Below are 50,594 nucleotides of genomic sequence, written 5' to 3'. Positions count from 1 at the left end.
CACCTTGCCGGTGGCGTCGACCGTCAGCGTGAAGACATTGGTCTGCACTCCGCTGATGGTCACATAGCCATCGACTTCGCCCGCCCCATTGGCCACCAGATGCACTGTCTGGCCGGTGAGCGAGTCGACCAGGGTGGTCGTGGAATTGTTGATGGTCAGCGAGTAGGCGGTCGAGCCGGACTGTCCGTCCGCGCCCGGCGTCACCGCGAAGTTGGCCGCGAAGTTGCCGGACGAGACGTTGCCGCCGCCGCCGCCGACCGAGCCGATCACCGGAATGAAGCTCTCGTCGACGCTCAGCGTCGGCGCTGCCGTACCGCTAAGCGTTATCGAAGGAACATCGTCCAGGATATTGATTGAGATGGTCGACGTGGACGTGTTGCCAAGGCCGTCGGTCACCGTGAACGTGAACACGTCCTGCCCGGGCTGCATGTTGGCGCCGTCGTTGCCCGCCGGAACATTCGCCTCCGGCGAAGTCAGCGTATAGGTGTAGCTGCCATCCGCGTTTACGTGCAGGATGCCGTACGTGCCACTGATGTTCGTGCCGACATTGCCGCTGACGTCGCTGCCGACATTGCCTGATGCAACGCCGGTCACCGTCGCTCCGTCTGGATCCGAGAATGTCAACGTGCCAGACTTGGTCTCCGAGCCGTCGCCCGCATGCGAGCCGTCAACCGTCCCGGGGCCTAGGTCGCCGGCCGGCGGCGTCGTGTCGAGGCCCGCCTCGTTCACCGTCGCGATCTCTGCCACCACACGCGGCTGGCTGCCGGTCACTTCGATCGTCAGCGTCGCCGGCGAGGTGTCGCCGTCGCCGTCCGTGATCGTGTAGTTGAAAACGTCATTGCCCGTCGGCGTATTCGGGGTGGCCTGATAGCTGTAGTCGCCATTGGCGAAGACCGTCAGCACGCCATGCGCGCCGGTTACTGTCGTCACGCCGTTGCTCGTTACCGAACCCGTCCAGGCGATCGATGCAATCCCGTCCGCTCCAGCGGTGTCCGCCGCGCCGGTGCCATGAGCGCTTGTGCCGGTCTCGACATTGCCTGTCACCGTCTCGCCGGACTGCGCCGCGTCGGTGTCGGCCTTCGCCGTCGGCACGTCGTCGATGACATTGATCACCAGGTTGCCGGAGGCAGGCTGGTTATCCAAGTCGGTCACAACGACCGCGAAGCTGGGTGCCGCTTCGGTATTGGCTCCATCGCCACCCGTAGCGCTGGGGTAGTCTGCAGTCAGCGTGTAGCTGTAATGGATCGTACCGGCGCCGGTCGCGCCGGTGTACTCGTACCAGGCGCTCACAGTGCCGCCCGTGGTGGGGTCCGTGAACGTCGTCGGATTACCCGAATCGCTCGACAGCGGATGGCCGCCCAACGACACCGAGTTCACCCCATCCTGCGAGGTGAAGCCGATCGTGCCGCTCACCGCGTTCGAGCCGTCATGCAGCGTACCGCTCGCCAGTCCCGCCTCGTATACGATCGCACCATCAGCACCCGCGGCCGGGATATCGCCCAACTTCGGCGGCTCATTGCCGATATTGATCGTCAGCGTGGTGCTCGACTGATCGCCATCGCCGTCCGTCAGCGTGTAGTGGAATACATCGTTCACGCCGCCCGGTGTGTTCGCCGCGCGGTCATAGGTATAATGGCCGTCCGAATAGAGCGTCAGCGTGCCGTACTGGCCCGCGATCGTGGTGCCGGTGACAGCGGACGTCACGTCCTGCGCCGCGCCCGTGCCAAATGCCGAGGTCACGCTGGCGCCGTCCGCGCCCTTCACATCCGCGCTCGTGGACGGATCGGTCTCGCCAGCCCCGGTCATCACGTTGCCCGAGATCTCCGCATGGCTGCCCGCCGCGACGCTGTTGGCGTCCGCGTTCGCCGTCGGCACGTCGTCCACGATCTGGACCGACAGCGTGCCGGGAGCCGAAGTGTCGCCGTCGGTGTCCGTGACCGTCAAGGTAATATTGTCGTAGATCGAATCGGTGCCTGCGCCGGGATGCGCCTGGCTGTGGACTAGCGTGTAAGTGTAGCTCACCTGGCCGGTGCTGGCGTCGTAGCCGACGATCGTCAGCGTGTTGCCGAGAGCCGTCGTGATGTCGATCGGCGTCGACGCGCTGTTGGCAAGGGCGGCGCCCGAAATCACCTGGCCGGCGATGGTCAGCGATCCGATACCATCGGGGGAGGAGATCGTGAAAGTGCCGGTATTGATCTCGGACTGGTCCGTGTTGGGAGCGGGATCCTGCGCCTCGCCCGAGCCTTCCGACCCCGAAGTTGCCGGCAGGCCCTTCTCAGAGACAATAGTGTCGCCGCCGTCGACCGCAGGCGTCAGGTCGAGGATCGACGGCGTGTGGTTCGGTGCCAATCCCGGGAACAGCTCACGATGATCGGGCTGGCCAAATTGCAGGTCCGTCGGTGGCAGCAATGCCGAAAGGCCGAAGCCGTCGCCGATCCCGCCGGGAGGCTGTTCGAAATTGCCGCCGGCGCTCGAGGTCGAGCCTCCCGGGCCCGCCGAGATGGAACCGTCCGTGCCAAAAGCCACATCGACATGGCTCGCTTCCAGCGCCGCGATCAAGGCCACGCGCGGCACTTCGACTTCGCCTAAAATGAAGGTCGGCACATTCAGGGCACCGTCCTTGATGACGATGACCGAGCCGTCCGCCTGCTCGAGCACGAGGTTGTGACCGTCGACCTTGATGTTGTCGATCGAGACATTGGCGGGAAGTCTGACGACGTTGCTTGCGTCGGCGACGTATTCGTGTGGCGCATTTGCCGCTGGCGGAGCAGCCGCTGGCGCGCCACCGCCGACATCGACCGGCACAGGCTCGGCCGAGGCCGGTGCTGTTTGGGACGGTGCCGCCGCTTGCTCGGCCGGCGCGGCTTGCGCCACCACCTGGATCGGCGCTGTCAGGTCGTGGTGATCGTTGGAAACGGAATGCTCGTCCCACGAGTTCGAAACGTTGTCCAATTCAATACTGGTCGCCATAGCTTAAACCCCTCCGGCATTTCCGAGAAAGAGACAGGCGGCGGCTTGACTTTGCAACGGTCCGTCAATCTATTCTATATATTTGGATATGCCTTCGATGACTTTTTTTACGCTTGGTAAACTGTGATCATATAATCTGTTATATCTTTCTTGGAGTGCGCGGTGCTTCGCGGTTGGCAATGCGAAAAACTTGGTAAATAGAAGTATAAATACATCTAAAATTTTACTCAAAGTAGCAAAGAGAATTTGCGGGAAACTTATCCACCTTCATTTCCAGTAATTTGAGACAAGATTGGTAGCGTCCACAGTCAAAGGTGCGCGCCATGAAAAAACAAAAGAATGCTTCGGGGAAGAGCAAACTCAAGCTGCTTCTGCTGGCAGTGGGGATAGCCGGCGCGACGCAGCCGGCGCTTGCCGGGCCTGGCGTCAGGGATGACCTGCCCGAAACAGCACTGCTTGCGACGGTCCAGGTGCCGCCTGGTCTCGGCGGCGTTTCGCTGCAGAGGTACCAGCCTTGGCAGCCGGTCGCGCCCTACCGGATCAGCCTTGTCCTGAACGGCTACAGTCCCGTTTCCGCGCAGAATGGGTCCAGCGCCTCGATGGCGCAAGGAGGCATCGACCCGATGCGGACAGCATCGATTATCCCGGGCGTGTTCGGGTCGGTTGCGCTGTCAATGCACAATTTTCCCGTTTCGGCGCGCTGGGCACCGGTCTACCAGGCCATAATCGATTGCACCGCGGGCAGTCCCTGCGACCACGAGAGCCCGGCCTTCGCGGCCATGGTCTCGGCTGCCCAAGGCAAGGGGTTTGTCGAAAAACTGTCCTACATCAACAGCGGCATCAACCACCTGATCGCCTACAAGAAGGATAGCGTCGTTTACGGCAAGCTCGACTACTGGGCGAAGCCTTCGGAAGTCCTCGCCAATCATGCCGGCGACTGCGAGGACTTCGCCATCCTCAAGATGACGGCGTTGCTGAGGGCTGGCATTCCGGCAAGCAGCATGTCGCTCGTCGTTCTCCGGGACCGCAAGCGAGGCTTCTTCCACGCCGTGCTTTCGGTGAGTACTGCAAGCGGCGCTTACATTCTCGACAGTCTCAACAATACGGTGCTCAAGGACAGCGCGCTTCCGGACTATCAGCCACTGTACTCGTTCAGCACCGACCGGGCATGGATCCACGGGTCCAAACCGGGAGCCGCGCAGATGGCCGACGTCAAGGGCGGTTTCGAAACCGTCGCGCCTGGCGAAGGCGCGCAGATGGAAGTCAAATAGAGACAAGGCGCGGTCGCTTTTTGTCTGGCCGGATGCCAAAGCGATTCAGGAAAAGTGCATAGGGCTTTCCGCCGGGAATTGGGTCGAGACAAAGAGATAGAACCGCGAAAGGACGAGCGGCTCTAGCCGTTGAAGACAAAAGCCATCAGCAATTCCAGGTCCAGCACCGGCGCCCGCACCACGTTCAACTGGCCCCGGTAGCGACGCTCGCCGGCACCGATCACAAACCCGCTCGCAACGGCAACGTCGCCGTTGGTGTCGAGGCGCGCGAATATATCCGCCACGTTGAGATCCAATGCCAGCTTAAGGTCCTGCCGCGTGTCTCCGTCGAATGCTGTCGGCAACTGCCGTTTGACCAGTTGCTGGAACGGCGCATTGAACGTCACGATCTTCTTCGTCGATGCCAGGGCAAAAGCCGGCGACGGACAGGCAAGCAGAATGGCGTTTACCGTCCTGATCGACGCAAGCCTGCGCAAATTCAGGTTCTCGTGCCCCAACGCGCGTATGCAGGCCACCCGAATTGCCGAGGTCAGGTTTCCTTTCTCCGCGTGACTTTCAGCGATCTCGTCGACCAGCATGCCGATGGTGCATTTCCGGCTCTCGGCCATCTGCTTCAGCGAAAGCCAGAAAGCCCGTTCCAGACGGATGCCGCGCCTTATGCCGCCGCGTGCCACGACGCGGAACTCGAGCTCGAAATCTTCTGTCGGGAGCGGCAGAAGCAAACGGTCCTTCGGGACCGGGGGAGAGATGGCGCTACCGCTCACTCATTGCCTCCTGACGCGCCTTGTTGATCGGCTTCAGCAGGTAGCTCAGGATCGTCTTGCGTCCGGTCTTGATATCCACCGAACAGATCATCCCGGGGATGATCGAATATGCCTTTCCGTCTCGCTCCAGTGTCGATTTCTCGGTTGAAACACGCACCTGATAATAGGGCTCGCCCGTCTTCTGATCGACCAGGCTGTCCGCAGTTATGTTGGAGACCTTGCCTTCGATGCCGCCAAAGATCGAGAAGTCGTAAGCCGTGACTTTTATCAAGGCATCCTGATCGGGGCGGATAAAGGCGACATCGCGGGGCGAAACACGCGCTTCCACCAGCAATGTCTCGGAAGTGGGGACGATGCCGGCTACGACGGTACCCGGCTGGACGAAGGCGCCGACGGTGTTCAGCTCCATCGTGTTGACGATACCATCCACCGGAGAGCGGATATCCGTTCGCGCGACCTTGTCGGTCGCGCCGCGAATGGTTTCGTCCACCACTGAAAGATCGGCCAAGGCCTGCGTCAGGTCATCGAGCGCTTCCTGCTTCAACTGCAGCCCGAGTTCCTCGACCTGGAGCTGCGCCTCGGTGATCGCGGACTTGGCCTTCTTCATGGTCTCGCCGGCCAGGTTCAATTGGCCGTTGAGTTCGGTCTGCTGCTGCTCGACCTTGAGCTGCTCGGTCCTTGCCATCAGACCTTTCTTGACCATCGCCTCGACCAGCGTCGCCTGCTGGTCGCTCACAGCCAGGTTTTTCGTCAGGCGGTCGAGATTGGCGTTCGCCTCGTCGAGTTCCTTTTCGCGCTGGTCGAGGCGCGACTTGAGCACCGACAGCTTGTTGTCGAAGTTTTCGCGCCGGGCAACGAGGAGGTTTTGCTCGTTGTCGCAGATTTCCGGCGCCACCGACTGAATGTCCTGCGGGCACGGAAATGATCCGGTGATGTTGCCGCTCTGTTCGTATTTAAGCCTGGCGATACGTGTTTGCAGCGCCCGCGCCTTGGCCTGCTGTTCGCCGAGGCTGGACGTGTTCAATGTGTTGTCGAGACGAATGATGAGGTCGTTCTTCCTGACGACCTGCCCCACCTTTACAGCGATTTCCTGAACGACACCCGGTTCACTGGCTTGGATGACCTGCGTCTTGGAGGCCGGTATGACCTTGCCGTCGCCACGCGCGATCTCGTCGACTTCGGCGAACGATGCCCAAGCGACAAAAGCGACGAAGAGCGCCGCTATGATGAATATGGACGCCGTCGCGAAAAGCGGCGGTCGGTCTTCCCTGGCAAGCATTTCCAACGCCTCATTATTATATCGGTTTCAGCCCGATATAATTGTTCATTCAGGAATTCGTTCTCTGCAGCGCCTGAATGACTTGTTCTTTTGGTCCATCGGCAACTATCTTCCCTTGTTCGATAACAATAAGGCGATCCGCCAATTCGAGCATGCTGAAGCGATGTGTCGAGACGATCAGTGTCGTGTTGTGATCAAAAGCTGTCTTGAGTTGCTTGATCAGCTGTCGTTCCGAAGCCAGGTCCATCGAGCCCGACGGTTCATCCAGAAAGACGATCTTCGGCTTGGTCAAAAGCAGCCGGGCAATCGCCACTGTCTGTCTCTGCCCGCCGGAAAGATTGGTGCCCCGCTCGCCGACATTCATATCGTAGCCGCGTGGATGGCGAGAGACGAACTCGTCGACGCCGGCGGCTTTTGCGGCTTCGATGATCTGTTCGTCGGTCGCCTCCGGAGACGCCATGAGCAGGTTCTCCTTCACGGTGCCCGAAAACAGATCGCCAGCTTGCGCGACGATTCCGACGGCGGCGCGCACCTCAGACGGGTGATACTGGCGGATGTCGATGCCATCCAGCAGCAGCTCGCCGGAGCTCGGCAGGAAAAGCCTGCCGATCAGACGGCCCATCGTCGTCTTGCCTGACCCAATGCGGCCAATGATGCCGATGCGCTCCCCCGGCTTCACCGAAAGGTTCAGGCCGGACAGAACCTCATTTTCCGATCCAGGGTAGACGAAGCCGACATTCTTGAACGTCATCGCCCCATTGCGGATCGGGCGATTGACAAAGCCCACCGTGTCCGGCCGGTCCTCTGGTTGGGCCATGATGGAGTTCACCATTCTCAAGGAGAGCATGGCCTGGCGAAATCTCGACAAGGTGATCGCGATCTGGCCGAGCGGAGCCACGGCCCGGCTCGCCAGCATCACCGTTCCGATAATGGCTCCTGTCGAAACATGCCCTTCCGAAAAGGCATAGGCCCCGGCCACGACCAAGGCGACCGTCACAAGCTGCTGGATGGCCTGGGTGATGTTGCCGGCCGCCGCCGAAAGCTGTTTGATCTTCTCGGAGGTGTTGGCTGCATTCTTCGAATGCTCGCCCCACTTCCTCAGCAAATAGGCTTCGGCGCGCAGCGACTTGATTGTTTCCAGCGTTGAGATGGACTCGACCAGCAAGGCCTGACGCTGGGATGCTTCGTTCATCGAGGCGGCGACCCGTTTGCCGATGCGGCGTTGCGTGACGAGGCCGACGACTACCGACGCCACGAATGCCAGGGCCGGTATGATGACCAGCCAGTCGCCGATCGCGTAGATGACGAGCAGGAAGATGAAGACGAAGGCGGTGTCGATGAAGACGCTGATGGTGTTGGAGGTGAAAAACTCCCTGACGAACTCATATTGAGTGACGCGGTTGGCATATTCGCCGGTCGAGCCCGGGCGCGCGGACAAGGATGAATTCAGCACCTTCTCGAACAGCAGATACGATATTCGCAGGTCCGCCTTGCGTCCGGCATAGTCGATGAGCGAGGCCCGGGCCGTCTTCAGCAGCAGGTCGAAGAGAATGACGGCGCCGATTCCGATTGCCAGCACCCAGAGCGTCGATATCGCCTTGTTCGGCAATATTCGGTCATAGACGTTCATGGTGAAGATCGGCGAGGCGATGGCCAGCAGATTGATGAAGATCGCCGACAGCATGACCTTCGAATAGGTGCGCCAAAAAGCGCCCATCGTTCCCGTCAGCCAATGGCGCCGTTCGATCTGCTGCGCCGACCCGACCTTCATGCCTTCGGTGGCGTTGGCATAGGTGATCGAGAAGGATACGCCGCCACTGATGTAACTTGCGGCCAGCTCGGATTTGCCGACGGTCGTGCGCCCGTCTTCCTGCGGTGCAGTGAGATACCCTTCGCCGTCGATTTCCGCCAGCAGGGCAATCGGCAACTGGCTGACGCGGAAGAGAATTGCCGGAAGATCGACGCGACCGCGCAAGAAGTCGCGATGGTTGAATTCGTGGGTCTCGAGACCGATGCGTTCGGCAAGATGCCGGATCTCGGTGACCTCGATGCGCGTGTCCGAAATCGGCACCCCGGCAAACAGGACGGTCTCCGCGCTCGGCCTGCCGAGATAAGCGGCGACCGCCGAAAAGCAGGCCTTGAACGCCTCCTTGGGTGATAGAATATGTGGCTGCTGATTCACGACCCGCCCGCCAGGCCCTCAACGCCCCTTACACCGGCTCACTTTTTCCTGACCGGGGCAAGGATGTCGAAGGGTATATCGTTCGTCTGTTCCGACGGCGTCCGCGCATAGGTCTCGGTGTCCGGGATCTGCGGAACCGCGAATTCTTCTTTGGCGTAGGCCGCGGCCTGCTTTGGCGGATGGATGTCCATCGTTTTCAGCAACTGCCCGGTCGCTGCCAGGAGCCGATACTGGGCAAAGAGGGATGCGTATGACGCGGTGTCCGCCAGCGTCGCTGTGTTGAACCGCGTATTCTGCGCATCCAGCACATCGAGCAGCGAGCGCTGTCCGACCTTGAACTGCTCGCGATAAGAGGCAACCAGCTTCTCGTTGGTGGCGGCTTGCAGCTTCAGGGTCTTTGCCAGATCGGCTTGCCGGAAGCGGCGATCCCACGACGTGCGAACTGCTTCTTCGATCTCCCGCAGAACCTGATGCAGCCCAAGCCGCTGCTCGCTGGCGCGGCGGATTTGCTCCTGTTCATTCGCTTTGTCGATGCCGCCCCGGTACAGGTTCCAACGCAGCACCAGCCGCGCTTGCAGATCAGACGTGTCTCCATTGTCGCCGTCAATGTCATATCCGGCCCGGGCAGTGCCTTCGGCGACGATCGAAGGGCCGTATTTCGCCCGAGCGGCGTCAACCAGCGAGCTAGCAGCGGCAATATCGCTATTGGCCATGTGAACGCGTGGATTGTTCTCTCGCGCAATGCCCAGCGCGTCATCCAGGGACCTTGGTAGCGCAGAGGAAACATCGCCTGGCCTCGAAGCGTTGGTCAGAGGTTTCCCGACGGTCTTGAAGAAGCGTATCCTCGAGGCCTCGAGCTCCTCGGAGGCCTCCTGCATGCGGGCCTTGGCCGCAAACAAGCGCTCCTCGGCCTGTTGCCGGTCGGCTTCGTTCAACCCGCCGCCTGCTATGCCTTCCTTGATGTCATGGAGAATCGCTTGATGAAAGCCCAGATTCTTCTTTGCCTCTGCCACGATCGAGGCCTGAAGCATGTATTCCAGGTAATCCTGGACAACCGACAGCCCGATAAACTCGGATCGTTCCAGCACGCGGAATGAAGCGCCATCGACTCGCGAGGCTTGACGGTTGAGTTCGGCTCGCCTTGCGCCGCTATCATAAAGCGTCTGCGAAACCGTCAGATCGGTCTCCGCGGGATAAAGTGCATCGTGCTCGATGGAAAGTGCGCGGCGGGTGGAGTTGTCCAGGCGGCGAGCGCCAGTGGATGCCTCCAGGTCGACACTTGGGAGATAGAGCCCTTTTGCCTGCCGCAGCTCGAACTCGATTGCCTCACGGTTTTCTATGGCCTGGCCGATTTCCGGGTTGGATTCAACCGCAACCGCCATGGCCTCCTTGAGTGTCAGTGCATGCGCGCCCCAGCAGCTCAGCATGGTAGCCGTCATCAAGAGACCAACGCCCATGACCTTGGTCGACAGACCTGTCGTCTTCATTTTCCCACCCACGTTTCCCCTGCGCTTTTTAAGAGCGCCCCAGCCGAGCGTGCGCCTGACTTTGTTCGCTATCTTGCAAATTAACGTGGACGTTTCATTATTAAGCTGTAACTAAACCACAGATTTTAGGCAGAAGGCCGAAAAATGTAGCAAAAATAGCACACATTTAGGACGCTGATGGGATCAAGTGCTGGTATGGAAACTTGAAGCATCGGGACAAGATATGGAGGGGCCAACTACAACTTGCTCTGACAGCGTGCTGACGGCCAGCCATGTCTGCGAATAAGATTGCTCGCACGCAATAAGGGCACTCTTGACAGCTCAGGTGCAGCAGGGGTCGGTCTGCGTGGCTGGCGAGATTGCCAAGGCACGCCCGAGCGTGACACTTCTTGGTCAGGTCCAGGCTTTAGCGTCAGTGCATCGCATGCATCTGCGGGTTGGCGCGGCGTTTCGAAGAGAGCCGATTCAGTACGTGGTTCAGTCTCAAATGAAGTCTGCGCTTGGCTGGGGCGCCAGGATTCGAACCTGGGAATGTCGGTACCAAAAACCGATGCCTTACCACTTGGCGACGCCCCAATAGCCGTCAGAGTCGCTTGTGCGGCGCGTTATTAGCAGAGCAGCCGAAAAGCACAATGCTTATGAGCGATCGCTAGCACGCTCAGCTGACCAGCAGTGCGGTTGCCGCCAGATGACCCACAAACCGACTATTGGGACCATACAGCCAGCTCGTTACCGGCTGGGTCGACGAAGTGGAAGCGTCGGCCGCCGGGGAATGGGAATATCGGCTTGACGATAGTTCCGCCGGCGCTTTCGACCGCGCGAAGGGTTTGTTCCAGATTCTCACCGTAAAGCACGGGCAGCGGCTTGGCCGGCGCTTCCTCCGCATCGGCCTGAAAACCTCCGTCCAGCCCCTCGGTAAAGGCCGAATAGGTTGGTCCATAATCGGTGAACGACCAGCCAAAGGCAGCGCTGTAGAAGCCTTTCAGGCGGTCCAGCGTGCCGCCGGTCGCCGGCATTTCCAGATAGTCCAGTTTTCCAGGCTGTTTCATGATGCACCTCTTTGTTCCCTTTATGTTCTAGATGTCGAAGCGTCCGGTAGCAAGTCTTTTTGACGCATCCCGGGGGATGGCTTTTTCTTAATCGATTGTAGCGACCCGAGCACTTGCCCGGCGCTTGCCTTTCGCACTGCAGCATCATATCGCTCCAAAGTCGAACACGGGTGGAGCTTTCCGTTTCGCCAATCTTTCCAATCTCCTGCAACCGGAGAGCAAAGCATGACCAAGTGGGTTTTCACCTTTGGCGATGGCGCGGCGGAAGGCCGTGCCGGCGACAAGAATCTGCTGGGCGGCAAGGGCGCCAATCTGGCCGAGATGTGCAGCCTGGGCCTGCCGGTGCCGCCCGGCTTTACGATCACCACCGATGTCTGCAATGCCTACTATGCCAATGGCCGCACCTACCCGGCGGGATTGGAAGCCGATGTCGCCGTCGCGCTCGACCATATCGGCCGGCTGACCGGCCGCCGGTTTGGCGACCCGTCGAAGCTGCTCCTGGTTTCTGTGCGTTCCGGAGCCCGGGCGTCGATGCCCGGCATGATGGACACCGTGCTCAATCTCGGATTGAACGACGAGACGGTCGAGGCGTTGGCCGCCGATTCCGGCGATGCGCGATTTGCCTATGACAGCTACCGCCGTTTCATCCAGATGTATTCCGACGTCGTCATGGGCCTCGATCACGAGGTGTTCGAGGAAATCCTGGAAGACCAGAAAGCCAGCCTCGGCCATGAACTCGATACCGAACTGACGGCCATCGAGTGGCAAGGCGTCATCGCTCTCTACAAGGCCAAGGTCGAGGAAGAGCTGGGCAAGCCGTTCCCGCAGGATCCGCACGAGCAGCTCTGGGGCGCGATCGGCGCGGTGTTTTCGAGCTGGATGAACAACCGCGCCATCACCTACCGGCGGTTGCACGACATCCCTGAAAGCTGGGGCACGGCGGTCAACGTCCAGGCCATGGTGTTCGGCAATATGGGCGAGACCTCGGCCACCGGCGTTGCCTTTACCCGCAACCCGTCGACCGGCGAAAAGCAGCTCTATGGCGAGTTCCTGGTCAACGCGCAGGGCGAGGATGTCGTTGCCGGCATCCGCACGCCGCAGAACATCACCGAGGCGGCGCGCATCGGGGCGGGCTCCGACAAGCCGTCACTGCAGAAGCTGATGCCGGACGCCTTCCAGTCCTTCGTCGCCATTTCCGACAGCCTGGAAAAACACTACCGCGACATGCAGGATCTCGAATTCACCATCGAGCGCGGCAAATTGTGGATGCTGCAGACCCGGTCCGGCAAGCGCACCGCCAAGGCGGCACTCAGGATCGCCGTCGAGATGGCCAGGGACGGACTGATCACCAAGGAGGAAGCGGTCGCGCGCATCGACCCGGCCTCGCTCGACCAGTTGCTGCACCCGACCATCGACCCAAAAGCCGCGCGCGACGTCATCGGCGTCGGCCTGCCGGCGTCACCGGGAGCCGCCACCGGTGAGATCGTCTTTTCTTCCGGCGATGCCGAGGACCTGAAGACGCAAGGGCGCAAGGCGATCCTGGTGCGCATAGAGACCAGTCCGGAAGATATCCACGGCATGCATGCGGCCGAAGGCATCCTGACCACGCGCGGCGGCATGACCAGCCACGCGGCGGTGGTCGCGCGCGGCATGGGCAAGCCCTGTGTGTCCGGCGCCGGCTCGCTGCGCGTCGACTACAAGGCGGGCACGCTGCTCTCTATGGGCCAGACCTTCCGCAAGGGCGACATCATCACCATCGACGGCGGCAACGGCCAGGTGCTCAAGGGCGCCGTGGCGATGCTGCAGCCGGAATTGTCGGGCGATTTCGCCGCCATCATGGAGTGGGCGGACGCGGTGCGCCGGATGAAGGTTCGCACCAACGCCGAAACGCCGCTCGATGCCCGCATGGCGCGCTCTTTCGGCGCCGAAGGCATCGGGCTATGCCGCACCGAGCACATGTTCTTCGACGGCGCCCGCATCGTCGCCATGCGCGAGATGATCCTGGCCGACACCGAGAAGGACCGGCGCGCCGCGCTGGCCAAGCTTTTGCCCATGCAGCGTTCGGATTTCCTGGAATTGTTCGAGATCATGGCCGGCCTGCCGGTGACGATCCGCCTGCTCGATCCGCCGCTGCACGAATTCCTGCCCAAGACCGAAGCGGAAGTCGCTGAAGTCGCGGCCGCCATGAACGTGTCGCCCGACAAGCTCAGGCAGCGCACCGAGGCACTGCACGAATTCAACCCGATGCTCGGTCATCGCGGCTGTCGGCTCGCCGTGTCTTACCCGGAGATCGCCGAGATGCAGGCGCGCGCCATTTTCGAGGCGGCCGTCGAGGCCGGCAAGAAAGCCGGCGCGCTGGTGGTGCCCGAGATCATGGTGCCGCTGGTCGGCCTCGTGAAGGAACTCGATTATGTGAAGGCGCGCATCGATGCGGTCGCCAAGAGCGTCATGGACGAGAGCGGCGTCAAGATCGACTACCTCACTGGGACCATGATTGAGCTTCCCCGCGCGGCGATCCGCGCCCATGTCATTGCCGAGTCGGCCGAGTTCTTCTCCTTCGGCACCAACGACCTCACCCAGACCACCTTCGGCATCTCGCGCGACGATGCGGCCTCCTTCCTGGAAACCTACCGCCAGAAGGGCATCATCGAGCAGGATCCGTTCGTCTCGCTCGACATTGACGGTGTCGGTGAACTGGTGCGCATGGCGGCGCAAAAGGGCAGGGCGACCCGGCCCGACATCAAGCTTGGTATCTGCGGCGAACATGGCGGCGATCCCTCGTCGATCCGCTTCTGCGAGGAAGTCGGGCTCGACTACGTCTCCTGCTCGCCCTACCGTGTGCCGATCGCCAGGCTGGCGGCTGCGCAGGCCGCGGTGCAGGCAACGAAGACGGGGCGTGGATAGACTGGTACGAAGCTTACGGTTTTGTATGAAAACTCACGCGAACGTGCTAGCGGTATCGCGTAATGTCGACATTGTATGCGATCAATTTGCGGATAACCGCTAATTGTCTCGGGAAACAGATGTTGCAGATCTCACCCGCTCCGTTCCGCTCGATCCTGATCATTCAAACGAAGTTCATAGGCGATATCGTTCTCGCCTCGACCCTCGCCAGGAACCTGCAGCTCGAATTCCCAGGTGCCAGGATCGTGTTCCTCTGCGAAGCACACTTCGAGAGCTTCGTGGTTGGGCATGGCATCGCTTCCGAGGTGGTTCCGTTCAGGCGGGCTCGCATGCGGGGCACGCCGCTGGAGCGCGGAAAAGAGTTCTACGCGATAGTCCGGGCGCTGCGCGGCTTCCGGTTCGATTTGACGATCGACCTGACCGATTCAAAGAGCTCTCGGCTTCTCAGCGGCTTCGTCAACGCCAAGACGCGCGTCGGCTATAGTCCTCCCGAAAGGCCGCTGAAACTGCTGGAGCGGCAGCCCGCCAATGTGTTTGCCAAACCGTTCGGTTTTGGCGGTCAGCATTTTGTCTATCGCTATCTCTCCCCTCTTGAAGCGCTCGGCATCGATCTGCGCGTGACGGTACCGAGCATCCAGCCGTTGCCATTCGAGGCCGCGAAAGCCTTGGCGCTTCTGGGCAGGCACCATATCCACCCGAACGCCTTCGTCGCCGTCCATGCCGGTGCGAGTTTCAAGGGCCGCCAATGGCAGCCGGAACGGTTCGCCGAAGCGATTGACGAGATTGCGGCCGAAACCGGACTGGGCGTGGTCCTGGTGGGAGGGCCAGGCGAACGTGAAGCCGCCGCACGGATCGTTGCCGGGACGGCGACGCCGGTGGTCGACCTGGTCGGAGCGCTGTCGCTCGAGAGCCTGCTGGCGGTCCTGGAACAGGCTCGGCTGTTTCTGGGCAACGAAAGCGGGCCGATGCATATGGCCGCTGCCGCCGGCACCCCGGTTGTCGGCCTTTTCGGCCTGACGCAGCCGTCGCGCTGGGGACCTGTCGGCGTGCCCAGCATCGCGCTTCGGCCGTCAATGCCGTGCGATTGCGTGGCCAGGGATTTGTGTCGCCGAACCGATCCCAGCAAGGCGTGCTGCGTCTGGCGCCTGGAGGTGAAGCCGGTTGTCGAAGCGGCGCGCGAGATCCTCGCGCGCACCGAGCTGAAAAAGGAACGCGCTGTCTGAGGGCGATGGATCGGCAAGACTGTCGCCGAACGGCTCGTTCACCAAGCGGGGAAGGTCAAAATGCCGCGACAGGCGTTTTTCTGCTATCCCTGGTCCGATTTTAGCCTTCATGCGGGTTTTGGGATAGCGGCTTGAAGTCGCCCGTCGGGAATTTGGTTTGATGCGTCTGCTGCAAAAACATCTCTGCATGATCGCCATGTCGGCGGCGCTGATATCCAGTGCTCATGCCTCGCCGCTGGTCGAACCCACGCTGCACATCAAGCCGGCTGCAAGCGGAGCCGGCCGCGTTGCGCTCACGCTCGATGCCTGTGGCGGGAAGACCGACACGCGGATTCTGTTGGCGCTGGTGGAAAACCGGATACCGGCAACCATTTTCGTCACTGGCATCTGGCTGAAGCGCAACGCCGCGGCCGTTGCGATCATGCAGGCGCATCCCGACCTGTTCGAACTGGAAAACCACGGCGGCCGCCATGTGCCGGCGGTCGACACGCCACAGAAGATTTATGGCATAAGCAGCGCCGGTAGTCCCGAAGCGGTACTCGCCGAGGTCGAGTCGGGTGCCGCCGCACTCGCCAGGACCGGCGAACCGGCGCCGAAATGGTTCCGCGGCGCAACCGCCGAATACAGCCCCTCGGCCATCGCAATGATACGCAAGCTCGGCTTCAAGATTGCCGGCTTCTCGATCAATGGCGACGGCGGCTCGCTGCTGGGCGCCAAGGAGACGGCCAGGCGTATCGCCGCGGCCAAGGATGGCGACGTCATCATCTCGCACATCAACCAGCCGACCCATGCCGCAGGCGAGGGCGTTGTACAGGGCCTGCTGGCGCTCAAGGACAAGGGCATCACCTTCGTGCGCCTCGACGACGCCGAAGGGACGGGCAATCACGGTACCACCGATTAGAGCGGCTCAGTGCTTGATGGCATCGCCGAACCGCTCAAACGACGCGGCCTGATCTAAAAATCTCAATGCACCGTCGAGTGCCTTCGGGCCGAGGCGTTCAGTCCGGCTTGGCTTCGATGCTGACCTTGCTGGCGTAGAACGCACCGTGGTCGCGGATGTCGGCCATCTCGTCGAACGGCCGCCGATAGGCCCACATCGCGTCTTTGCCCGTTTCACCGGCTGGCAGCACGCTCCAATAGCTGGCATCGCCCTTGTAGGGGCAATGGGTCGAGTGGTCCGTTCGGCTGAGCTTGTCGAAATCGATGTCGGCGAATGGAATGTAGAAGGCGGCGGGGTAGGGGGCTTCGGTCAGCACCTTGGCCTTCGTCGATGAGGCGATAATTGTATCACCGGCGCGCACGGTAACAGTGCCAATATAGGGCTCGATGGTGATGATCTTGTCGGGATTGCGCTGGAAGCCGGGTGCCGGGTTGGCGATCTTGTCCATGCTGGTTCCTTCTTGCCCCGACCTAAAGTGTGGTGGACGGCCGGATTGCGCAAGACCCATAGTCACAAACAAAACAGACGCTATGCCCCCGTGCGTGGCGCAAGATAGCCTTCACGTGGCCGCGGGAATTAGGCGGCCGTTTTGAAGGCGTCCATCAGCCCCGCATAGGCGGCCGCGATGCCCGCGACCGGGTTGCTGCTTCTCGAGATGGTCTCGACTTTCAGCGCCCCGCCGCCGGTTGGCAAGGTGAGCAGCAGGAACTGGCGATTGCCGCCGTCGCCGACGGATGCCGCGGCGACATGCTGGCCTTCCCCTTCGTTCTGGACGCACATTTTGAACAGCAGCGTGCCGCCGACCGCTTCGAGCGCGCCGCCGACAACTTCGACGAACTCGTCTTCGGAAACAGTCTTTTCGTCCGGCACTAGATCCGTCAGGCTTTCGGCAAGCGTACTCTCGAGAACCTTATCGTCGAGCGCGTCCATGCGAACCTCTTTCAGTCGCCAATCGCACCCCTTTGCCCGTTAACGAAACTTAACACCGACGATGGCCGGATTGTGGCGCTTTTTGCGGTCGGTCCGATCACGAGAGTTTGCGCCGATGTAACGTATTTGAAGCCCCTGCCATTCGAACGGCAGTATGACCAGCCAAACGAAATCAAAAAGCGTCCGGATTCAATCGTTTGCCAAACACAGGTCGAACTCCGACTTTCGTCCGCCGCGCTCCTGAGTGGCTGGACAATTCGCCGGTTCGCTTCACAATGCGATCAAAAGTACGAAGCGAAAAGCTCGGGGCGAAAAGCGTCTGGGAGGAACGGAATGCTTGGACTGATGCAGGAATGGCCGCTTCTATGCCACAAGCTGATCGACAACGCTGAAAGGCAACATGGAGTGCGCGAGATCGTGTCGCGTTCGATCGAGGGACCGATCGTGCGCACCACCTACGCCGACATCCATCGTCGTTCCCTCAAGGTCGCCCAGCGCTTGGAACGCGACGGTTTTGCCTTGGGTGACCGCATCGCGACGCTGGCCTGGAACACCGCCCGCCACATCGAGGCCTGGTATGGCATCATGGGCATCGGTGCCATCTACCACACCCTCAATCCGCGCCTGTTTCCCGAACAGATTGTCTGGATCATGAACCACGCCGAGGACAAGGCCGTCTTCGTCGACCTCACCTTCATCCCGTTGCTCGAGAAGATCGCGGGTGCCGTCAAATCGCTGACGAAGGTGATCGTGCTCACCGACAAGGCGCACATGCCGCAGACGACCCTGCCCGGTGTTATTGCCTACGAGGACTGGCTTGACGAGGTCGATGGCGACTTCGCCTGGAAGACCTTTGATGAAGGCACTGCCGCCGGCATGTGCTATACGTCCGGCACGACAGGTGACCCGAAGGGCGTCGTCTACAGCCATCGCTCGAACGTGCTTCACGCGATGATCGCGGCCATGCCCGACGCCATGGGTCTGTCGGCGCGCGACACGATCCTGCCGGTGGTGCCGATGTTCCACGCCAATGCCTGGGGCCTTGGCCAGAGCGGCCCGATGATCGGTGCCAAGCTGGTCATGCCTGGCTGCAAGATGGACGGCGCCTCGATCTATGAGTTGCTCGATCAGGAGAAGGTGACATTCAGCGCCGCCGTGCCGACCGTGTGGATGATGTTGCTCCAACATCTGGAGGAGACCGGCAAGACACTCCCCCATCTCAACAAGGTCGTGATCGGCGGCTCGTCGTGCCCGCGCGCGATCATGACGAAATTCCAGGACAATTACGGTGTCCAGGTCATCCACGCGTGGGGCATGACCGAAATGTCGCCGCTCGGTACGCTGTGCACCTTGAAGCCGGATTATGCCGGTCTTGAGGGAGAGGCTAGGCTCGACGTCCAGAGCAAGCAGGGTTACCCGCCCTTCGGCGTCGAAATGAAGGTGACCGACGACGACGACAACGCGCAGCCTTGGGACGGCAAGACGTTTGGCCGGCTCAAGGTACGCGGCCCGGCGGTCGCCCGCGCCTATTATGGCGGTGTGGGCGCGGAGCAGTTCGATGAGGAGGGCTGGTTCGATACCGGGGACGTCGCTCATATCGATGCCGGCGGCTACATGCAGATTACAGACCGTGCCAAGGACGTCATCAAGTCCGGCGGCGAATGGATTTCGACCATCGACCTGGAGAATCTGGCCGTCGGCCATCCCGACGTTGCGGAAGCGGCGGCCATCGGCGTCCAGCATTCGAAATGGGGCGAGCGGCCGTTGCTGGTCGTCGTCGCCAAGCCGGGAAAGGAACCGACCAAGGCCGAGATTCTCGACTTCATGGATGGCAAGGTGGCCAAATGGTGGATGCCGGACGACGTTGCTTTCGTCGGCGAGATTCCGCACACCGCCACCGGCAAGATCCAGAAGATCACCTTGCGTCAGCAGTTCAGGGACTATCGCTTGCCGACGGATTGAGGGGATGTTGCGTGTTTTCGGCTTCAAGCCGCCGCAAAAAGGCACTAAACCTCCGTCCGGGTTGGGGCAGCGCAGAGAATAATGGTTAGCATTCCCGAACGGCAAACGTCGAAGGCTGCCGGCTGGTCGCGGCGCATGGCCGCCTTTTCGGCGGTGCTTTTGCTGACGAACTTTGTCGGCCATCGCTTCGGCCTCGTCCAAACGCCGGTGTTCCTGTGGGTGCTGGGCATTGTCGCCCTGCTGGCGGCGCTGGCGCTGTTGTTTGCCGGTCTGGCCTTTGCGAGGCTGTGGAATTTTGGTGACCGTGGCGGCCGTGATCTCACCGTCGGCGCCTTGCTGGCACTGCTGGTGCTCACCCCCTACGGCGTTGCCGCCTACTGGGCGACGATCTATCCGCCGCTGCGCGACATCTCGACCGATTTCGACGAACCGCCCGCGCTCGACGTAGGTGACCGGACCAAGGACATGAACGTGCTGTCCCCGCCGACGCCGGGTGAGCAGGCGTTGCAGACCGACAACTATCCATTGGTCACCGCACGCAGCTACGACCTGCCATTCGAGACCGTCGTCAATGCCGTTGAAACCGTGCTCGACCGGCGCGGCTGGGACCTTTCCGAGCCTTATCCCGAACTCGCCGGACAGAGCGAGGTGACCATTACCGCCGTTGCCTCGAGCTTCGTTCTTGGCCTTCCTGCGGACGTCGCCATTCGCGTGACGGATGACGGCGACACGGTCATCGTCGACATGCGGTCGGCCTCGCGTTACGGCCGCCATGACCTGGGCGACAATGCCGCGCGCATCACCGATTTCCTGGCGGAACTGGATCAGGAAGTCGCCGGTCAGGTCGGCGCGGCGCCGGCCGAGTAGCCATTTCCAGGCAAATTCACGCTCGCGACGACGGCAGGGTCAACGCGTGGGTGGTGGGCAGGCCTATCGGCCTGGTGTGAAAATGCCGTCGATGGCGGGAGCGGCGACCGTCGCCACCACGCCGCGCGCCACCAGGTCTTCAAGATGGGCAAGCACCGACAGGCCGGCGGCGCCGTGCAGCCGGGGATCGGTATCCCTGTAGATCGCGCTGACCATGTCGGGAATGGTCCTGTCGCCGGCCCTTATCCGCTCCAGTATGGCCCGTTCGCGCATCTTGCGATGAGTCTTCAGCCCGCGCATGAAATTGCGCGGCGCGGCCACCGGTCCACCATGGCCAGGCAGCAGCAGGCGATCGCCGCGCTCGATCAGCCGGTCCAGCGATGCCATGTAATCGGCCATTGCCCCGTCGGGCGGTGCGACGATGGAGGTTGCCCAACCCATGACGTGATCGGCTGAAAACAGGATGCCGGTGCCTTCCAGCGCGAATGCCGCGTGATTGGCGGTGTGGCCGGGCGTCAGGACTGCCCGGATCGCCCAGCCGTCGCCGTTGACCAGTTCGCCGTCCGGCAACGCAATATCGGGAACGAAAGCGGTGTCGGCGCTGGCATCGAGCGTGTTGGTTTCGCCGATATGCAAGGGCCTCGCCGGCCGGTGCGGTCCCTCCGCCAGCACTTGGGCTCCGGTGCGCTCCTTCAACCGGGCCGCCAGCGGAGAATGGTCGCGATGCGTGTGGCTGACGAAAATGTGGCTGACCGGCCGTCCGGCGATCACGTCGAGCAAGGTCCGGAGATGCACCTCGTCATCCGGCCCGGGATCGATCACCGCCAGCGTGTCGCGCCCCACGACATAGCTGTTGGTGCCATGAAAGGTGAAGGGACTGGGGTTTGGAGCCGTGACTCGTTGCACGTCGGGGGCCACGCTTACGCCTTGGCCATAAGCGGGGTCGAAGCTGGTGTCGAATTTGAGAGCCATGTCGGCACATTGTTCCAAGAACGGCAAAACCGATTGCCGCATAGCACGCAAGCCAATATAGGAAAACGCAAGACCGCGATTGTTGGTTCGCGGCAAGATTGAATTGGGGAAGACCATGACAACCGCAACGACAACGCGCCCGCTTGTTTTCCTGGCCTTGCCGCAGGACGGCGCGGCGCGACTGGCGACGCAGTTTTTCCTGGCGATTGCCGGGACACTGCTGTTGACCCTTTCGGCCAAGACCAGGGTGGTGCTCGGGCCTGTCGACATCTCGATGCAGACGCTCGCCGTCTTCCTGATCGCCGCTGCCTTCGGCATGCGGCTCGGCGTCGCCACCCTGCTGCTCTACATGGCGGAAGGCGCGATGGGCTTCCCGGTCTTTCAGGGCACGCCCGAAAAAGGCATCGGCATCGCCTACATGCTCGGCTCGACCGGCGGCTATCTCGCCGGCTTCGTGGTCATGGCGGCGATTGTCGGCTGGGCCGCCGACCGCGGCTGGGACCGTCATCCGATCAAGCTTTTCAACGCCATGCTGGTTGCCGAAGTCATCATGATGGCGATGGGTTTTGCCTGGCTGGCGCTGCTCATCGGTCCGGAAAAATCCTGGCAGTTCGGCGTCGTGCCGTTCATCGTCGGCGACCTGATCAAGGTAGCACTCGCGGCCTGCCTCGTGCCGGCCGTCTGGTCATTGCTGAAGCGCTCCTGATTTGAGAGCATTCGGCCCGGATCGCTCCGGGCCGGAGCTTGGCTTGCGATGATCTCGGACCTGTTCTCCAGGCGTGTCACGGACGGGCGTTTCTGATGAAGGTTCTGGTCACCGGCGCTGCCGGCTTCATAGGCTACCATGTCGCCAGGCGGCTCCTGGAGCGCGGTGACGAGGTTGTCGGCATCGACAGCATCAACGACTACTACGATCCGCAGATCAAGCAGGCGCGGCTGCGGCTGCTGGCCGAGGCGAGCCGCGGCACCAATGCCGGCTATCATTTCATCCACGGCAATCTCGCCGACCATAGCGTCGTCGATGGCTGCTTTGCCGACCATGCCTTCGACCGGGTGATCCATCTCGCCGCCCAGGCAGGTGTGCGATACAGCCTGGAAAACCCGCGCACCTATGTCGAGAGCAACATCGTTGCTTTCACCAACATACTCGAGGCCTGCCGCAGCAGCCGTGTCGGGCACCTGACCTATGCCAGCACTTCCAGTGTCTATGGCGCCAACACCGACATGCCGTTTTCCGAGCATCGCCCGGCCGACCATCCCCTGCAGTTCTACGCCGCCACCAAGCGCGCCAACGAACTGATGGCGCACAGCTACAGCCATCTGTTCGGCCTGCCGACGACGGGGCTGCGTTTCTTCACCGTGTACGGTCCCTGGGGTCGCCCTGATATGGCGCTGTTCCTGTTCACCAGGAGCATCCTGGCCGGCGAGCCGATCAAGCTGTTCAACAACGGCAACCACACGCGCGACTTCACCTATGTCGAGGATATAGCCGAGGGCGTGATCCGCGCCAGCGCCAGCCCCGCCGCGGCCAACCCGGCCTGGGATTCCAGCCATCCGGATCCGGCGACCAGCAGCGCGCCCTGGCGCATCTTCAACATCGGCAACAACAACCCGGTGAAGCTGACCGCCTATGTCGAGGCGCTGGAAAGCGCGCTCGGCCGCAAGGCGGTAATCCAGCTCCTACCGCTGCAGGCCGGCGACGTGCCCGACACCTTCGCCGACACTTCGGCGCTGCAAGCGGCGGTCGGCTACCGCCCCCGCACCTCCGTCACGGAGGGGGTAGGGCGGTTCGTCGAGTGGTACCAGGGTTATTTCGGGCGGCGTTAAGCGTGATGAACGCGCCCTTGGCTGCGTAGAGGCCGGCTCTCGGTCGAAAAAGACCAGGAACAAAAATATGTGCTAGTCTCCCAAGTTATCAGACGGTGGGGACTGCCATGTTGGAAACGGACAAGCTGTTCGCGGGCTCCATTCCGGAAAACTACGACCGCTACATGGTGCCTTTGATTTTCGAGCCGTTCGCCGCCGATATCGCGCGACGAGCCGCGGCCCTGTCGCCGGGCGCGGTCCTGGAAGTCGCCGCTGGCACCGGGGTCGTCACCCGCGCATTGGCGCCAAGACTGTCCCCGGACGCAAGCTATGTCGTGACCGACCTCAACCAGCCGATGCTCGACTACGCCGCTTCGCGGCAGACACCCGACAGCCGCATCGAATGGCGCCAGGCGGATGCGATGGCGCTACCGTTCGAAGATGCGGCCTTCGATCTCGTCTGTTGTCAGTTCGGGGCGATGTTCTTTCCAAACCGCACCTCCGCCTACCGCGAAGCCAGGCGGGTCCTGAAGCCGGGAGGACGGTTCTTGTTCAACGTATGGGATCGCATCGAGGACAATGTATTCGCCGATGACGTGACCAATGCCCTCGCGCGGATTTTTCCCGACGATCCGCCGCGCTTCCTGGCACGCACGCCGCACGGCTACCACGACAAGGCGCTGATCCGTTGCGACCTGGAGGACGCGGGTTTCTCCGATGTCGTCATCGAGACGAGAGCCGAACAAAGCCGCGCATCTTCACCACGCCTTCCGGCCGTCGCTTATTGTCAAGGCACCGTTCTTCGCAGCGAAATCGAAGCCAGGGGGGCTGGAAAACTGGACGCTGCAACCGACTACGCGGCATCCGCCATTGCCGACAGACATGGCAATGGCGAAGTTGCCGCCAAAATTCAGGCGCATGTGATCATGGCTGTGGCCTAAATGTTGATACGTCTGCACTACGCAATGGCGGCGGCCCCGTCCTCAACGCGGCCGAAAATGCGATCGGTGAATGGGGCCTCGGCCTTGCCAAGATGGGATCGGGCCGGTTCGGCCGAAGCGGGAGGCGCTCGTCGATGGACGGTATTCAACATGGCCAATGCGTTTGTCGTGTGCCGCATTGACAAGCCAATGCATGAAACCTAAGCACAGGCACTCAGGGCCGGGGGGCTTTGGCATGTCGAGGAGAGCTTCTTGAAAGGAATTATCCTTGCTGGAGGCAGTGGAACGCGTCTTTATCCACTAACATTAGCAGTCTCTAAGCAAATTCTTCCCATTTACGACAAGCCGATGATCTATTATCCGCTGAGCGTGTTGATGCTCGCGGGAATACGAGAGATTCTGATCATTTCGACGCCGCGTGATCTGCCGGCCTTCCGCAATTTACTCGGAGACGGATCGGATTTCGGGCTGGCACTGTCTTACGCCGAGCAGCCGCAGCCCAATGGCCTCGCGGAAGCCTTCATCATCGGCCGCGATTTCATCGGCAAGGACAGCGTGTCGATGATCCTGGGCGACAACATCTATTTTGGCGACGGGCTGTCGCAGCTTTGCCGTGCCGCGGCGTCGCGCCAGAGGGGTGCTTCGGTGTTCGCCTACCATGTCGAGGATCCCGAACGCTATGGCGTGGTGTCTTTCGACAAGGTGACCGGAACCGCGCTGACGATCGAGGAAAAGCCACAAAAGCCGAAGTCCAACTGGGCCGTCACCGGTCTCTATTTCTACGACAACGACGTCGTCGACATCGCCCCGACCATCCGCCCGTCGGCGCGTGGCGAGATCGAGATCACGGCGGTCAACAATGTCTATCTCGAGCGCGGCCAACTCCATGTCCACCGGCTGGGACGCGGCTATGCCTGGCTCGACACCGGTACGCATGACAGCCTGCACGAAGCCTCTTCCTTCGTGCGCGCGATCGAACATCGCCAGGGCATCAAGGTCGCCTGCCCGGAGGAAATCGCCTTCGAACAGGGCTGGCTGACGGCGGACATGGTGCTGGAGCGCGCGACCCGCCTGGGAAAGAACGAATACGCCGCCTATCTGCGCCGGCGTGTCGTCGATCTTTCGGAGGGCTAGATGCTGGAGGTGAGATCCCTGGGCATCGACGGGGTGCTGGAAATCGTTCCCAAACGCCATGGCGACGCACGCGGTTTCTTCATGGAAACCTACAATGCCGAGCGCTTTTCGCAGGCCGGCATCGACCTGACTTTCGTGCAGGACAACCACTCCTATTCCGCCGCCGCGGGCGTCCTGCGCGGGCTTCACTACCAGCTTGCGCCGCGCGCCCAGGACAAGCTGCTGCGCGTTATCCGTGGCAGCATCTTCGACATCGCGGTCGATATCCGCCGCGCCTCGAAAACCTTCGGCAAATGGGTCGGCCTCGAAGTGTCGGCCGAAAAAGGCAACCAGATCCTGGTGCCAAAGGGCTTCGCGCACGGCTTCGTCACGCTCGTGCCCGACACCGAGGTGCTGTACAAGGTGACCGACACCTATTCGCCCGAGCATGATCGGTCGATCCGTTTCGACGATCCCGCCATCGGCATAGAATGGCCGTCGCTGGCCGGCGGGTTCCAGCTTTCGGACAAGGACCTCAAGGCGCCGATGCTGGCCGCGGCCGAGGTGTTCGCCTGATGGGAGCGTGTTTTTGCATAAGGACGGCGGGATGAATTTTCTGGTGACGGGCGGTGCCGGCTTCATCGGTTCGGCGGTTTGCCGGCATCTGTGCGCCAATCCGGCCTACAGGGTGACCAATCTCGACAAGCTGACCTATGCGGGCAATCTGGCCTCGCTGCGGCCGATCGAGAATGTCCACAATTACAGCTTCGCCCATGCCGATATCTGTGACGAGAGGGCGGTGCTCGACATACTGCGCCGCGACGATATCGACATTGTCATGAACCTCGCCGCCGAGAGCCATGTCGACCGCTCGATCGATGGGCCGGGCGCGTTCATCGAAACCAACATCGTCGGCACCTACAAGATGCTCAATGCCGCGCTCGAATACTGGCGCGGCCTGTCCGACGACAGGAAAGGCCGCTTCCGCTTCCATCACGTCTCCACCGACGAGGTGTTCGGCGACCTGCCTTTCGACGGCGGCATGTTCGTCGAGGAAACACCCTATGCGCCGTCCTCGCCCTATTCCGCCTCGAAGGCGGCCTCGGACCATCTGGTGCGCGCCTGGCATGAGACCTACGGCCTGCCGGTCGTGCTTTCCAACTGTTCGAACAATTACGGCCCCTATCATTTCCCCGAGAAGCTGATCCCGCTCGTCATTCTCAACGCGCTCGACGAAAAGCCGCTGCCGGTCTACGGCGCCGGCGCCAATGTGCGCGACTGGCTGTTCGTCGAGGATCACGCGCGTGCCCTGGAACTGGTCGCCACGAAAGGCCATCCGGGCGAGAGCTACAATGTCGGCGGCAATTCGGAACGCACCAACCTCGCCGTCGTCGAGACGATCTGCGACCTGCTCGACACCAGGCGTCCGCGCGCCGGCGGCAGGCGCTATCGCGAGCTGATCTCCTTCGTCACCGACCGTCCCGGCCACGACCGCCGCTACGCCATCGATGCTTCCAAGATAAGCCGCGAGCTCGGCTGGACGCCCAGGGAGAATTTCGACAGCGGCCTTGCCAGGACGGTGGTCTGGTTCCTCGACAACAAATGGTGGTGGGGGCCGATCCGCGAACAGCGTTATGCCGGCGAAAGGCTGGGCGAAGCACGCAAGGTGGGCGCGTGAGGCTCCTCGTCACCGGACGCGACGACGGCCAGGTCGCGGCGAGCCTGCTGGAGGCCGGCAAGGCGCGCGCGGGCGTGGAGGTCGTCGCCATCGGTCGCCCGGAGCTCGACCTGGCAAGACCCGACACCGTCATCGACGCCATCGCGCTTGCAAAGCCTGATATCGTCGTGTCGGCCGCCGCCTATACCGCCGTCGATCAGGCCGAGGACGAGCCCGATCTGGCCTTCGCGGTCAACGCGACCGGTGCGGGCAAGGTGGCCGAGGCCGCGGCGCGGCTCGGCGTGCCGCTCATCCATCTTTCGACCGACTATGTCTTCGACGGAACCAAGGCCGATGCCTATGTCGAAACCGACACGCCTGCACCGCTCGGCGTCTACGGTGCCTCCAAGCTCGCCGGCGAGCAGGCGATAGCGGCAGCCAACCCGCGCCATCTGATCCTGCGCACCGCCTGGGTCTACAGCCCGTTCGGCAGGAATTTCGTGAAAACCATGCTGCGGCTCGCCGCCGGCCGCGACGAGATTTCCGTGGTCGCCGATCAGTGGGGAAATCCCACATCGGCGCTTGATATCGCCGGCGCGATCCTGCATGCGGCCGCCATGCTGCACCGCGACAAAGGCTTCGCCGCGTTCGGCACCTATCACCTGGCCGGCACCGGCGAGACCAACTGGAGCGGCTTTGCCCGTCATATCCTCGACACAAGCCTGAAGTCTGGTGGGCCTTGGGCGCGGGTACGGGACATTGCTACGATGGACTACCCAACCAAGGCGCGCCGCCCCGCCAACTCCCGGCTATCGAGCGCGAAATTCGCGGCGGCATTTGGATGGACGGCGGCGGACTGGCGGGAGTCGACGGAAGCCGTGGTGCGGCGGCTGTTTGAGAAGGACAGACACTGATCGCATGAACAAGCGCCCTCCATTGCAAAGCATCCGGGGTGCGACGCGGTTCGCCGTTGGCAAGATTGCACCGAAGGCGCGGAAGGCCGCGCGGTTTCAAGAACAATCCGGATCTCTTCTTGATCTATACACGGCTCATAGCGGCAAAGTATCGGACAAGTGGTCGATCTATCTCAGCACATACGACCGTATTCTTTCGGAATACCGAGACAAGCCTGTTCGGATTTTGGAAATTGGTATCCAGAACGGCGGCTCTCTGGAAATCTGGCGAAAATATTTTCCCAACGCGGAACTTATCATTGGCTGCGATGTGAATCCGGCCTGCGCAAATCTGGTGTTCGACGATGAGAAAATTTCGATCGTTATAGGTGATGCCAATACCGATGAGGTGGAACGGGACATCCTTGCCAGGTCGCCGAAGTTCGATATCATAATCGATGACGGATCACATTTGTCGTCCGATATAGTGCGTTCTTTCGCTCGCTATTTCCCGCATTCCACCGATGGTGGACTGTATATAGCGGAGGATTTGCATTGCAGTTACTGGCAGAGGTTCGGGGGCGGTCTCTACGATCCGCTTTCCTCGATGTCGTTCTTTAAACGCCTGCTTGATGTGATCAACCACGAGCATTGGGGGCTGAATCGTCTTCGAGTCGATGTCCTGACCACCTTTGCGGACAGGCACAAAGTTACATTCGATGAAGCTTCTCTCGCTTCGGTTCATTCCGTCGAATTCTTGAACTCGCTTTGCATCGTCGCTAAGCGGCCAATTCAGGAAAATGTGTTGGGCGCGCGCCGTATGGCGGGCCTGACTGCGCTCGTCGAAGGAAGCATCATGCCCTTGGACGGCACAGTGAGCAGGCCAGCCGATGAAACAGAGAGCGTTTGGTCGCTGCGCGCAACGACTATGGAAGAGGAAATTGGGACCAATCGAGAACTGATAAAACATCAGGCGGCCCATATAGAGGCGCTTTCCCATAAGATAGCAGTAGCGCGCGAACAGATGCGAGCCGATGAACTGGCTATCGCTCAGAAGAAGGCCGAAGCCATCGAGAAAATCGCGGAGATCAAAGTCTTGCAAGGAGAACTGTCCCTAGCGCACACGGTGAAAAATGCCCTTGAGTCGAAACTGACAGAACATGAAGTCTTAGTTCAAGAATTCAAAGACTCAACGAGTTGGCGGATCACCGCACCGCTTCGAACGCTTTCGATGAATCTTAGGTGGGTGCTGCGGAATTTAAGTCCGGCTCGGGTGCTGGAATGGTGGCTAAGCTCAGGGAAATAGGCTGAGTTGTTCCTTTCCATCAGCGGTGCTTCTCGCTTAAAGCCGTCCTGTCGCGCACGGTATGCTTGGCGTCGATGATACATATTAGGTCGAATTGGTATGATTGGAATTTACGGCTCAAACGGCTTCATTGGTCGGCACCTGCTAAGGCGGCTGGCTCAGAACGGTGTGCCTGTCCGTGCCGTCTCCAGGAGATTTGATCCCGAGTTCTTGGGTTCATTGGGACAGCGTGCCGAGTTCGTCGAGGGCGACTTTCGACAGCCGATAGCCATGGCGTCTTCCTTGGAAGGAGTCGAGACAGTCGTGCAACTCATTTCCACATCAAGCCCCGGGATGAGGAACGACCACACCATTGCAGATATCGAGGAAAACGTAGTTCCACATGTCAAATTCCTACATACGTGCCTGCGGGCGGGAGTGAAGCGCTATATATTCCTGTCATCTGGGGGGACAATCTATGGACCGGACGCGTCGGTTCCGACGCCGGAAACCTCAATGCCTAACCCGATCAACTCGCATGGCCTGACGAAGCTCATCGTGGAAAAATACATCCAGATGTACAGCCACGTCGACGGCTTGGACTATGTGATCTTGAGATTGGCGAATCCCTACGGACCGGGGCAGATCTTCCGCAAAGGTCAAGGTCTTATCCCTATGCTGTTGGACCACTGGCGCAAGGGCCTGCCCATCCGCATATTTGGCGATGGCAAAGCTATGCGTGACTATCTCTATATCGACGATGTGATCGACGCTGTAGAGGCGGCTCTGTCGCTTCCTGGTGCGCCTCGCGCAATCATAAATATCGGAAGTGGCGAGACACGTTCCGTGTTAGATATAGTGCAGGCGATCGAAGGTTTGACCGGTCACGTCTTCGAGCGTGAATATGTTGGCGCTAGAAGCACAGATGTGGATATCGCCAGTCTGGACATTTCCTTCGCAGGAAAGATGCTCGGTTGGAAACCGACTACTCCGTTCGATGTTGGAATTCGAAAGGCTGTAACACTGGCGAGATGAAGAGCCCTACAATGTCGCCTTGCAGGCTATGAGACTGAACAGGATGATCAACCGCCCATGCCATTAAAGCTGTGTGGGCATGTTTCGACCTAGGAAATGCGCGAATTTCATCGCCGCTGACCGATCCAAGTTTAGGTCATCAAGGCTTGACAGCGGGCTTGTTTAGGCTGCTGTCCATGGCAGCCTTATAGGTTTTTGATGTTGACTGCGTCGATGGCTTGACCTGAATAGGGCGAGTTCAGACGAGTGGATGTCATAAGGTGGTGATCGCCAAATGCCGCGCTACAAGACAATCATCCTGCATTGTGGAATTCACAAGACCGGAAGCTCTTATCTTCAAGCCACCCTCGCTTCTAATCGAGATGTTCTGACGGCTCATTCGATCCACTATCCGGATTACCGCGATCCCGAGGATCGGATGTTCGGCCCCCAGCACAGCATCGTCGCAGTCGACTATGACGCCACCAAATCGTTTGAGGCGAACTTCGGTCGGGTCTTCACTCTGGATTCCAATTGCGAGACGCTACTGATCTCTGGAGAGGAATTATCGCGGATAAGCGCGCCGTCGTTCTTTGATGGCTTGTGGGCGATGGCCGACGAGGTGACGGCACTGTTTTATTTGCGACGTTTCGATCACCTCCTCGAAAGTGTATATGCCGAGAGCGTCAAGGATTACCTCGTTGGCCCCATTGAAGCCGCTCAATACCAGCTGGAGTTCTATGAAATACTGAGGCCCTTCGTGAACGCCCTCGGTGCCGAACGCGTAAAGGTGCGTCCGTACAACTCGAAACTTTGGTCAGATGGATCTCTCGGTCAGGACTTTTGCGTCGCTATCGGTTTTCCGATGCTCTGGAATGAGATGTCGAAACCGGCCGAGCGCATCAATGACAGCCTGTCCAGGCCAGAAACCTATATGTTATCAGTCACGGATGGTGTCGAAGATAAACAACACTTGCTTACCCGCTTTCGCGATGTGCCATTCCCGAACTATGACAGGGCGCGGTTCTTCCGATCGCCAGAGTATCGTAGTCATTTCAACAATATCCATATCGACGCTAACGCTCGTATATCAGAATTTACTAATGGGATGTCTCTTGCCACCTTTCTCGATCTTGATAATTTCAACGATGACCGGAATTGGAGGCCTTTCGATCCGTCGGATCTTCGGATAGAGGAGTATCTCGATAGTTTCAGGAGGAGCCAATTTATGCACGAAACGCTCGATACGATTGGCAATCGCTACGGCACCGACAAGGGTTCAAACCAAAACAATTTCCTCAATTTCTATGACCGGTTCCTCGGCCCGATGCGTGATAAGCCGATCAAGCTGCTCGAAATCGGCGTCCTTAACGGCGGCTCTGTGCGGACATGGAAGGACTACTTTCGCAATGGCAAGATCGTCGGTGTCGATATTGACCCTCGCGCCAAAGCACATGAGCAAGACAGGATACAAATTGAAATTCTCGATCAGTCAAAGGTTCAGGATCTCGATTTGCTCGGAGCCAAAGGGCCGTTCGATGTCATTGTCGATGACGGTTCCCACGTCTGGACCCACCAGATATTGACGTTTCAGAAGCTAATCGGCAGCGTCACGCCCGGCGGCTTTTACATAATCGAGGACTTAGACACGAGTTATGGCAAATACGTTCCCAATTACCATGGAGGGGCAACGGAGTCCGCGGCGGCCTACCTTCAAAGGCTTGCCCGGCTCGTTGTTGGGCAACGAGTTTTGAATTTGGCCGAAGAGCCAGACGCTTTCCAGCGGTCGCTCTTCCCAACAATCGACTTCATCACCTTATATCGAGGTGCTGCACTAGTCAGGTTGAAAGAATGATGGACGCGGCTGTCTAACAGTCTAGTTTAGCTCGGCTATGTTTCGTCCCGCAGGTTCTCTGGATCAAATACTATCGATACGCTGTCCGCTCGGATTGGAGACCGTCTTCAGCTTCGTTAGAGTTGAGATCCAGTGAGCGTATAGAGTCGTTGTAGATGCGCATGTAATCCTCAGCGACGCTTGATATGCTATAGCGTTCGCCAAGTTTTTTTGCGCTTTTTGCGTACTTCTGGCGCAAGGTATCCGACATCATGTCTTCCATCGCTGTTTCCAACAATTGGATGAAATGGTCGGTATCGCGCACTGGATCTATGATGAGGCCGCATGGAGGATGTCCATGAGGAGCCACCATGTGTTCTATCTCTCCCACCCGCGTGGATATGACCGGAGTGCCGGTCTGCATGGCCTGGATTATGCACAGAGGGAACGACTCGCCTCCGAAGCGGCTTGGGACGAGAGCCACATCACTGATCCGATAAAGTCCAGGAATTCTCGACTGGTAGCCGAGAAAGGTGATACCTGGTTCGGAGCCGTAGGTGCGTTGGTGATTGGCGGCTTGCTCGCCATCGCCGCACAGTAGCAGGTGTAGCTGCCGCTCGGGATGACGGTCCCGAAGTTTGATGAAAGCAGAAATCGACGCCCTCCAGCCTTTACGCAGTATTCCCCTCGCTACGAGGGTAAATACGACGGCATCGTCGGCTATCCCCATTTCCCTGCGAGTCTGCGGAAAAGGCATGTCGTCACGAGGCATGCCGTTGCCAAGTTTAGTCAGCTTGGTTTCAGGAATGGACACCGCTCTGAAGGGCTCCAGGTTACGATCCGCCGTGTACACCCAATGCGTCACGTCCTTGGCGAAGCGTTTCAGAAAGTCGACGCTCAGATCCGCGCTCTCATATGATCCATGCAGGCTCACGACGTAAGGAATGCTGGCCGTAAATTTCATATGCTCAAAGAAGAATATTTCGAGAAGCGCCATATGTGAGTGGATCAGCGAAACTCCTGCCTCTGCCACGAAGCGATCTGCACCGGCCTCCACTACCTGATCCGCATCATAAACTGCGATGGCGGGATTGAGTGACTCCATCATGTGCTGATTGATGTTGCTCATGTCCAGCGCGAGCATGGAAACAAGATGGCCTTGGGCGTGCAATTCATTCGCGAGATTGATTGGGAATAGCTCCCCGCCACCGGTATGAAAGCCTAGAAATGCCAACATGATGTGTGGGCGCTGGCGCTTGACCTTCAGGAGCGCGTGCCTGTCGACATGCAAGCTCAATGGGCCGAGCTTTTGCTCAAGTTCGAAGTGCTTGTATTGAAACTCCACCTTTGACACGAAGCGCTCGACGGTCTCGTCGGGCACATCCCATGTCTTGCGGAGTAGCAGCATCAGTCGATGATGCTCTGTATAGTAGTGTGCGCTCTTAAATGCACTGACCGAGGTGTTCCGCCCGTGCTGTCGAAAATACGCTACTGAGTTAGGTTCATAGGCGACGTTCCCACCGCCGGCCAAATGACAGTACAGAAACCAGTCGCCGAGCACCGAGAATGACTCTGCTTCCGCCCAGACTGCGGCCGGCAAGATCTGACGACGCCAGAGGCATCCGCCAACATTGGCTATCAAATTATTGACGCCGAACCCGTGGGTAAACCACTCGGATGCCGGCCGGACCATCGACTCATTCCAGATGCCAGCCTCGGCACCCTCGCGGTACTGATCAAGGCCGGCCCGCGGCCTTCCGTTTTGATCGCAGAACTGAATGCGACCGAAGGCCAAGTTAACGCTGCGATCACGAAGATGTGGAATCAAACGCTCGACAAAGTCGGGTTCACAGAAGTCATCGCTTTCGCAGATCCAAATGATGTCGCCTTCGCTTTGTTCGATGCCCTTGCGCCATTGGCGAAAGACGTTGCCAGAATTCTGCACATTGAAAAGCGATCGCACGCGACCGGGGTAGAGGTCGCAGTATCGCTGGATGATTTCGCGACTTTTGTCCTGTGAACAGTCGTCGAGAATGAAGATGTCTATGTTTTCGTAAGTCTGTGAGAGTATCGATTCCAACCGCTGCTCAAGAAAACGAGCATGGTTGTAGTTGGGAATTATGGCTGTGACCTTAGGTCGAATTCCGCTTCGCCCCAAGCGCCGTTTGTAGGACAGAGCCGTCCGCTTTTCCGCTTGGCCATGCAAGACGTAATGGATGAACGGATTGATCCCTGCCCGCGCTATATCGGGATAGCGTTGAAGGTAATATGAGACTGAGAAGTCGGCTGAAGGATCGCGGTGCTCTTTCCAACCATGGGCAAGAAAATGCGAGAGCGCATCTACGCCTGACGCTGCAATGTCGGGGTTGTTTCGAAGGTAGAATTCCCGGTCGAACGCACTCTGGATACGGGAAACAGACTGGGCCTCGAGCGTCTCGGTCAGTTCGGAGAAGCTGGTCGGGTTGGAGAGCTTACCTTCGCTGATCAACCTCGGCAGTCGCCTGACGCCCCTCGCGATAGTCGCGGGAGTCAATCGTCTTTCTCGGATGAGATGAAGCGCGCCGGTTGCCACTGAGCGGAACTCAGCGGTTTTCTTCTTAAGCGCGCGTATTGGACGGGTCATGCGCCATGATGTGCTAACGTAAATAGCTTGGAGGATGTCACGTACCTGTTGCTCTTCGAAGCGGGCTATATCACGTGCCTGCGATAACGCCCTGACCTGATCTTGAAGCTCGACGTTCTCCCTCGTGATCTGCGCGTTCACCTTGTCGTTGTCAGCTGTTAGCCGCTGGAGAAATTCGCGCTCCTGGTTGATTCGGGTTTCAAGTTCGGTCACCGTGCCTCTGAGTTCTTGAAGTTCCCTCAAAAGTCCAGCTTCACGTGTTGCCATTACGGCGGCCCGGTTCAGGTCCGATTGGCGGCACAATTCCTCGAGCGAAGCAATACGGGCGTCGTTACCCTCGATTTTTCTGGCCAACGCTTCCATCTCGTCTTGGCGTTTTGCCGCAAGCCGCTCCAAATGCTCGCGGTTGAGCGTCTCGCGCTGCTGGCGTACTGCCATCTCCTCGAAAAGTGCATCGGCGAACACAGGTGCGCCAGCATCCAGTGCCGCTTTGGCGCGATCAAGCACTACAAGCGCCGACTCGACCGACTCTGGATGGGGGAGAGCAAGGAGCGACTGATAGGTCTCCCTGACCGCACCGCCGACAAGCGACTTGGGGATGAAATCTGCGGGCAAAGCGGCGTGATGCTGAAGACTCCGGCGCAAGTGCTGATCGATCAATTCTGAGGCGTGATCGCCAACGGGCCAGTTGATGCCGAGTGCGGTCGCGATCTCGTTTACCACCGACGACCAGTCATCCATCAGTTGCTCGTAGCTGACCAACACCCGGTCCTTGCTGCGCGTCGAAGTTTCGGCGTCCAATACGTGCCGCAGCCAAACCAGCGCCCCATAATTCGCGCAGATCTGATCGCGGCGATCGAGAGATGCCAGCACCGAGAGGGGATTACGATGAATGAGCACAAATCGGGTGGCCACACCCATCTCGGCCAGGATCGATTCATAAAATGGTGCGAATCGGCAGATTCGCGGATCCTTGATCACGAATAGCGACGCATCTCCGAACTCGGCTGCAATCGCTTCTTTGATAGCGCTTTTGTAATGCTCGAGCTTCGCTGCGTCTAGAGTTGCAGGGTCGAGGGCGCGCCAATCATCCCAACGACTCGAGAACTCCGTCAGCATGCTGTCATTGATCTGCACCAGCCGCGCAGGCTCCCAGTGACCCGCCTCATTAGTCGGCGTAGCGTTGATCAGGTGGTGAGGTAGGGCGGCTCCCAAAAGACTCAATACGCGCGTGATTGCACTCGTCCCAGAGCGGTGCATGCCCAAAACGAGGATGCAAACACGCTTCGGTGGGGCCAAGGGGACCATGAACTATCTCCGCATCATCGAACGCTGCTCCAACAATGCCTTCCCCAAACGGCACCCGGCGCATCGTCCATTCGATATGTTCTTTAGACTGCCTATGCTAGCCGAATATCTTCTCATCCGCCCCGGAACGCGAAAATCTTGTAAAGGATTCTGTGCATCGGCCAAGGCGGAATGGCGCGCGTCAATAAGATCGTTTTTGCCGCGTCATTTTCCGGAAGATACTGGGAAATCTAAAGCTTAGCTACCTTTCCGGCACGCTTGACCGGCTCCGTCGTCAGCGATTCTATCCGACCGCTCTTGAGCGTCAGTTTCTTCGTACACACACTTTGTATGAGTGCCTCGCTGTGGCTGGCCAATACGATGATGCCGGCCTTTTCCGCCAGTTCGTCCATGCGCCTTTTGGCCTTCTCCTGGAAAGAGGCGTCGCCGGCGCCGATCCACTCATCCATCAAGAGAATCTCGGGATCAAGCGCGGTCGCCGCCGAAAAGGCCAGTCTTGCGGCCATACCCTGGCTGTAGGCCTTGAACGGCAGGTCGATGAAATCTCCGAGCTCACTGAAGGCGATAATGTCTTCCATCTTCTCTTCGATCTCGGTTTCCGTCCATCCGCTGATCAACCCGCGCAGCACGATATTCCGGCGCCCGGTAGCCTCCCGTCGAAAGCCTATGTTGATGTTGAAGAGAGCATCGACCTTGCCTTCGATCGCTACGCTTCCCCCAGAGGGTTCGTAGATTCCATAGAGCACCTTGAGAAGCGTGGTTTTGCCCGCTCCGTTCGGGCCGACAAGGCCTAACCGGTCGCCCGCCCTGAGTTCGAAGCTGACACCATCGAGCGCCTGCACGAACTGTTTTCTGCCCGAGCCCTCGATTCTACCGCCAGGCCCACCCACGCGCCGGTCCGGCGCGGACAGGGTCAGCTTGTCGTGCAGCTTGTAAACAAGGCTGACATTGTCCAGCTTGATAGAAACCATGGAAAAACTCAGATCAGGAAGACGACTTGTTTGCGATATCGGCCGAGCAGCAGCAATGCTATCGCCCAGGTAACCAAGGATGCCATGATGGTTACAGTGAAAGCATGGGCTGGAAATTCTCCGTTTGTGATCGGCAGACGGACAATTTCCAGGAAGTAAGTGAAGGGGTTCCATTCGTAGGCATATTTCTGGACAGGGTCTTGGCCCTTGTTCATCCAAAAGACGGGCGTGAAGAACATGCCGACGCGTAGCAGGTTGCCAACGATGAACTGGCTGTCAGGGAAGAAGGCTCCAAGAAACGCGAAGACAGTGATGAGAGGGGGAGTGGCGAACAAGATCAGGAATAATCCTGCCAGTGACCACAGCCATGGCATGCCGACAGGGGAGCCGCTGAATATGAGAATGACAACGCAACCTACGATCGCATAGCCCGCCCTGATGATGGACTGCAAAGCCAATCGCATCACATACACAAACAAAGGCAGCGTCGTACCTTCGATGAAGCTCTCTTCGCGTTGGAAGAGCGCCACGCTCATGGACATCACTTCCATCAGGTAGAACCACACCAGAAGGCCGATCGCGACATAGGCGGCATAACCAGCCGCACCCTTGCCTGCGGGCTGGAACACGAAGACGAACGTTCCCACAAAGGCAACGTAGTTGACCAGAAGCCAAAGCGGCCCGAGCGTCGTGCGCCTGTGCTGATCACCAATATCCTCATGGGCAAGCGCGACCCAGACCCGGTGTAATTTCATGGCTTTTGAAATGTCGTCAAAAGCGCCGTTTAGTGCCGCAATCATAGCTGGGAGTGTCGCAATCTGTTGTTTTGGCGCATTATCCTTCGCTGGCCATAGCGAACCACCAAGCCCTCCTCTAATAGTCATTTCGATGGGCATATGGCAACGCATTGCGTCGTAATGAGGTCTGGAGAAGAGTCAACTGCGGCAAAACTGGACACGTGCTGATGACGTGCGGTCGTCTGTAAGCAATGTCTAATGCCGGGTTCGCAGCAATTTTGCGCGACTGGGCTTCGTGCTTTCCGTTGACCACTCGCTCTCCCCCAAAAAAACATCTGGCTATGCCTCGCAGCCCGCAGTATGCGATACAGCAGGCGGGGGCCGGAGATGCTACTTGGAAGTGTGACAGTCACGAATGATTCTCGTGCTCACACTTTGCTGGTGGTCTCGCCGACAGCCCGGAGTTTAGTACTGCCTAATGAATACTTCCCTGGAAGCTGTGTTCGGACTCAGGCCCGGGATGCGGCGCGCCTTCATCATGGTCCAGGACGTGGTCATGGTCCTGGTCGCCGTCGCGCTCAGCCTTGTCCTGTCGCGGTCGGATCTTTCGTTCGGGGCGCTCTCCACGGAGGGCCTTGTCACCTGGGCAAGCATCGTTTTCATCAGCCATCTTCTGTTCAGATATTGCGGCCTCTACACCACGGTCTGGCGCTTTGCCTCGACGCCCGATTTCTTCAACATCCTGAAGAGCTGCGCGATCCTGACACTCGTGCTCTACGCCGTTTCGCTGGTCTTGCGCTCCTTCCAGCCTGTCGCGGGCCTCAACGAGCGCCAGTTCATCGTCTTCCTGCTCGTCTCCTTCACCATCATCTCGGCGCCCCGGCTGTTCTACCGCTTCCTGCGTGACGGCGCGAGCTGGGGTATTTTGAACGGCAAGGCCGACACGGCGCGGACCAAGCAGGCCCTGTTCGTCGGGCGGCTCGGCGAGGCCGACCTGATCATTCGTTTCACGCGCACGGCGCAGCCCGCCGACCATTCCATCGCCGGCATCATGGCGACCGAGCGCGGCGCACCGCTCGGCACGCGCATTCACGGGGTTCCCGTGGTAGCGACCCGGCCGCGGCTGATCGATGTCCTGGAGGATTATGCGACCGGCAGCAAGAGCCTCGACCTGCTGATCTTCGGCAGCGGCGCCGAGCATGAGATCGAGGAATATTCCGAGCTGGTCCGCATCGCGCGTCACGGCGACATCGGGGTCGTGCAGTTCTCGGGGCTTTCGCAACTGGGCCAGGAGGGAAAGCTCGTTCTCGATGCCGTCGAGATGGAAACGATCCTGCGGCGGCCGACGGTGCCTTCCGACATCGAGCGCATCGGCGCCTTCGTCGGCGGCAAGCGCGTACTGGTCACGGGAGGCGCCGGCTCCATCGGGCGAACGCTGGTCAAGCGGTCGCTGGAGCTGGGGGCCGAGGCCGTGCTGGTCGCCGACAATTCCGAATTCGGCATCTTCCAGTTGAGCCAGTATGTCGACGACAAGGACCATGACCGCCTCAAGGTCCGCATCGTCGATGTCGCCGACAGGCGCCAGATGACGCGCGTCGTCACGGAGTTCAAACCCGACATCATCTTCCATGCCGCGGCGTTGAAGCATGTTCCGCTGCTGGAGGAGAACTGGGAATCGGCCATCCAGACCAACGTCTTCGGCACGCTTGTCTGCGCCGAGGTCGCCGCCAAATGCGGCGTGGCGCAATTCGTCATGGTCTCGAGCGACAAGGCCGTCGATCCGACATCCGTGCTCGGCATGACCAAGCGGGCAGCCGAACAGATCGTCAGCGCCTTGCATGGAACACCGGCCGGCGAACCGGGTGGGCGCCGCTCCGCCACCAAGTTCATCGCTGTGCGCTTCGGCAATGTCTTCGGCAGCAATGGCTCGGTGGCGACCATATTCCAGGCCCAGATCGAGGCCGGTGGGCCGGTCACCATAACCGACCGGCGCATGACGCGCTATTTCATGACTGTCGCCGAGGCCGTCGATCTCGTCATCATGTCGGCGGCCGATGCCGCGTCGCGGCCGGCCGACCAGGACTACGCCGTCTACATGCTCGACATGGGCAAGCCCGTGCCGATCGTCGAAGTAGCCGAAACGATGATCCGTATGGCGGGAAAGAGCCCCTATACGGACATTCCAATCCGCTTCACGGGTATCCGGCCGGGTGAAAAGCTCCACGAGACCCTGCACGGCGAAGACGAGGAATTGGTCGAGCTCAGCATTGCCAAGATTTTTGGCCTCAGCACCGATGTCGCGCAGTGGTCGGATGTCCAGGCAGCACTTGCAGCGCTGCAGCAATCCATGAAGAGCCAGGACAAGGCAGCCTCGCTCACCATCCTGGCCGATCTCGACCGCGCGACGAAGACAAGGGCGAACGCGCGGCACGACGCGGTGCCAAAGACGGCCGGGCAGGCGAGCTAAAGCAATTCCAGGAAAAGTGCACAGCGGTTTTCCGTCCGGAATTGCGTGAAAACAAGAGATGAGCAATCCAGGAAAAGTGTGTGTTCGTGGCTCGGAAAACCTCGCGCGGCAAGGCGTTTGACATCAGTGGGTAAGACAGATCTGCGCATTGCGGTCCTGATGGCCACGAAGGACGGCGCCGCCTTCATCGATGAGCAAATGCAGTCGCTGCTCGCGCAGTCCCATCCTGTGATCGACCTTTGGATATCCGACGATGGTTCCGTCGATGGCACGGTTGCCATCATCGAAGCCTGGAAGTCCCGCTGGGCAAAAGGTCGGGTCAATTTGGTGGAGGGGCCGCGGCAAGGCTTTGCCGCCAATTTCCGGTCGATGATCCTCGACCCGCGCATCGACGCGGATTTTTACGCCTTCAGCGATCAGGACGATGTCTGGGAGCCCGACAGGCTTGAAAGCGCCCTTGGCTGGATGCAGGCATTTGACGCGGCGGTCCCGCTGATGTTCTGCTCGCGCACCGCGACCATGACCGAAACCGGAAGCCTGGTCGGCCATTCGCCGCTGTTTAGCCGTCCGCCGTCGTTCCGCAATGCGCTCGTGCAGAGCATTGCCGGCGGCAACACCATCCTGCTCAACCACGCTGCACGCGATCTGTTGGCCAGGGCCTCCGTCCGGACCGGCTTCGTCAGCCACGATTGGTGGGCCTATCTGATTGTCACTGGCGCCGGCGGCGTCGTCCGCTACGATTCGCGGTCATTGGTACGCTATCGCCAGCATGCGGCAAATCTGGTCGGCGCCAATGCATCGTGGCAGGCACGGATCTCCCGGCTCGGTCGCCTGTTCAAGGGGCAGTTTGCAGACTGGACCGATCTCAACCTTGCCGGTCTCGCCGTCAATCGCGATCTCCTGACGAAGGATGCGTTGGCATGCCTCGATTTGTTCGCGAACGGTCGGCGAGGTGGCCTTTTCCAACGCCTGGGCGCGCTGCGCAAAAGCGGCGTCTATCGACAGACCCTTGCAGGGACCCTTGGGCTCTATCTCGCCTTTATCCTGGGCCGCATCTGAACACCGCGTGGTGTGCTTGGTCAGGAGGCGACCTCATGTTACGTCGACCGGATGACGGGCTTCGCTCGCAGTTGTCGCGCGAAGCCCTGGCAGGGAGCCCTATCGGCCACTCATGACGACAGCCAAGAAAATCTTCGATCTCGCCGGTGCGGCTGTTCTGCTGGTGGCAACCTCTCCCGTTCTATTGCTTGCCATTCTTGCCGTCCGCGCATCGTCGCCTGGTCCGGTGATTTTTTCCCAAACGCGAATTGGCCGCGAAGGTGCGCTTTTTCGCTGCCACAAATTAAGGACGATGTACCAGGGAACGCCATCCTTGCCCTCGCACGAAACCCCCGCGAGCGCCGTTACATCGGTCGGAAAGAGCTTGCGGAAATTCAAGCTCGACGAGTTGCCGCAGCTCTGGAATGTCCTGCGCGGCGAAATGAGCCTGGTCGGGCCGCGCCCCTGCCTGCCGACCCAGACGGAACTGATCGAATGCCGCAGGCGGCTGGGGGTTTTGCAGGCTCTCCCCGGAATGACAGGCTTGGCGCAGATCAGGGGCATCGACATGTCGAAACCTCAACTTCTAGCCGAAACCGATGCCACCTATCTCAGGACCGCGTCGTTCTGGCTCGACCTTCGGATCCTGTTTGGGACACTCTACCGCGGCTGAGCACGCCGGGCCCCAGAAGCAGAAACCAGTCTTTGAACTAGGGTCAAACAGGAAGCCGGAGCTTTCGGAGCCGCGCTATCTCGGTCAGCCGCTCCAGCGTGTTGGTTTCCGGCGCCCAGCCTTCCGAGGCAAGGAGCGAAGGGTCGCATATTTGTGTCGCGGTCAGGCTGTCCCAGAACGTCCGCTTGCCAAGCAGTATGGCCGCCGCCCGCATCGGTCCGGCCGGCATTGCCATCAGGCGCGTCGGTCTCCCGAAACCGTGGCGAAAGGCACCGATGATGGCAGCGACGGAAACCGGCGGCACGTCGCTGGCGGTATAGACCGGACGAAGCGGCTGCGAATGGCAAAGCAGATGCCACACCGCCCGTGCCGCGGATTGCGATGACAGCAGCGAGCGGTTTGCCGTCAGTGCGCCTGTCGGCATCGGCAGCGCCGTGTCGGCGAGCCGCATCAGCGTCGCCAGGTTTCCTTTCATGCCAATCCCGTAGACCGGAGGCAGCCGCAATATGGCGGCGTCGGTACGGCCATGCGAGGCATAGGCGCCCGATACGGCAATTTCTGCTTCGCGTTTCGAGCGCCCGTAGGCGTCTTGGGGGGCGGGGAGCGTGTCTTCGTCGATCTTTGCGCTGGCACGCGCGCCGATCACGGCCCGGATCGAGGAAAGATGGATGAACCGTCCGCTTGCCTGCGTGGCGGCGGCATGCGCCAGACGTGCGCTCAATTGTGCGTTGGCTGCCCGAAAATCGGCTTCGGTGGCATTGCCCTGGTCATTGTTCAGACCCGCGCAATGGACGATATCCGTAACATCCCTGGTCAGCGCCAGGAAAGCAGCGGCCGGTGCATCGAACTCCGGCATCGGCACGGCGTCTGACCCCGCATCAAGTCTCTCCGGCTGGCGGGAGGCGAGGCGAAGTTCGACACCGGCCTCACGAAGCCGATGGACCACCTGGCGGCCGATGAAGCCCGTCGCGCCGGTAACCAGGACTTTCATTGTCTTGCCCGGACCGGTTATTGGGCGGCTGGCGGAGATGCCAGGCCTTCCACGGATGGAACGACTTGGCCGTTCGCTGGTGACATCGCCTGGACTGCCACCCCTGGTGGAAGGACTTGCCCTTCCACCAACGCAGCCTGGCGCCCACTGGCAAGATATGTTCCCGACACCAGGAAGACCATAAAGACCGAGTCCAGAATGTCATGGCCGATCAGGATGCCCGTCATTCCAGCGGTCAGATAGGTGATCACGACGGCGACAATCATGGTAGCGCCGAACCGCTCGATCGGATCGGCGCTGTCGCGAAGGACCCGAGCGGCATTGCTGGCGGCAACGACAAAGATCGCCGCCAGCGTCACCGCACCCAGGATTCCCGCTTGCACCAAGGCGGTCAGGAAGCCGTTGTGGAAATGATTGAAACCTTCATCCATCCCGAACTGTTCCTGAAAGCCCTGCTTGATCAAAGCATGGGTGGCACCCACTCCATGTCCGAACAATGGCATCTCACGAAATGCCTTCAGGCCGATATCCCAAAGGGCGACGCGCGATCCCAAAGCTGTCGTGTGGTCACCATGAGCCGCCAGCGCATCCCAGTCGGAGTGCAGAAATTCGACACGCCCCGCTATCGTCTGGAACCCGAAAACCGCGATCATGGCCGCGATCGCGGCCAGCAGCAAAAGCACGCGGATGGCATTTCTACCTCTCAACTTCTGCTGGTTGATCAGCAGAACGGCGACACCGGCAATCAGCAGTGCCAGCCAGACAATGCGCGTACCGGAGTAGATGATGGCGATCGTTCCGCCGAGTGCAGCGCAGATGAGGGCGATCCTGTATTTCTCTATGCCGGACAGGGCAGCGGCCACGCAGGTCACCACCGCAAGGCAGAGGACCTCAGCGAACACGATCGCATTCCCGGCCCCGCCCTCGGCGCGCATACCAAGCCGATACTGTTGGTAGACCGCCAGCAGCAGCGCGCCAAAACAGGCCGCCATGCTGGCCAACACAATGATGCGGACGAGCGTTGTCTTTTGCGAAATGCTCCAGGTCGAATAGGAGATGGGAAAAAACAGAAAGGTGATCAGCGGGATAAGATGCCGGGCGTCCTTGACGATCGCGTGGTTGACGAGAGACGCCATGACATTGCTTGCGCAATAGGCATAGATCGCGATCGTCAGCGCCATCATCGCGCGGTCGACATTGAAGCGTCTTCTCTTCAAGGCGATCAACAGGACGGACCACAGGCCGCCGCCATTGAACACGAAGCTGACTACCGATCCCAGGACCGGGGGTGAAAAGAAGCAGAGAATGGAGAAGTAGATATTGATCCGCGAAGGCGTGAATTGCTGCCTTATGGATGAAAGCCGGTTCAATTTTCGGACCTGCTATTCCAGAGAAATTTTATGCGGCACGTCGTCGAATGTGCTCGCCTCGAAACTGCCCATGCTCCATCACGCACTTGCCCACTCTCGAAAAGCGTATAGCGGCTGGGCCGCTATTTCGATAGTGCGCCCGGATCGATTGCCGCCGAAATCCCCTAGTCGGGCCCAGTAGCCCTGCTGCATCGCTCCCACAGGCAATATTTTTCCTGCCTTTTCCCGGCTGGCGGCCCTTCAAGCAGAAATTTCCGAGTTTTGCCACAGGCGTGGAAAATTCATTCTCGAACAGACCGCTGCCGGGCTCGTCTTGCATTGTTCTGCGCCGCGGCGATCTGCTAGAACGCCCGCACGAAACACTTTGTCCAGAAGCGAAGCTTGAACCGGGCGCAAAGGGCTCGATGACGCAGGATTTCTGTTGCAAGGCATGAGAGAACACTCACGGTCCATGATACCAGCGCTTACGCATCTGCAGCGGCTTGAAGCCGAGTCCATCCACATATTCCGCGAGGTCGCGGCAGCCTTCGCCAAGCCGGTCATGCTCTATTCCGTCGGCAAGGACTCGTCGGTGCTGATGCATCTGGCGATGAAGGCGTTTTATCCGGCCAAGCCACCATTCCCCTTTCTTCACGTCGACACCACCTGGAAATTCCGCGAGATGATCGCATTTCGCGATCAGATGGCGCAGAAGCTGGGGTTCGACCTTCTGGTTCACGTCAACGAAGACGGCGTGCGCGACAACATCAATCCGTTCGATCACGGTTCGAACACCCACACCCATGTGATGAAGACCGTGGCGTTGCGCCAGGCGCTCGACAAATATGGCTTCGATGCGGCCTTTGGCGGCGCCCGTCGCGACGAGGAAAAGTCGCGCGCCAAGGAGCGCATCTTCTCTTTCCGCAATGCCCAGCATGTGTGGGATCCGAAGAACCAGCGGCCCGAAATGTGGAAGATTTTCAACACACGTGTCGCTCAGGGAGAATCGATCCGCGTCTTCCCCTTGTCGAACTGGACCGAACTCGACATCTGGCAGTACATTCTGCAGGAAAACATCCCGATTGTACCGCTCTATTTCGCCAAGCAGCGGCCGGTTGTCGAACGCGATGGCATGTTGATCCTCAAGGACGATGATCGCATGAAGCTGCTCCCCGGCGAGGTCGTGGAGGACCGGTTGGTGCGGTTCCGCACGCTTGGCTGCTATCCGCTGACCGGCGCCATCGAATCCGACGCCGACACACTCGAAGCCATTGTTGGCGAGATGCTGACGGCACGCACATCCGAACGGCAGGGTCGCCTGATCGACCGCGATGAAGCCGGTTCGATGGAAAAGAAGAAGCGCGAGGGGTATTTCTGACCATGCGCCACATCATGGCAAAGAGCCTCGCTCCCACGGACGGCGTCCGCGATTATCTGGCCGCGCAGGAGAAGAAGTCGCTGCTGCGCTTCCTCACCTGCGGTTCGGTGGATGATGGCAAGTCGACGTTGATCGGACGCCTGCTGTCCGACACCAAGCAGATTTTCGAGGACCAACTCGCCGCGCTCGAACGCGATTCGCGCAAGCACGGCACGACAGGCGACGACATCGACTTCGCGCTGCTCGTTGACGGCCTCGAGGCCGAGCGCGAGCAGGGCATCACCATCGACGTCGCCTACCGTTTCTTCGCCACGCCGAAGCGCAAGTTCATCGTCGCCGACACGCCCGGCCACGAACAATATACACGCAACATGGCGACCGGTGCCTCGACCGCCGATCTGGCGATCGTGCTGATCGATGCCCGGCAGGGTGTGCTGCGCCAGACCCGGCGGCATTCGATCATCGCCTCGCTGCTCGGCATCCGCCACATCGTGCTGGCGGTCAACAAGATCGATCTTGTAGATTTCGACCAGGCGGTCTTCGACAGGATCGTCGAGGACTACCGGCAGTTCTCGCGCGATCTCGGTTTCCAGACCATCACGCCGATTCCGATGTCGGCCCGCTACGGCGACAACGTCAGCACCCGCTCCGAAAACACGCATTGGTATTCCGGCCCGACGTTGATCGAGCACCTCGAGACCGTTTCGGTCGAAGAGACTACTGTCGAACTGCCGTTCCGCTTTCCGGTTCAGTACGTCAATCGCCCCAATCTCGATTTTCGCGGCTTCGCCGGCACCATCGCGTCCGGTACCGTTGCGCAAGGCGACGAGGTCGTCGTCGCAAAATCGGGCAAGTCCTCGCATGTCAAACGCATCGTCGCCTATGGCGGCGATCTCAAACAAGCGGTGGCCGGCCAGGCCATAACGCTCGTCCTTGACGACGAGGTCGAGGTTTCCAGGGGCAACATGCTGGTTTCGCCGGCCGCACGGCCACAGGTCGCCGACCAGTTCGCCGCCAACATCGTCTGGTTCGACGAGCATGCGCTGCTGCCGGGCCGGTCTTATATCCTGCGCACGGAGACCGATCAGACCAGCGCCACCGTCACCGACTTGAAATATCGCATCAATGTCAACGATTTTGCCCATGAGGCGGCCAAGTCGCTTGAAATGAACGAAGTCGGTATCTGCAACATTTCAACGCGGGCGCCGATCGCCTTCGATCCGTTTGGCGAGAACCGTACCACTGGCGCCTTTATCCTGATCGATCGCATCAGCAACGCCACGGTTGGCGCCGGCATGATCGTGCACTCGCTGCGCCGCGCCGAAAACATCCATTGGCAGTCGCTCGATGTCGGCAAGCGCGTGCGCGCCGACATGAAGAACCAGCGGCCCGCCGTGTTCTGGTTCACGGGGCTGTCGGGCTCCGGTAAGTCGACCATCGCCAACCTGTTCGAGAAGAAGCTGTTCGCCACCGGCCGCCATACCTATATCCTGGACGGCGACAATGTTCGTCACGGGCTCAACCGCGACCTCGGATTCACCGACGCCGATCGTGTCGAGAACATTCGCCGCGTCGCCGAAGTGGCCAAGCTGATGGCCGATGCCGGGCTGATCGTCATTGTTTCCTTCATTTCGCCGTTCAGCGCCGAGCGGCGCATGGCCCGGGAATTGATGGCCGATGGCGAGTTCATCGAGGTGTTTGTCGATACGCCTTTCGAGGAATGCGCCAGGCGTGATCCGAAGGGTCTTTATGCCCGCGCGCTGAATGGCGAGATCAAGAATTTCACCGGTGTCGATTCTCCTTACGAAGCACCGGAGAAACCGGAGATCCATCTGGAGACGCTCGGCAAGTCGGCTGAAGAGATGGTAGATGCCCTGGAACACTGGCTGAACGAGCGTGACATTGCCGAGGACCAATATGACAATGGCGGCGGCATCTGACGACAGTTCGATGCTTGAAATCTTCGAGCGGCTGGCCCTGGCCGCCGGAAGCGAGGTCATGCGTGTGTTCCACGCCGGCTGCGCGGTCGACCGCAAATCGGATTCCTCGCCGGTGACCGAGGCGGACCGCGAGAGCGAGAAGATCATTCTCGCCGGCCTGCGCACGGAATTCCCCGACATTCCCTGCGTGGCCGAGGAGGAAGCGGCGGCCGGCGTCATGCCGGGCGAACTTGGTGAGGTGTTCTTCCTCATTGATCCGCTGGACGGCACCAAGGAATTCGTCAACCGGCGCACCGACTTCACCGTCAACATCGCGCTTGTCCGCCATGGCGTGCCGGAAGTCGGCGTCGTCTTCGCGCCATGCAGCGGCCGCTTCTTTTCCGGTCTGCCGGGCAGGGCGGAAGCCCTCGAAGTCGATGGCGGCTACCGGATCGTTTCTCGCCGGCAGATTTCGGTGAGAACGGCCGTGACGCCGCTGGCCGTGGTTGCCAGCCGCTCGCACAACACACCGGAAACCGAAGCCTATATTCGCGACCTTGGTGCCGCCGAGATCGTCTCGGTCGGTTCGTCGCTGAAATTCTGCCTCCTCGCCAATGGCGAGGCGGATGTCTATCCGCGCTTCGGTCGCACCATGGAATGGGACACCGCGGCGGGTGACGCGGTGCTGCGCGCCGCCGGCGGCACGACGCGCACGCTGGACGGAAAGCCCTTGACCTATGGCAAGCGCAACCAGGCCGATGACGAGGACTTCGCCAATCCGCATTTCATCGCCAGCGGCAGAGTTGCAACCGGAGGACGTATCGAACGTTGAGGCGCCTCCGCCAATGACCTATCCTGTACCGGCGTTCCCTGAGTCGGTAGTTGAATGTTCTTTTTTCAGAAATGCCATGCCGTCATTTTGGGCGGATTTCCGGTATGGACCAGCAGTCGTGACGAAATAGTCCTTAGGATGTTGCTGGGCCTCTTCGCCCTCTCTCCCGCCCTTTTCGTCTTCATCGAAATGTCTCCGACGGCCCTGGCACTTGTCGCGGCTGTCATGGGCGCTCTTGCCCTTTTGACGAAGGGTGCACGCTTTGGCAGGGCAACGACAGTCCTCGCCGTCACTCTCGCTCTCTTGTCCGGCTTTGTCCTGTCCAGCGCCCTGTGGTCGGTCAACGCGAGCCGCTCTCTCATGGCGGCGAGGGACCTGTTTGGCTACTCGGTCGCCGCCATCCTGCTGTTTGAGTGCATTCTGGCGCTTCCGAGTGCCCAGCGCGACCGGCTCGCGCGGGTCTCATTGGTCGGCATACTGATTGGCCTGGTGTCGGTGATGGGTTGGGAACTGTATTTTGCGTTTTTGACCGAAGATCCAAGATTTGTGGGGAATGTTTTCACCCTCCACAAGATCACGGTCTACGGGGCTTTTTTTGCCGTCATATTTCTTGCCCAGCCGAGGCTGGTCTGGAAGGGGCTTGCGGCTCTCTTTGCCGTGCTGACATTGCTCTACGGCCAATCGACCGGCGTCAATCTGGCGATTGTCTTCGTAGCGGCGATTTTTGTCATGCCCGCGAAATACCGCCAACACGCCCTGGTCGGATTCTTCGCCGTCTATTTGTCTTTTGCCCTGATCGCCCCCTTCGTAGTCTCGCCGCTGTTCGCCTACCTCAAAACAACCGGATTGCTGGCTTTCTATCCAGGAACGTTCGCCGCGCGCCTTGATCTTTGGCAGATGATCTCGCCCCACATTGCGGACCAGCCGCTTCTCGGCCATGGCGCCAATACGACGAGAAACGCGGTCGGGATCGTGGCGAATCCCACATATTATGCGCAGGTGGATCTCCCAAGCGCACACAATATCGTATTCGATTTGTGGTATGAACTGGGAGCGCTGGGCATCATTGTGTATGGGGTGCTCCTGGGTGCGATCATAAGAATGATCGGCGGTTTGAGCGGCCCCTGCCATTTCATAGCCAGCAGCTACCTGATCATAGCTGTTGTCGAACTGTCGGTCGACCATCGGATCTGGTTGTCTTGGGTTCTGGGCACTTTGGTGTTCACAGGGGGCATCTGCATATTGCAGTGCCCTTCCGTGACCCGGACGGGAATGGAAGATCGGATCGCAAGACGCGCAGGGACTTTATCAAAATAACTGCGCGAAGCGCACGGCCTGCGCCTCGCCGCCCTGTGCCGACGAGGTGTCGGCCTTCTGGTATCCGACGCCTATTCGGCCGCGGCCTGCGCCGAGTTCGAGCCGATATAGTTGCGGATCGTTTCGATGATCCGGTCCTGGTCGGCCTCGCTGAGATAGGGATGCATCGGCAGGCACAGGATGCGTTTCGGCAGGTCCTCCGAGACGGCAAGGCCAGTCGGCGTGCGCGGGTAGTCGCGATAGGCGATCTGCTCATGCAGCGGCTTGACGTAATAGATGACAGACGGAATGCCCTTTTCGCTCAGATGCGCTTTAAGGCCGTCGCGTTTCGGCGTCTCGATCGCGTATTGCGCCCACGCCGAGCGGCTGCCGTCCAGGTTGCGCGCGGCGGTGACGATGTCGCCGAGGCCTTCAGCATAGCGCTGGGCTACCACCTGCCGCGCCACCATCTCTTCCTCGAGGATGGCGAGCTTCTCGATCAGGATCGCCGCCTGCAGCGTGTCGAGCCGTGAATTGATGCCGACGCGGATGTTGTCGTACTGCGTCGCGCCCTTGCCGTGGAAGGCGAAGGAACGCAGCGCGTCGGCCAGAGCGTCGTCATTGGTGAACATCGCGCCACCGTCGCCATAGCAGCCGAGCGGCTTGGCCGGATAGAAGCTGGTCGAGCCGACATGGCCGAACGCGCCACACATCCTGCCTTCGAGCGAGCCACCCATGGACTGGGCGGCATCTTCGATCACCAATAAGCCTTCGCGATTGGCGATAGCCATGATTGCCTCATAGTCGGCGGCAAGACCGAACAGGTCGACAGGGATGATCGCCTTCGGCTTCAGTCGGCCTTCCTTCTTGATGGCGGCGATCGCGGCCTCCAGGCTGGCGATGTCGATGTTGTAGGTTTTCGGATCAACGTCGACGAAAACCGGTTCGGCCTTGGCCAGCGCCACCACTTCCGCGGTGGCAGCGAAGGTGAAGCTCGGCACGAACACCGCGTCACCTGGGCCGATGCCGGCGGCGAATAGGGGCAAGAGCAGTGCGTCGGTGCCGTTGGCGCAGGCAACCACATGCTTGACGCCGACATAGGCGGCGAGCTTCTTCTCGAACTCGGCGACCTGGGGGCCAAGGATGTAGCGGCCATCCTCGACGACGTGGTCGATCGCGGCTTTCAGCCGGTCGCGGATTCGTTCGCGCTGCGCGCCAAGATCGATGAACTGCATGTCGGCCTCAATACCTGCCAATAACCGGCCCGCTGGTACCAGACTTGGCGCGGCTGAAAAAGCCGGCTGCGGACCGGGCGTAGGGTGCAAGTGTCGCAGCCCGTTACCGTGTTTTGCCGGCGCATCGCCCCAAAAAGCCGGGAATCCGGCCTTGGCGGCGCAATTCAGGCCACTTTTATCGCGGTTTTCCGGCGCATGGAAACATAAAGTGATCGCGCTGGAGAGCCGATCAGCCGATCTCGTGCCGCCAGGGCGGATTGGCGCCGGCTCGTGATACCGTCACCGCGGCCGCCTTGGCGCCGAGCGCCAATGCCTTGCGGATTGCGTCTTCGGACAGGCCGGAAATCGCCGCTTTCGTCAGCAGGCCCTGGTCATGCAGAGAGGCAAGGATGCCGGCGTTGAACGTGTCGCCGGCGCCGACGGTGTCCACCACC

At 60.1% G+C, this 50,594-nt stretch carries 39 protein-coding genes and 1 tRNA gene (1 of these 40 cut by a window edge); 23 read left to right on the top strand and 17 right to left on the bottom strand.

The features are described 5' to 3' along the window. A partial coding sequence (locus tag C7I87_RS09895) for a beta strand repeat-containing protein (RefSeq protein WP_210250625.1) occupies positions 1 to 2,970 on the bottom strand: 2,970 nt, incomplete at its 3' end. 323 nt (positions 2,971 to 3,293) lie between these two features. Here C7I87_RS09895 and C7I87_RS09890 point away from each other — a divergent pair. Next, on the top strand, positions 3,294 to 4,241 hold the full coding sequence (locus C7I87_RS09890) for a transglutaminase-like cysteine peptidase (protein ID WP_149904020.1): 948 nt from the start codon (positions 3,294 to 3,296) through the stop codon (positions 4,239 to 4,241). 122 nt (positions 4,242 to 4,363) lie between these two features. On the opposite strand, the gene C7I87_RS09885 is transcribed toward C7I87_RS09890, so the two are convergent. From C7I87_RS09885 to C7I87_RS09860, 6 genes are all read right to left on the bottom strand, one after another. Then, positions 4,364 to 5,005 (bottom strand): ribbon-helix-helix domain-containing protein, encoded by a 642-nt coding sequence (locus tag C7I87_RS09885; protein WP_149904019.1) that lies wholly within the window; start codon positions 5,003 to 5,005, stop codon positions 4,364 to 4,366. Continuing rightward, the gene (locus C7I87_RS09880; protein WP_149904018.1) at positions 4,995 to 6,284 is read right to left on the bottom strand and encodes an HlyD family type I secretion periplasmic adaptor subunit; all 1,290 of its coding nucleotides are present in this window, start codon (positions 6,282 to 6,284) and stop codon (positions 4,995 to 4,997) included. Before C7I87_RS09880 ends, C7I87_RS09885 begins: the two co-directional genes overlap by 11 nt. A gap of 49 nt (positions 6,285 to 6,333) precedes the next feature. Continuing rightward, positions 6,334 to 8,466 (bottom strand): type I secretion system permease/ATPase, encoded by a 2,133-nt coding sequence (locus tag C7I87_RS09875; RefSeq protein ID WP_149904017.1) that lies wholly within the window; start codon positions 8,464 to 8,466, stop codon positions 6,334 to 6,336. A 38-nt stretch (positions 8,467 to 8,504) separates the two neighbouring features. Continuing rightward, positions 8,505 to 9,953: a TolC family protein gene (locus tag C7I87_RS09870; RefSeq protein WP_149904016.1), complete on the bottom strand. Its 1,449-nt coding sequence runs from the start codon at positions 9,951 to 9,953 to the stop codon at positions 8,505 to 8,507. Positions 9,954 to 10,454: 501 nt separating this feature from the next. Beyond that, positions 10,455 to 10,529 (bottom strand) — tRNA-Gln (locus C7I87_RS09865). 128 nt (positions 10,530 to 10,657) lie between these two features. Beyond that, positions 10,658 to 11,002, bottom strand: coding sequence for a VOC family protein (locus tag C7I87_RS09860; RefSeq protein ID WP_149904015.1), 345 nt, complete (start codon positions 11,000 to 11,002; stop codon positions 10,658 to 10,660). 225 nt (positions 11,003 to 11,227) lie between these two features. Here C7I87_RS09860 and ppdK point away from each other — a divergent pair, with 225 nt between their 5' ends. The 3 genes from ppdK (at position 11,228) to C7I87_RS09845 (ending at position 16,030) form a co-directional block, all read left to right on the top strand. After that, the gene (gene ppdK, locus C7I87_RS09855) at positions 11,228 to 13,906 is read left to right on the top strand and encodes a pyruvate, phosphate dikinase (protein WP_149904014.1); all 2,679 of its coding nucleotides are present in this window, start codon (positions 11,228 to 11,230) and stop codon (positions 13,904 to 13,906) included. A 119-nt stretch (positions 13,907 to 14,025) separates the two neighbouring features. Then, entirely contained in the window at positions 14,026 to 15,129 is a 1,104-nt protein-coding gene (locus C7I87_RS09850) for a glycosyltransferase family 9 protein (RefSeq protein WP_149904013.1), read from the top strand. A gap of 160 nt (positions 15,130 to 15,289) precedes the next feature. Then, a complete protein-coding gene (locus C7I87_RS09845; protein WP_149904012.1) occupies positions 15,290 to 16,030 on the top strand; it encodes a polysaccharide deacetylase family protein in 741 nt (246 codons plus the stop codon). A 97-nt stretch (positions 16,031 to 16,127) separates the two neighbouring features. Here the strand turns inward: C7I87_RS09845 and C7I87_RS09840 are convergent, their stop codons facing one another. Further along, entirely contained in the window at positions 16,128 to 16,517 is a 390-nt protein-coding gene (locus C7I87_RS09840) for a DUF427 domain-containing protein (RefSeq protein ID WP_149904011.1), read from the bottom strand. A gap of 128 nt (positions 16,518 to 16,645) precedes the next feature. Then, the gene (locus C7I87_RS09835; RefSeq protein ID WP_149904010.1) at positions 16,646 to 16,999 is read right to left on the bottom strand and encodes a hypothetical protein; all 354 of its coding nucleotides are present in this window, start codon (positions 16,997 to 16,999) and stop codon (positions 16,646 to 16,648) included. Between the two features lie 333 nt (positions 17,000 to 17,332). Here C7I87_RS09835 and C7I87_RS09830 point away from each other — a divergent pair, with 333 nt between their 5' ends. Both C7I87_RS09830 and C7I87_RS09825 read left to right on the top strand, forming a co-directional pair. Further along, complete coding sequence (locus C7I87_RS09830) at positions 17,333 to 18,961, top strand: fatty-acid--CoA ligase (RefSeq protein WP_149904009.1); 1,629 nt, start codon at positions 17,333 to 17,335, stop codon at positions 18,959 to 18,961. A gap of 81 nt (positions 18,962 to 19,042) precedes the next feature. Continuing rightward, positions 19,043 to 19,828 carry a DUF1499 domain-containing protein gene (locus C7I87_RS09825; RefSeq protein WP_149904008.1) on the top strand — a complete coding sequence of 262 codons (786 nt, stop codon included), beginning with the start codon at positions 19,043 to 19,045 and terminating at the stop codon, positions 19,826 to 19,828. 63 nt (positions 19,829 to 19,891) lie between these two features. On the opposite strand, the gene C7I87_RS09820 is transcribed toward C7I87_RS09825, so the two are convergent. Then, entirely contained in the window at positions 19,892 to 20,800 is a 909-nt protein-coding gene (locus C7I87_RS09820) for an MBL fold metallo-hydrolase (protein WP_149904007.1), read from the bottom strand. Between the two features lie 115 nt (positions 20,801 to 20,915). Here C7I87_RS09820 and C7I87_RS09815 point away from each other — a divergent pair, with 115 nt between their 5' ends. The 10 genes from C7I87_RS09815 (at position 20,916) to C7I87_RS09770 (ending at position 31,364) form a co-directional block, all read left to right on the top strand. After that, positions 20,916 to 21,506, top strand: coding sequence for a biotin transporter BioY (locus C7I87_RS09815; RefSeq protein WP_149904006.1), 591 nt, complete (start codon positions 20,916 to 20,918; stop codon positions 21,504 to 21,506). Positions 21,507 to 21,601: 95 nt separating this feature from the next. Continuing rightward, entirely contained in the window at positions 21,602 to 22,627 is a 1,026-nt protein-coding gene (locus C7I87_RS09810; protein WP_149904005.1) for an NAD-dependent epimerase, read from the top strand. Positions 22,628 to 22,734: 107 nt separating this feature from the next. Continuing rightward, positions 22,735 to 23,547, top strand: a complete 813-nt coding sequence (locus C7I87_RS09805; RefSeq protein ID WP_149904004.1) for a class I SAM-dependent methyltransferase — start codon at positions 22,735 to 22,737, stop codon at positions 23,545 to 23,547. A gap of 252 nt (positions 23,548 to 23,799) precedes the next feature. Beyond that, on the top strand, positions 23,800 to 24,681 hold the full coding sequence (rfbA, locus tag C7I87_RS09800) for a glucose-1-phosphate thymidylyltransferase RfbA (RefSeq protein ID WP_149904003.1): 882 nt from the start codon (positions 23,800 to 23,802) through the stop codon (positions 24,679 to 24,681). Continuing rightward, positions 24,682 to 25,236 (top strand): dTDP-4-dehydrorhamnose 3,5-epimerase, encoded by a 555-nt coding sequence (gene rfbC, locus C7I87_RS09795; RefSeq protein WP_149904002.1) that lies wholly within the window; start codon positions 24,682 to 24,684, stop codon positions 25,234 to 25,236. Positions 25,237 to 25,267: 31 nt separating this feature from the next. Further along, the gene (gene rfbB / locus C7I87_RS09790; protein WP_149904001.1) at positions 25,268 to 26,338 is read left to right on the top strand and encodes a dTDP-glucose 4,6-dehydratase; all 1,071 of its coding nucleotides are present in this window, start codon (positions 25,268 to 25,270) and stop codon (positions 26,336 to 26,338) included. Beyond that, positions 26,335 to 27,231 (top strand): dTDP-4-dehydrorhamnose reductase, encoded by an 897-nt coding sequence (rfbD, locus tag C7I87_RS09785; protein ID WP_149904000.1) that lies wholly within the window; start codon positions 26,335 to 26,337, stop codon positions 27,229 to 27,231. The genes rfbB and rfbD overlap by 4 nt, the downstream gene beginning before the upstream one ends. Before the next feature lie 4 nt (positions 27,232 to 27,235). Next, positions 27,236 to 28,516 carry an O-methyltransferase gene (locus tag C7I87_RS09780; RefSeq protein ID WP_149903999.1) on the top strand — a complete coding sequence of 427 codons (1,281 nt, stop codon included), beginning with the start codon at positions 27,236 to 27,238 and terminating at the stop codon, positions 28,514 to 28,516. A gap of 99 nt (positions 28,517 to 28,615) precedes the next feature. Beyond that, positions 28,616 to 29,530 carry an NAD-dependent epimerase/dehydratase family protein gene (locus C7I87_RS09775; protein WP_149903998.1) on the top strand — a complete coding sequence of 305 codons (915 nt, stop codon included), beginning with the start codon at positions 28,616 to 28,618 and terminating at the stop codon, positions 29,528 to 29,530. Between the two features lie 274 nt (positions 29,531 to 29,804). Further along, positions 29,805 to 31,364 carry a class I SAM-dependent methyltransferase gene (locus C7I87_RS09770; protein ID WP_149903997.1) on the top strand — a complete coding sequence of 520 codons (1,560 nt, stop codon included), beginning with the start codon at positions 29,805 to 29,807 and terminating at the stop codon, positions 31,362 to 31,364. A gap of 70 nt (positions 31,365 to 31,434) precedes the next feature. Here C7I87_RS09770 and C7I87_RS09765 read toward each other — a convergent pair whose 3' ends face one another. The 3 genes from C7I87_RS09765 to C7I87_RS09755 form a co-directional block, all read right to left on the bottom strand. Further along, entirely contained in the window at positions 31,435 to 35,274 is a 3,840-nt protein-coding gene (locus tag C7I87_RS09765; RefSeq protein ID WP_149903996.1) for a glycosyltransferase, read from the bottom strand. Between the two features lie 230 nt (positions 35,275 to 35,504). Further along, on the bottom strand, positions 35,505 to 36,245 hold the full coding sequence (locus C7I87_RS09760; protein ID WP_149903995.1) for an ABC transporter ATP-binding protein: 741 nt from the start codon (positions 36,243 to 36,245) through the stop codon (positions 35,505 to 35,507). Between the two features lie 8 nt (positions 36,246 to 36,253). Next, positions 36,254 to 37,141: an ABC transporter permease gene (locus C7I87_RS09755; RefSeq protein WP_246696239.1), complete on the bottom strand. Its 888-nt coding sequence runs from the start codon at positions 37,139 to 37,141 to the stop codon at positions 36,254 to 36,256. A 319-nt stretch (positions 37,142 to 37,460) separates the two neighbouring features. Between C7I87_RS09755 and C7I87_RS09750 the strand changes: the two genes are divergently transcribed. The 3 genes from C7I87_RS09750 to C7I87_RS09740 all read left to right on the top strand — a co-directional run bounded on the left by C7I87_RS09750 (position 37,461) and on the right by C7I87_RS09740 (position 41,160). After that, complete coding sequence (locus tag C7I87_RS09750; protein ID WP_188393790.1) at positions 37,461 to 39,449, top strand: UDP-N-acetylglucosamine 4,6-dehydratase; 1,989 nt, start codon at positions 37,461 to 37,463, stop codon at positions 39,447 to 39,449. A 126-nt stretch (positions 39,450 to 39,575) separates the two neighbouring features. Continuing rightward, complete coding sequence (locus C7I87_RS09745; protein WP_149903994.1) at positions 39,576 to 40,508, top strand: glycosyltransferase family 2 protein; 933 nt, start codon at positions 39,576 to 39,578, stop codon at positions 40,506 to 40,508. Positions 40,509 to 40,620: 112 nt separating this feature from the next. Then, positions 40,621 to 41,160, top strand: a complete 540-nt coding sequence (locus tag C7I87_RS09740) for a sugar transferase (protein ID WP_149903993.1) — start codon at positions 40,621 to 40,623, stop codon at positions 41,158 to 41,160. Positions 41,161 to 41,203: 43 nt separating this feature from the next. Here the strand turns inward: C7I87_RS09740 and C7I87_RS09735 are convergent, their stop codons facing one another. After that, positions 41,204 to 42,151 carry an NAD-dependent epimerase/dehydratase family protein gene (locus C7I87_RS09735; protein ID WP_149903992.1) on the bottom strand — a complete coding sequence of 316 codons (948 nt, stop codon included), beginning with the start codon at positions 42,149 to 42,151 and terminating at the stop codon, positions 41,204 to 41,206. A 17-nt stretch (positions 42,152 to 42,168) separates the two neighbouring features. After that, complete coding sequence (locus C7I87_RS09730) at positions 42,169 to 43,521, bottom strand: O-antigen ligase family protein (protein WP_149903991.1); 1,353 nt, start codon at positions 43,519 to 43,521, stop codon at positions 42,169 to 42,171. A gap of 451 nt (positions 43,522 to 43,972) precedes the next feature. On the opposite strand from C7I87_RS09730, the gene cysD reads away from it, so the two are divergent. Genes cysD through C7I87_RS09710 form a run of 4 tightly spaced genes read left to right on the top strand, consistent with a single transcriptional unit; the run spans position 43,973 to position 48,946 of the window. After that, positions 43,973 to 44,878 (top strand): sulfate adenylyltransferase subunit CysD, encoded by a 906-nt coding sequence (gene cysD, locus C7I87_RS09725; RefSeq protein WP_149903990.1) that lies wholly within the window; start codon positions 43,973 to 43,975, stop codon positions 44,876 to 44,878. Positions 44,879 to 44,880: 2 nt separating this feature from the next. Continuing rightward, a complete protein-coding gene (gene cysN / locus C7I87_RS09720; RefSeq protein WP_188393789.1) occupies positions 44,881 to 46,818 on the top strand; it encodes a sulfate adenylyltransferase subunit CysN in 1,938 nt (645 codons plus the stop codon). A gap of 10 nt (positions 46,819 to 46,828) precedes the next feature. Continuing rightward, a complete protein-coding gene (gene cysQ / locus C7I87_RS09715; RefSeq protein ID WP_188393798.1) occupies positions 46,829 to 47,629 on the top strand; it encodes a 3'(2'),5'-bisphosphate nucleotidase CysQ in 801 nt (266 codons plus the stop codon). Positions 47,630 to 47,683: 54 nt separating this feature from the next. Next, the gene (locus tag C7I87_RS09710; protein WP_149903987.1) at positions 47,684 to 48,946 is read left to right on the top strand and encodes an O-antigen ligase family protein; all 1,263 of its coding nucleotides are present in this window, start codon (positions 47,684 to 47,686) and stop codon (positions 48,944 to 48,946) included. A gap of 71 nt (positions 48,947 to 49,017) precedes the next feature. Here the strand turns inward: C7I87_RS09710 and C7I87_RS09705 are convergent, their stop codons facing one another. Beyond that, positions 49,018 to 50,160: a DegT/DnrJ/EryC1/StrS family aminotransferase gene (locus tag C7I87_RS09705; protein ID WP_149903986.1), complete on the bottom strand. Its 1,143-nt coding sequence runs from the start codon at positions 50,158 to 50,160 to the stop codon at positions 49,018 to 49,020. Positions 50,161 to 50,389: 229 nt separating this feature from the next. Next, on the bottom strand, positions 50,390 to 50,594 hold the 3' end of the coding sequence (locus C7I87_RS09700; RefSeq protein WP_149903985.1) for a carbohydrate kinase family protein. Its footprint extends 719 nt past the window's final position; the window shows 205 of its 924 coding nt (coding positions 720-924); its start codon lies off the right edge, out of view; the stop codon is at positions 50,390 to 50,392.

The organism is Mesorhizobium sp. SARCC-RB16n, assembly GCF_008520305.1.
In the GTDB taxonomy this organism is placed as follows: Bacteria; Pseudomonadota; Alphaproteobacteria; order Rhizobiales; family Rhizobiaceae; genus Mesorhizobium.
The sequence above is the reverse complement of the archived record's forward strand: the minus strand, read 5'-3'. Positions and strand labels throughout refer to the sequence as shown.

What these genes read in the sequence shown, in the direction of transcription:
- C7I87_RS09760 (WP_149903995.1), bottom strand. Translation starts at nt 36,245, where the DNA reads ATGGTTTCTATCAAGCTGGACAATGTCAGCCTTGTTTACAAGCTGCAC.
- C7I87_RS09810 (WP_149904005.1), top strand. Translation starts at nt 21,602, where the DNA reads ATGAAGGTTCTGGTCACCGGCGCTGCCGGCTTCATAGGCTACCATGTC.
- C7I87_RS09780 (WP_149903999.1), top strand. Translation starts at nt 27,236, where the DNA reads ATGAACAAGCGCCCTCCATTGCAAAGCATCCGGGGTGCGACGCGGTTC.
- C7I87_RS09835 (WP_149904010.1), bottom strand. Translation starts at nt 16,999, where the DNA reads ATGGACGCGCTCGACGATAAGGTTCTCGAGAGTACGCTTGCCGAAAGC.
- C7I87_RS09870 (WP_149904016.1), bottom strand. Translation starts at nt 9,953, where the DNA reads ATGAAGACGACAGGTCTGTCGACCAAGGTCATGGGCGTTGGTCTCTTG.
- rfbC (WP_149904002.1), top strand. Translation starts at nt 24,682, where the DNA reads ATGCTGGAGGTGAGATCCCTGGGCATCGACGGGGTGCTGGAAATCGTT.
- C7I87_RS09775 (WP_149903998.1), top strand. Translation starts at nt 28,616, where the DNA reads ATGATTGGAATTTACGGCTCAAACGGCTTCATTGGTCGGCACCTGCTA.
- C7I87_RS09755 (WP_246696239.1), bottom strand. Translation starts at nt 37,141, where the DNA reads ATGCCCATCGAAATGACTATTAGAGGAGGGCTTGGTGGTTCGCTATGG.
- C7I87_RS09845 (WP_149904012.1), top strand. Translation starts at nt 15,290, where the DNA reads ATGCGTCTGCTGCAAAAACATCTCTGCATGATCGCCATGTCGGCGGCG.
- C7I87_RS09860 (WP_149904015.1), bottom strand. Translation starts at nt 11,002, where the DNA reads ATGAAACAGCCTGGAAAACTGGACTATCTGGAAATGCCGGCGACCGGC.
- C7I87_RS09750 (WP_188393790.1), top strand. Translation starts at nt 37,461, where the DNA reads ATGAATACTTCCCTGGAAGCTGTGTTCGGACTCAGGCCCGGGATGCGG.
- ppdK (WP_149904014.1), top strand. Translation starts at nt 11,228, where the DNA reads ATGACCAAGTGGGTTTTCACCTTTGGCGATGGCGCGGCGGAAGGCCGT.
- rfbB (WP_149904001.1), top strand. Translation starts at nt 25,268, where the DNA reads ATGAATTTTCTGGTGACGGGCGGTGCCGGCTTCATCGGTTCGGCGGTT.
- C7I87_RS09825 (WP_149904008.1), top strand. Translation starts at nt 19,043, where the DNA reads ATGGTTAGCATTCCCGAACGGCAAACGTCGAAGGCTGCCGGCTGGTCG.
- C7I87_RS09820 (WP_149904007.1), bottom strand. Translation starts at nt 20,800, where the DNA reads ATGGCTCTCAAATTCGACACCAGCTTCGACCCCGCTTATGGCCAAGGC.
- C7I87_RS09710 (WP_149903987.1), top strand. Translation starts at nt 47,684, where the DNA reads ATGTTCTTTTTTCAGAAATGCCATGCCGTCATTTTGGGCGGATTTCCG.
- C7I87_RS09765 (WP_149903996.1), bottom strand. Translation starts at nt 35,274, where the DNA reads ATGGTCCCCTTGGCCCCACCGAAGCGTGTTTGCATCCTCGTTTTGGGC.
- C7I87_RS09880 (WP_149904018.1), bottom strand. Translation starts at nt 6,284, where the DNA reads ATGCTTGCCAGGGAAGACCGACCGCCGCTTTTCGCGACGGCGTCCATA.
- C7I87_RS09890 (WP_149904020.1), top strand. Translation starts at nt 3,294, where the DNA reads ATGAAAAAACAAAAGAATGCTTCGGGGAAGAGCAAACTCAAGCTGCTT.
- C7I87_RS09850 (WP_149904013.1), top strand. Translation starts at nt 14,026, where the DNA reads ATGTTGCAGATCTCACCCGCTCCGTTCCGCTCGATCCTGATCATTCAA.
- C7I87_RS09740 (WP_149903993.1), top strand. Translation starts at nt 40,621, where the DNA reads ATGACGACAGCCAAGAAAATCTTCGATCTCGCCGGTGCGGCTGTTCTG.
- C7I87_RS09735 (WP_149903992.1), bottom strand. Translation starts at nt 42,151, where the DNA reads ATGAAAGTCCTGGTTACCGGCGCGACGGGCTTCATCGGCCGCCAGGTG.
- C7I87_RS09815 (WP_149904006.1), top strand. Translation starts at nt 20,916, where the DNA reads ATGACAACCGCAACGACAACGCGCCCGCTTGTTTTCCTGGCCTTGCCG.
- C7I87_RS09840 (WP_149904011.1), bottom strand. Translation starts at nt 16,517, where the DNA reads ATGGACAAGATCGCCAACCCGGCACCCGGCTTCCAGCGCAATCCCGAC.
- cysQ (WP_188393798.1), top strand. Translation starts at nt 46,829, where the DNA reads ATGCTTGAAATCTTCGAGCGGCTGGCCCTGGCCGCCGGAAGCGAGGTC.
- C7I87_RS09705 (WP_149903986.1), bottom strand. Translation starts at nt 50,160, where the DNA reads ATGCAGTTCATCGATCTTGGCGCGCAGCGCGAACGAATCCGCGACCGG.
- C7I87_RS09830 (WP_149904009.1), top strand. Translation starts at nt 17,333, where the DNA reads ATGCTTGGACTGATGCAGGAATGGCCGCTTCTATGCCACAAGCTGATC.
- C7I87_RS09770 (WP_149903997.1), top strand. Translation starts at nt 29,805, where the DNA reads ATGCCGCGCTACAAGACAATCATCCTGCATTGTGGAATTCACAAGACC.
- cysD (WP_149903990.1), top strand. Translation starts at nt 43,973, where the DNA reads ATGATACCAGCGCTTACGCATCTGCAGCGGCTTGAAGCCGAGTCCATC.
- C7I87_RS09805 (WP_149904004.1), top strand. Translation starts at nt 22,735, where the DNA reads ATGTTGGAAACGGACAAGCTGTTCGCGGGCTCCATTCCGGAAAACTAC.
- cysN (WP_188393789.1), top strand. Translation starts at nt 44,881, where the DNA reads ATGCGCCACATCATGGCAAAGAGCCTCGCTCCCACGGACGGCGTCCGC.